This window comes from Nocardia brasiliensis, from assembly GCF_042691675.1.
GTDB lineage: Bacteria > Actinomycetota > Actinomycetes > Mycobacteriales > Mycobacteriaceae > Nocardia > Nocardia brasiliensis_D.
On record NZ_CP170507.1, the window covers coordinates 6146440 to 6203323 of the forward strand.

Genomic DNA, 56884 nt, shown 5'->3' on the forward strand with positions numbered 1-56884 from the left:
ATCGGCACCGAGCCATAGAGCGCGCTGGCTCCGGAGAACGTCGAAATCTGCTTGCCGAGAACAGTATTCAGCACGATCAGGAGCAACGCCGGGAATACCAGCGATTGCACCATCGTCAACGGGTCACGCCACCACCGAAGTAGCAACCGCCGGGTCTGAATGACGGTCTGCGGCAGGAACAACCGCCAAGTCTCGGTTCGGCCGTGCACGATCGGTAGCTCGGCGGCCGCGAGGCGGATGTCCGTCGTGGTCATGCCGACCTCCGCGCGGCGACCACTACGCCGAGGGCCCCGAACACCACGAGTATCCCCACCGCCCAAGCCAATCCGGGCCCGAGCACCGACCAGCCGACGGCTCCGGCATTGCCGCTGGGATCACCGGCCAGCGCGCGCAGCCCGTAGACGAACTGCGACACCGGCTGGTTACGGGCGAACAACTGGAGCCAGGACGGGAATTGGTGCGCGGGCGCGATACCGGTGGACACCAGGCCGAGGATCAGCTGCGGGAAGATCAACACCTGGGTGATCGCCTCGGGATTCTTGGCGAGACTGCCGATCAGGTCCGCGCCGAGACACAACGCCAACGCCACCAGCAGCGAGTACGCCAGGAATCCCGCCGTGTGCCACCAACTTCCGTAGAACTCGACGCCGATCACCAGGCCGCACACCACCGCGACAGCCAGCGCGATCACGGCGCGGTACAGGGCGGCGGTGATCCGCGCCGCCAATGGCACCGCCGCGGGCATCGGCAGCGACCCGAATCGCACGGTGAGCCCGTCCTCGGCGTCGCTGGCCGCGCGGAACGCGGCGGAGGTCGCGCAGAACGCCACCGCCTGCATCACGATCATCGGCATGAGGAACTGTGCGTAACTGCTGAGCCCGTGCCCGTATCCGCTCATCACCAGCTCGAGCGGCACATAAAAGCCCAGCGTGAACACGGTAGGCGCGACCACGGCGGTCACCAGTTCGCCGTTGCGCCACGACGGCCGGATCAGGCGGCAGGTCAGCACCCACCATTGGGCGACCGCCCCGATCCGCGGCCGCGGCGCAACCGTCAGCAGGCTCATCTGCACGCTCTCATCCTGCGGATACCAGCGCCGGTTTGCCGGGAACCGGCGGTTGTCCGCATGTCGCCCGCGGTGGTCGTAGGAGATACCGATCCAGCGGGCTATTCGGTTCATCGAGTCGATGGTTTTCCGCCGAAAGCGAAGGTCGGTGGACTATTTTCAGAGAGATTCGGGTACTTCATCCGTCTGCCGCGAAATCTCTAGGGAGGGGAGCTCCATGGCCGACGTCACCGCACAGCGGGAAGCGGAGCCGGAGCTGAAGCGGGTGATGGGCCCGTGGCTGCTGCTGCTGTTCGTGGTCGGTGACATCCTCGGCTCCTCGATCTACGCGCTCACCGGCAAGGTGGCCAACGAGGTCGGCGGCGCGGTGTGGGTGCCGTTCGTCGTCTCGTTCCTGGTCGCGTTGGTGACCGCGATGAGTTACCTGGAACTGGTCACCAAATACCCGCACGCGGCGGGTGCCGCGCTGTACACGCACAAGGCGTTCGGCATCCAATTCCTCACCTTCATGGTGGCGTTCGCGGTGATGAGTTCCGGGATCACCTCGGCCTCAACCGCATCCCGCGCCTTCGCGGCCAACTTCGGTAAGGCCTTCGACTTCGATATCGGCACGGGCATCACGGTCACGGTGATCGCGCTGGCGTTCATGGCGGTGGTCGCGGCGATCAATCTCCGTGGCGTCAGCGAGGGCGTGAAGCTGAATGTGCTGCTCACCTGTGTCGAGCTGACCGGACTGCTGATCGTCATCGGAATCGGGTGCTGGGCGCTCGGCGTCGGGGACGGCGATTTCAGCCGAGTCGTCGAGTTCGACACCGGCGACCGGACCGCTGTCGGCGGTGTCATCGCCGCCACCACGCTGGCCTTCTACGCGATGGTCGGCTTCGAGGACTCGGTCAATATGGCCGAGGAATGCAAACAGCCCAGCCGGATCTTCCCGAAGGTGCTGCTGGCCGGGCTCGCCATCACCGCACTCGTCTACGTGCTGGTATCGATCACCGCGATCGCGCTAGTGCCGGTCGCCCAGCTCAGCCAGGGCGACACACCGCTGCTGCAGGTGGTGCAGGTGGGCTGGCCCGCGTTCCCGACGCATGTCTTCGCGTACATCAGCATGATCGCCGTCGCGAACACCGCATTGATCAACATGCTGATGGCCAGTCGCCTGCTCTACGGCATGGCCAGGCAGGGCGTGGTGCCGCGGGTACTCGGGCGGGTCCATGCCGGTCGGCGCACACCGTATGTCGCGATCCTGTTCACCACCCTGCTCGCGCTGGGCCTGATCGCCATTGTCAGCGAGGTTCCCGAACTCGGCGGCACCACCGCGCTGCTGCTGCTCGCGGTGTTCACCATCGTGAATGTCACCGTCCTGGTGCTGCGCCGAGATCCCGTGTCGCACGAGCACTTCCGGACGCCGACGGCGCTGCCGGTAATCGGCGCGCTGACGTGCGGATTCTTGGTGACACCATGGACCGACCGAAATCCGCAGCAGTACGCGATCGCGGGAATCCTGCTCGCGGTCGGGGTCGTGCTGTGGGGCGTGAATCAGCTGGTGATCCGGTATCTGCACGCCGAACCCGCCGCCGCGGAGACGCCGCCCGAGTAGTGGATCTTGTTATCGGACAGTGCACCAGCTCACGCCGGGTTCGTCCGGATCACTAGGTGACTAGTGGCGGAGTCGTGAGTAATGTGAGCCGAGATGACCAGCATGGAAGCCCGTTTCGGTGACGCGACCCGAACCGTGCCCCTCCCCAACCCGTGGAACCTGACCACCTATCTCGCCGCCGTTGCCGCGCATCGTGGCCGCTCCATCAGCCTGCACACCGCGCCGAAGGCCATGCTGAACGAGATCGGTTGTGGCGGGGGCGGTCTGTGGGTCGCGCGCACCCACGACGACCTCATCATCTACGACGTCGACGCCACCGATCGCAATGCCGACCACATCATCCTGCACGAGGTGGGACACATGCTGCTCGGCCACGGCACCCAGGAATCGGATCGCAGCGCACCGATCCCGCCGCTGCTGGCCGTGTTGCTGCCCTCGATTTCGCCGCAGTCGATCAAACATGTGCTGGGGCGCAGTGAATTCGGCGTCGAACGGGAGCGCGAGGCGGAGGTGTTCGCCGATATGACGATGGTCTACGCGACCTTGCCGCGCCGCCGGAGCCGGTCGTTTCGGCTGTTCGGGCGCGGAAAGTAGTCACCAGCTGTCGTACGGGTCGTCGGGTAATCGCCGGATACCGATGCGTAAGTCGTCGATGAGGTCCTGGTAGCCGTCGGCCATCTCCTCTATCTGCACCCAAGCGTCGTAGAAGACCGGCTCCGGGGCGTGCGCCAGCGCGGCGAACGCCTGCGCGGTCATCCCGGCGAGCCGATCCACCATTCTGCCGACGGTTTCGGCGTGTTCGGGTGCGGCGGCCTCCGGGACCGGCGTCGCCAGCGTCACCCAGCGATCGATCGTGCGGACCAACTGGATGCGCCGCCGATCGATCTTGGCCGACTCGGCGGCCGGTGTGCGCTCCCGAGCCAGGTGCAGCTGAGCCAGTTCGCCCGCGGCCTCCAGCATCGGATGGTCGTCGTGCGGGAAGCCGCGGAAGGCGGCCAGCAGCAGATCTTTTCCGGGGATCGTACGGTCGTTGCCCGGGTAGTTCATTCAGCGCCCCCGCATGGCGGCGCGGCCGCACGTCCCGGCCCTCGGACGGTGCCGCGTACCGCACCTTGCCGCAGCACATTCCGTACCTGGCACACAACGATAGCGTGAACGAGACTTCCCCCCTCCACGTCGATTTCACCCACTTCCGGTCATCCAACACGCCCTCGATCGCTGCCTCCCCACCAGCCCGCCGTTGCGTCGATTCGGCCACGGCAAACCCTGAGTGACCACACCTTAATGTGCCACTCGGAACTAATAACCTGCGGCTATGCCCAACCGAGGCAGCGCAGCGACCGATCCCGACGAGTCGGGCAATCGCGCTCGCGGCGGGCGCGACCGCATCGGCTATACCGAGAGCGATCTGTCCGCGAGCAGATAGTCCGGGCCGCCCACGTAGACGGTGTGCCCGGATTCGCCCGGACCGCTGGTGGCGTCGGCTACCGCGGTGGCGAATTCCGGGATGGTCGGCAGGGCGGCGTGATCGCGGCGGGCCGCCACCGCGTCCGGATTCCGGCGTTCGAGGAGCTGGACGATGATCGTGCCGTCGATCATGTCGCCGGAGACGATGTGCAGGGGAATGTTTCGCGCAGTGAGTTCGGGGATCATCGCACGAAGGGCGTCTTCGCCCGCGCGTTTACTCGCCGCGATGGGTTCGTACTCGGCGGGGACCGGTTTGCGCCCGTGGAAGTGGGCCTGGTGGCTGGTGACGAAGACGATGCGGGCACCGGAAGGCATGTGCGGCAAGCACAATCGGACCAAGCGGGTCTGGGCGTCGCGGTTGATCGACATGGCGTAGTCGGGGGCGGCGTTGCGTTCCAGGCCACCGGAGGCGTTGAGGACGAGGACGTCGAGGCGGCCGAATTCCGCGATGATGCCGTCGATGAGGGTGCGCGTGGCGTCCGCGTCGGCGATGTCCGCGCCCGCGGTGGACGCGCTGCCGCCCGCGGCGCCGATCTCGTCGGCGATCGCTGTGGCGCGCTTCAGCTTTTCGCGATAGTTGATGATCACGTGATCGCCGCGGGCGGCCAGGATGCGCGCCGTTTCGGCGCCGATGCCGCGGGAGGCACCCGTGATCAGCACGATTCGCTGTCCGGCTGGTTCGCCCACCGTTTTCCTCTCGATCGCGGACCCGTGGCCCGGCGGATTGCTTCTAATTCAGAATCACTATGGTAGTTCTAAATGAGAAGTGCAAGCGGAGCGAAGCCGCCCAACGGCCGGGTCGAGCCGGCGAACGCGCCGGTCCTGGCCGCGATGGAACTGCTGGGTCAGCGATGGATGCTGCGCGTGCTGTGGGAGCTGGAACCAGGCAGGCTGGGGTTCCTCGAATTGCGGCGGCGCATGGACAACTGCTCCTCCAGCATGCTTTCGGTACGCCTACAGCACCTGCAGAGCGCGGGCCTGATCGTGAAGAACGCGGACAAGTCCTACGAACTCACCACCGCGGGAACAGAACTCAGCACTGCCCTGCACGCCGTCTGGGATTGGTCGCGGCGGTGGGGAGCGGCACTCACCGATCCGAACGACGGAACGGTTTGACCTTCCGCCTACCTGAGACTTCATGATGGCCGGGTGGCAGAGTCCGAAGAGTTGATCACGATAGGCGTGCTGGCGCGGGCCAGTGGGCTCACGGCGAGTGCGCTGCGGTTCTACGACGACTGCGGGCTACTCGTCCCCGCCCGGGTCGATCCGCTCACCGGCTATCGCTATTACACCGAAGGCCAGCGGGAACGTGCGGCACTGATCCGTCGACTGCGGGAGATCGAGGTACCGCTCGAGTCGATCTCGGACATCCTGTCCGGCGATACCGGACGCGCTGAACGGCTGTTGGACGAGCACGTCGACGAGCTGCGGCGCAAGGCAGCGGAGGCCGCGCTCGTTGCCGAGGCGATCAAGCACACGCTAGGCGCCGGGTCGACAGGTCATCGGGTCGCCGTGCCCGCCGCACTGTTGGCGGCGGCATTCGAGCAGGTGCGGGCCGCTGCGGCGGGCCACCGCGAAATACCGGTTCTCGCAGGCATTCTGCTGGAGGCGAGCGCGAATTCGCTGACGCTCACCGCCACCGATCGGTACCGGCTCTCGACCCGGACAGTGGTGTCGCGGAATCGAAACGGAGACGACTGGTCGCTGGTTGTCGACGCGGGCGATCTCACTCCGGTGCTCGACTGGCTCCGTCAGCTGAATGAAATCGTCGTGGCGCCAACGGATCAGGGTCTACTGTTCGCCGGTGACGGGGTCGAGCGCCGTTGCCGGGTGATCGATGAACCGTTTCCCGACTATCGAGCGGTGCTTTCGGGGCTCGCACCGGTACGGACGCGCGTGGTGACGTCCCGCAGGCCGTTGCTCGCCGTCCTCGAAAACAACACGACCACAGTGCTGTTCGAGGTCGACCGCACCGGTCTCACGGTGTCCGGCGGTAACCGCCGAGAGCACCTGTCCGCCACGGTCACCGGTTCCGAGATCGATCTGTCTTTCGATGTCACGACGCTGCTCCCCGCGATCCACACCGCGCTGGGCCCGGATCTCATGTTCGACATCTCAGCGGCGGACCAGCCCGTCGTCCTGCGCTCCGCCACCGACGGCGACCTCACCACGCTGGCCATGCCGACCCAACCGACAGATAGGACCACACGCGCATGACAGACGACACCATGGCGGCCATCACCCGCGCGGTAGGACTGGGCCACGAAGGACAACCGGACGCAGCCCGCGCCGCCTTGCTCGCACTGTGGAAAAGCCTTGGCCCGCAGGGTGATCCATTACACCGCTGCACTCTCGCCCACTACCTCGCCGACCTGCACGACGATGCGGCCGAAGCACTCACCTGGGATATCCGTGCCCTCGACGCCGCCGACTCCTTGTCCAACGATCGTGCCCAGCAATACGACTCGTCCCTGGACGTCCGTGGCTTCTACCCGTCCCTGCACCTCAACCTGGCCGACAACTACCGCAGACTGCGCTCCTTCACCGCCGCCCAGCGCGAAATCGCCGCCGCCCGAGCCACCCTGCACACCCTCCCCGACTCCCCTTACAGCACAACCGTTCGCACCGCGGTCGACGAAGTGGCAAACGCGATCCAAGCCCAGGACCCCAGCCCCCGACCCTCCGCTCCCACCGGCGGCCGATAACGCCGCCGAGCGGGACATCGCTGAGCCAATGTGCGAGAGCGGCCTCAGCCAGGCCCCCGCTCGGCAGTCGGGATCAGTGTGGGGGGCGTCGATGGCGGGATCTATTTCAGCCGGAGCTTGCCGAACAGGCCGTCCTTCTCGTCGTCCGGGCCCGCCGTGAAGTACAGCGAGTCGGCATCACCAAGACTTTCGCCGTTGCCGAACATGAGTGCCCAGAGTCCTTCGATCGCCACCGGCTTACCGTCGGTGTCGCGCAGGTAGTCGACGAACTTGCCGGTGGCGTCATCGAAGGCGAGGACGTAGCCCGCGCCGCCGAAGTTGCCGATCAGCAGTTTGCCGCTGAGCGGGCCGAAGCCTGCGGGGGCGATGGTGACGGCCCAGGGGGCGTTGAAGCGCTGATCGCCGTCGATGACGCGGATCAGCTTGCCGTCGGCGTCGAACTCGGCGACCTTGCCCTTGTCCGGCTTGCCCTTGGCGTCCTTCTCCTGGTCCTTGTCCAGCGAATCCTCCTCGCCGGCATCGAGCCTGGCCGGGTCCGCCTCGTCCGGTTTGGTGGTCGCGTAGGCGACGAACACTCGGTTGCCGATGGTGGACACGTTGAACGGGGCGGGATCGCCCGGCTCGACCCTCTTGCCCTTGTCGGGCGCGGCAGGGTCGACCGCGTCGCCGGTGGCGAACGGGTTGGCGAAGCCGGTGGTCGGGATCAGCTGCCAGTTCTTGTCCAGGGTGCGCACCTGCGGGTCCGCGCCGAAATCGGCGGCGAGCAGCTTGTCACCGGACGGGGTGAGTGCGATGCCGAAGAACTGCATGCCCTGCGGCTCGCCGTCGAACATCAGATTGGCCGGTCCGTCGTGCCGGACGATTCGGCCGTCGGCGGCCTGCTCGGTCCAGCCGGAGATCTTGCCGGAGTCGGTGGCGAAGATGAACCGCGCCGACCCGGTGAGCAGCTGTTGCGCCCCGTCCACCTCGACCGGCTGATCGCGCACCGCGAACAGGTCGGAGGTGATCGGCGCCGGGTTGAACAGCACACCGGTGGTCTTGCCGGTGCTGTTGTCGGAGATATCGGCGTCGGCACCGGGGATGGTGACGATCTTCAGCGGATCCTGGAACAGCTTCTGCACCTTCGGGTCCGCCGACGCGGTGACATCGCCGACGAATTGGAACGACTTGCCGCCCGCGCCGACCCAGAAGTGTCCGCCCGCGCCCTTCGGCCGGTCGGCCAGGCCCCAGGCGTTCACCATGTCGGGGAAGGTGAACTCGGCGTGATACTCGGCATCATTGGCAGCCAGGTTGGTCTGCGCGTACCGGTTGCCGTCGAGAGCACGGACCTCGTCGTCGGCGGGCTTCGAATTCGAGCAGGCGGCGGCGACCACCAGGGCGGCGCCGAGCACCGATACGCGCAGCAGACCACGCCTCGTCCGCGGCCGCCACGCGCCGGTCCGGCGCGACTCGCTCCAGTGTTCGTTCAACGTCTTGATTCCTTTCCGACCGAACCACCGCGCTCGGCAATTAGGCGACGCTAACCTTAACCTGTACTGAATTCGTCAGTATGTGAACACCCCGAGAACCAACAGGTTTAGGCTGTGCGCCGTGGTCGAACCCCAACCGCCAATCGCGCCCCATCCCAACATCGCCCCCTTGGCCCCGCTGCTCGGCACCTGGCGTGGCAACGGACACGGCGAATACCCGACCATCCAGCCCTTCGATTACCTGGAGGAAGTCCGGTTCGGCCATCTCGGCCGCCCGTTCCTCACCTACCGGCAGCGCACGCGCGCCGCCGACGACGGCCGCCCGATGCACGCCGAAACCGGCTACCTGCGCTGCCCGCGCCCGGACCGGGTCGAATTGATCTTGGCGCACCCCACCGGCATCACCGAAATATGTGAAGGCGCACTGAATGTCGCCGACGGCGCCCTGCACATGGAATTCGACTCCACCAGCATCGGCCGCACCAGCACCGCGAAACGCGTTACCGCCCTTGGCCGGACATTTCAATTGAAGGGCGACACCATCGATTACACGTTGCGCATGGCGGCGGTAGGCGAGCCACTGCAACACCATCTCGCCGCCACATTGCGCCGGGTGGAATAGGGCGAGCCTCGGTTCTCTTTTCGAGCACCCTCGGCCTCTTCGATGGCCGACTATCGCCGCCGAGGACGCCGTCGATGACCACTCGGGCACGCCAGGGCGATGGCCGACTCCGAGTCGCTGACCTCGGATTACCCGCCGAATTCCGAAGACCCTCCACTATCCAGCGGTCGATTCGCAACTTTATATGGCCGAAGGCCTCGCATGCCGTAGTTGTTTCACTATCGCCGAATTCCCTGGAATCCCGAGTTGCGTGGCGCGTAATCTCACCTTCGAGATCATGAAATGTGATCGGCAGCACATTTCCACCGGAATGTGCCATGCCCCACTTGCCCTTGTTCCGTGAATCGATCCCGGTTTACGGTTCGGAAGTCAGCAAACTTCCAGACAACTTCGGGAAGCGACCTCTTCGCGGAGCAGCTAGAACCTTCCCCCGTCGACACCCCTGACCCGAGGGAGCCGAACAATGAAGCGTTCCACCACCATTCTGGCCAGCGTGGCAATCATCCTCGGTGGCGCCGCGACCGCTCAGATCCTCGACGGCGGCGACACCGGCGCCCTGATCATCGAGACCGGCCCCGGCAGCGCGCCGGCCAGCAACCAGGTAGCCGCCTCGCCCGACGGCACCCCTCAGTAGCCGGGCGGCAGCGCGGCGACCATGTCGCGACTGACCGCCACCGCATTGTCGGAACTGCCGCCCTTGACGAGCAGCGTCGCGAACGCGATATCCCCGCGATAGCCGACGAACCACGAGTGCGACCCACCGTCGACCTCGGCCTCGCCCGTCTTGCCGTACACCTCACCCTGATCGGCGATCCGCTCCGCGGTGCCGCCGGTGACCACCCTGCGCATCATCGCCCGCAGCCCGTTGATCACCTGCGGCGGGAGATCGGGCTGCGCTCCGTCGACCGTCGTGGTGCGCCCCGCGATCAGATAGGGCACCGGCACCGAACCACGCGCGATGGTGGCCGCCATCAACGCCATCCCGAGCGGACTGACCACCACCTTGCCCTGGCCGATGCCGTCTTCGGTGCGCTGGATCAGCTGGTCGGACGGCGGCACCGAGCCGGAGAAGGTCGGCAGCCCCGCCACCGTATAGCCCGGCCCCACACCGAGTTTCGCGGCTGCCACGGATAGCGCGTCGCCCGGCAGCCTGCTCGCCACATTGGCGAACGAGGTATTGCAGGACCGCTCGTAGGCCGTGATCATCGGCACGTCACCGACCGTGAACAGGTTGTAGTTGGGAATCGTGCGGTCCCCGATGATGATCCGGCTCGGGCAGGGCAGCACCGTGTCGGGCGTGGCGAGGCCGGTCGACATCGCGGCGGCCGCGGTCACCGTCTTGAACACCGAACCCGGCGGATACTGGCCGATGGTGGCGACCGGGCCGTCCCGATCGGCCGCCTTGTTCTGCGCGATCGCCAGGATCGCGCCGGTGGACGGGCGAAGCACCACCATCATGGTCTGCTCTTCGCGCAGGTCGACGGCGCGTTGCGCGGCATTCTGCACATAGCGATCCACGCTGAGCGAGAACGACGGTGCCGGTTGCGACGGCACCTCGGTGAGCACATCGGTGTCGGCGCCGTTGGCGTTCATGGTGACCACGCTCCAGCCCGCCTTGCCGTCCACCTCGGCGATCACTGTCTTGCGGACCTGAGCGAGCAGGTCGGGTGCGAACGCTCGGTCGGTGGGAACCAAGTCCCACTCCGCGGTCACCACCACGCCGGGCAGGCCGATGAGATCGATACTCACCTGGTCGAATTCGTTCTCGCTGAGCAACGCGACGGTGTAGGGGCCCGCCGCTGCGGTGGCTGCCTTCAGGACGGATTCGGCGGTGAGCTGCGGATCGAATCGACTCAGCGCCGCGGCCAGCGCGGTCGCCACCGAGCCGGGGTCGGCGGCGTTCGCCGCGGTGAACGAGACCCGGGAAACCTTGCCCGGCACCAGCACATCGCTGCCCGCCTGCTCGTTCACCCGGGCCCGGGGTGCCGGATTGGATCGCAGCGACAAGGTCTGGGTGTCACCGAGATTGGGGTGGATATTCGACGAGGTCCACCGGACCATCCAGCGGCCACCGCTGCGGCCCATCTGCAGCTGTCCGGTATAGCGCCAGGTCCGGTCCTTGGGCAGCCGCCACTCATAGGTGTAATCGACCGTCGCGGTGTCGCCGGTGACCCGGGACGAGCCGATGCGGGCCGTGAGCTTTTCGGCCTGTAACCGGTCCCAGGCGGAACGCAATGCGGCACCGGCTTTTTCGGGCTGATTGGTGAGCTCGGCCGCGGCGGTCAGATCGTGCTCCGCGAACGCCTCCACGAAGGCGTCGGCCGCGGGCACCGGCCCCTGCGATCCGTGCGCGCAACCGGCGGCGGACAGCGCGAGCAGGGCGACGGTCAGCGTGGCGAGAAGCGGTTTTCTCAGCGGATCAATCCTCGTCGACATCGTCACCGATGGTAGTAGCCAACGCTGAGCAAACCTCTGCGCCGCACCGTGTTTCTTTCCACTGAACCAGTTTTCAGCGCAGGCGGGATCAGTCGAGCAGGATCGTGGAGAACGTGGCGATCTGCCGGAAGCCGACGCGGCTGTAGGCGCGGCGCGCAACCTCGTTGTAGTCGTTCACGTACAAGCTGGCGGTGCGACCGGACGCCACCACCGCGTTGGCGATGGCGGCCGTGCCCGCGGTACCCAGTCCGGTGCCGCGATGTTCCGGATGCACCCAGACGCCTTGGATCTGGCCGGTGCGCCGGGACAGCGAGCCGACCTCGGCCTTGAACACGACCTCGCCGTCCTCGAAACGCGCCCAGGCACGGCCGGATTCGATCAGGCTGTGGATGCGGCGCCGGTAGCCGCGGCCGCCGTCACCGGCGCGGGGATCCACGCCGACTTCCTCGATGAACATGGCGATCGCGGCGCACAGGTAGCGATCGATTTCGTCAGGCCGCACCCTGCGAACATTCGGGTCGGGGGTGGCCAGCGGCGGTTGCGCGAGGGCGAGCAGCGGTTGTTCGCCGCGCAGTTCCCGCTCGGGACCCCAGTGGTCGGCCAGCATCTCCCATAACGGCAACGCCAGTTCGCGGCGCCCGACCACCGAGGACGCGATGCGCGGCCACCGGATCGCCCGGTCCGCGAACGCCCGCAGCGCGTCGTGATCCCCGCGCAACGGGACCAGATTCGCACCGGAGAAACACAGCGACTCAGCAGGGCCGCCTCGACTCCACAGTTCACCCTGCCCACATCGGGCTGTGTCCAGCCCGAATTCCTGGAGCCGGGCGGCGACCATGCACGAGGCCACCGGATCGGCATCCAGAACGCGTAGGACCTGCCCCAGGTCCCGGTTCGCGAGCTGCCGCGCGGGAATGTACTTCGCCCTACGCGTCGGCTCCAGCAGACTCCGCACGTTGCTAGCCTGCCACGAATATCGGCGATGTGGTACGGCTATGCCGAACGCAACAGTTCGGGGGTTACCCGTCTAGGACTACCGCTCAGCCGCGCCGGACCGAGCAGCCGCTCAACTGACTGTGACTACGGGCTCGCCCGCACCTGCCGCCTCGCCCATTTCCTCGGCGATGCGCAGCGCCTCTTCGATCAGGGTCTCCACGATCATCGCCTCCGGCACGGTCTTGATGACCTCACCCTTCACGAAGATCTGGCCCTTGCCGTTGCCGGACGCGACACCGAGATCGGCTTCCCGCGCCTCGCCGGGACCGTTGACCACGCAACCCATCACGGCCACGCGCAACGGCACCTCCATGCCCTCCAGCCCGGCACTGACCGCGTTGGCCAGGCTGTACACGTCCACCTGGGCGCGGCCACAGGACGGGCAGGACACGATTTCCAGCTTGCGCGGGCGCAGGTTCAGCGACTGCAGGATCTGATCGCCGACCTTGATCTCCTCGGCGGGCGGCGCGGACAACGAGACGCGGATGGTGTCGCCGATGCCCTCGGACAGCAGCGCACCGAACGCCACCGCGGACTTGATGGTGCCCTGGAACGCCGGACCGGCTTCGGTGACGCCCAGGTGCAGCGGGTAGTCGCTGCGCGCGGCCAGCTGCCGGTAGGCCTCCACCATGACCACCGGGTCGTTGTGCTTGACCGAGATCTTGATGTCGCCGAACCCGTGGTCCTCGAACAGGCTCGCCTCCCACAGCGCGGATTCCACCAGCGCCTCCGGGGTGGCCTTGCCGTACTTCTCCAGCATCCGCTTGTCCAGCGAACCGGCGTTGACGCCGATGCGGATCGGGATGCCCGCGGCGGCCGCGGCCTTGGCGACCTCGCCGACCCGGCCGTCGAATTCCTTGATGTTGCCAGGGTTCACCCGCACCGCGGCACAGCCCGCGTCGATGGCCGCGAAGATGTAGCGCGGCTGGAAGTGGATGTCGGCGATCACCGGGATCTGGCTCTTGCGCGCGATCGTTGCCAGCGCGTCCGCGTCTTCCTGACGCGGACACGCCACCCGCACGATGTCGCAGCCCGAAGCGGTGAGCTGCGCGATCTGCTGCAGGGTGGCGTTGATGTCGTGGGTCTTGGTGGTGGTCATCGACTGCACGGAGATCGGGTGATCACTTCCGACCCCGACATTGCCCACCATCAACTGGCGAGTCTTGCGTCGAGGAGCGAGAACGGCCGCGGGAGCGGCGGGCATCCCCAATCCGATTGTGCTGGTCACCTTCGGCTGCCTACTTTCGTACGTACATTCCGGGCCGTTCGCCATCCGAGCTTAGTCGCGCGCGCCGAACGACCACCCTGTGACGCCCATGACAACGTGCTGTCCCCAGTGCCCCGCGACAGGGTACCGCGTCGCGGGAAACTCAGGGGAACAGGCGGATCGGATTGACGATGTCGGCGACCAACGTGAGCACCATGTAGGCGCCGCCGATCACCACCGCGACGTACGTCACGGGTAATAGCTTCAGATAGTCCACCGGCGCGCCGGGCGCGAGGCCCTTCCAGCCGCGGATGGTGTTGCGGATCTTCTCGTACAGCACCACCGCCATGTGGCCGCCGTCCAGCGGCAACAGCGGCAGGATGTTGAAGGCGCCGAGGAAGAAGTTCAGGCTGGCCAGCACCAGGATGAACACACCCCACAGCCCACGTTCGGCGGTCTCGCCGCCGATCTTGCTCGCGCCGTACACGCTGACCGGGGTCTCCGGATCGCGCTCGCCGCCGGTCACCGCGCTCCACAGCGAGGTCACCTTCTGCGGCAGCTGCGCCAGCGATTGGAAGGTGCGCACGAACATGTCGCCGGTGAACGAGCCCGCGGCCGGGATCGCGCTCAGCACGTCGTACTGGACCGGTTCGTAGAAGTCCGCGCCGACGCCGACCGCACCCACTTCACGACCCGCGCCGCCGCCCTCCGGGTAGCGCATGACGCGTTCCGGGGTGACCGGGATGGTGAGGGTCTGGCCGTCGCGCTCGACCGTGTAGGTGAAGGGTCCGGACTGCTTCTGGGTTTCGGCCTGGAATTCCTTCCAGGTCGAGACCTTCGCGTCGTTGACCGACTTGACCACATCGCCGCGCTGCAAACCGGCGCGCTGGGCCGGGCCCGCACCGGTGCACGGCTGGGTGGTGCCGTCCGGATTCTGTTGCGGCACACAGCTCATGTTGCCGAGCGCGGTGGCCGGCGGCTGGTCGAACCGCGGCAGGCCCCAGCCGATGGCGAGGATGACCACCAGGATGTAGCCGAGCAGGAAGTTCATCGCGATGCCGCCGGACATGACGACCATCCGCTTCCAGGTGGCCTGGCGGTACATGGCGCGGTCGATTTCTTCCGGGCGCAATTCGTCGAGGGCGGTCATGCCCGCGATATCGCAGAAGCCGCCGAGTGGGAGCGCCTTGAGTCCGTATTCGGTGTCACCGCGGCGGAACGAGAACACCCTCGGCCCGAAGCCGATGAAGTACCGCCGCACCTTCATTCCGGTGGCTTGAGCGGTCCACATGTGTCCGCATTCGTGCAGCGCGATCGAAATCGTGATGCCAAGGGCGAACAGCGCGAACCCCAACGCGTAGACCATGTGTTTTGCAGCCCTCCTGCATTGCGCAGCTCGCCTCGATGAAGTGCGGCCGCCGGATCGGCCGCCCACAAACCCGGCCCGCACATCCCGTCACGGCCGCGAGCACCCCGACCACAGTAACCGGACACCGACCGGCCCTGCGTCTTCAGTGTGCCAGCCAGCGGTCGCCGGGCGCGTCCCATCCCCGCCCTTCTGGTCTTGCACACGCGTCACCGGGTCTACAGCTCCTGTGACCCGTTCGCACCGTCTGTGGGACTGCGCGGCTAGGCGTGGATGCGGGCTCGGGTGAATTCGCGGGCCCAGGTGTCGGCGGCCAGTACCTCGTCGAGCGAGTTCGGTTCTGGACGCCACTGGTCGGCGGCGTCGACGGCGGCGGCCACTGTGCGGACGATATCGGGGAAGCGGATGGCGCCGTCCAGGAAGGCTTGTACCGCAACCTCGTTGGCGGCGTTGTAGACGGCGGTGACGCTGCCGCCTGCCGCTCCGGCCCGGCGGGCCAGGTCGATCGCGGGGAAGACCTTGCTGTCCACCGGCTCGAAGGTCCAGGTGGCGGCGGTGCCGAAATCGCAGGCCGCGGCCGCGCCGGGGACGCGGTCCGGCCAGCCGAGGGCGAGTGCGATGGGCAGTTTCATGTCCGGTGGGCTGGCCTGGGCGAGGGTGGAGCCGTCGGTGAAGGTGACCATCGAGTGCACGATCGACTGCGGGTGCACGGTGACGTCGATGCGGTCGTAGGGAATGCCGAACAGCAGGTGCGTCTCGATCAGCTCGAGGCCCTTGTTGACCAGCGAGGCCGAGTTCAGCGTGTTCATCGGGCCCATGGACCAGGTCGGATGTGTCTTGGCCTCAGTGGGATTCACCGATTCCAGCATCTGGGCGGTCCAGCCGCGGAACGGGCCGCCCGACGCGGTGAGCACCAGGCGGTCCACCTCCTCGGCGCGCCCGCCGCGCAGGCATTGGGCGAGCGCGGAATGTTCCGAGTCGACCGGCACGATTTGGCCGGGCGCGGCGGCGCGAGTGACCAGCGAACCGCCCGCGACCAGCGATTCCTTATTGGCCAGCGCGAGCCGGGTGCCGGATTCCAGCGTTGCCAGGGTGGGCGCCAAGCCGAGCGAGCCGACCAACGCGTTGAGCACCACGTCGGCCTCGGTGCGGCGCACCAATTCGGTCACCGCGTCCGGGCCTGCCAGCGGCACGTCGAGTTGCTGGGCGGCGGCGGGATCGGCGAGAGCGACATTGCGCGTCCCGGTGGCCGCCATCTGCGCGGCGAACAACTCGGTATTGCCGCCGCGTGCGGCCAGGCCGACCACCTCGAACCGGTCGGGGTTGGCGGCGATCACCTCGAGCGCTTGGGTACCGATGGATCCGGTACTGCCGAGGAGCAGGACTCTCACGATGTCGGACACGGGTTCATTGTGGCCCACAAAAATGTCCGCACAGTGCTTACCCACCCCGCCGGCTGCCGTCCCCCGATCGGCGTGGCCCGACTTACAACGACGCACCGTCGTATGTCACGATAGCGAGCAGTAGTCCCTCGTGTGCGTACCGGAACCCGCGGTACCCGAACCAGCTAAGGAGCGATCGTGGCCGCCACGGAACTCGAACCCGCCAGCACCGAGCGCGGCATCGTCACTCACGTGGACACCGCCGAGGTCCCCTCCGCCGCGTGGGGCTGGAGCGGCGAGTCCCCCCGCACCTTCCGTATCGCGGGCTGGATCGTCGCGTTCTGCCTGGTCGCGATGGTCATCGGCAACCACAAGGGCCATGTCGAGGACATCTTCTTGGTCGGCTTCGCCGCCGCCATCGTGGGCATCCTGGTCCGCGACTCGTACCTGCGCCGCAAGCCGCGCTAGCCGCCTCCGCCGAATGCCCTGAGATATAACGGCTTCCGCCAATTCAGGGCGCCGACTACGGTGTGTTTTCGACAAGTCCGCGACTCGTTCGAGTCGCGGACTTTTGCCGCTGACCACACCTTGAGGACGCCATGCGCAAGAGCTTCGCCACCGCACTACTGACCGCCACCGCCACCGCTTCCCTCCTGCTTCTCCCCGCCGCCCCCGCCCACGCCCAATCCGAGGCCTGCGCCGCCGCCATAGCCGCCATCAACACCGCCGTCGACAGCTCCCCTGACGCCCAACTCGACGCGGCAACCTTGCAGTCCCTGCACTTCACCCTCACCGCCATCCCCTCCAGCGGCGCCGAACACGAAGCCATCACCGCCTTCGCAAACGCCCTAGTCGACGAAACCATCGACAACTTGGACCCCTACACCGACGAACTCAACCGAGTCTGCGCAGCCTGACCCAGCCGCCCCGAAAACCCCGCCGCCCGGGACACCACGAAGCCCTCACCCGCCCTTCGCCTCGGCCATGCCCCACTCCACGGCCGGTCTGGCGCTCCGGTGCCGGAGTGGTCAGCGCGGGTCAGTCGGCTTGCTCGGCACTGGACACCACGAAGCGCTCATGGCGGCTTGCCACACCCATGCCCCGCTCGCCCAACGGCATACCGCCGAACGGGACACCACGGAGCCCTCACTCGCGTTTCGCCTCGGCCATGTCGACGCGGTCCTGGCGTGCGCCACTCACCAAAGGGCCGCTGGCGCGCACACCACCGAGCGGGACACCACGGAGCCCTCACTCGCGTTTCGCCTCGGCCATGTCGACGCGGTCCTGGCGTGCGCCACTCACCAAAGGGCCGCTGGCGCGCACACCACCGAGCGGGACACCACAGAGCCCTCACTCGCGTTTCGCCGCAACCATGTCCCGCTCACCGAACGGCATGTCGCCGAACGGGACACCACGGAGCGCTTACTCGCGTTTCGCCTCGGCCATGTCCCACTCACCAAAAGGCCGCTGGCGCGCACGCCACCGAGCGGGACACCACAGAGCCCTCACTCGCGGTTCGCCGCAACCATGTCCCGCTCACCGAACGGCATGTCGCCGAACGGGACACCACGGAGCGCTCACTCGCGTTTCGCCTCGGCCATGTCCCACTCACCAAAAGGCCGCTGGCGCGCACGCCACCGAGCGGGGCACCACAGAGCCCTCACTCGCGGTTCGCCGCAACCATGTCCCGCTCACCGAACGGCATGTCGCCGAACGGGACACCACGGAGCGCTCACTCGCGTTTCGCCTCGGCTATGCCCCACTCGCCGAAGGGCCGCTGGCGCGCACACCACCGGACGGGACACCACGGAGCGCTCACTCGCGTTTCGCCTCGGCTATGCCCCACTCGCCGAAGGGCCGCTGGCGCGCACGCCACCGGGCGGGACATGAAGGAGCCCTCACTCGCGTTTCGCCTCGGCTGTGTCCCGCTCGACGGCCGGGCGGTGGTTCGGTGCGGGGGCCGGGTGGTTAGTTGGCTTGGTTGGTGCGGGTTAGGTGGCACTGGTCGGTTGTGCATGAGCGGCGTAACCGGCCCATCGAGATGGTTTGGATCAGGCCGATTGCCCAGCAGGTGGGGCAGCCTCGCAGGGCGATGAAGCCGAGGGGGGCGAGTAGCAGGCTTGCCATGCCGGTCCAGGGCAGTAGGGCGAATGCCCCGATCAGTGCGGCGAACCCGATGGCTCCGCGCGCCAGGTGCCGCGGCACGGAGGGGCTGGCGAAGGTCTGGTCGGTTGTCATCCTCGGCATTCCTCTCGCGGATCGAGTCCGTCGCGCAACGAGTGCTGGACGGCCGAGCGAGCTCGGTGCAACCGCGACTTCATCGCCGCGACGCTGAGACCGAGACGGTCCGCGACGATCCGGCCGCTGTACCCCTGGACATCCCGCATGATCAACACCTGTCGCTGATCGAGCGGGAGCTCCGCGATCGCCACGGCCACCCGTTCGGCTTCCAGCCGCTGCATCGCCGCCTCCTCCGCCGACACCGCCGACACCGCCGAAGCATCAGGAATCGACTCGCTGCGTCGCGCCATCAGCCGCAAACGCCGCAGACACTCGTTGCGGACAATGCGAAACATCCACGACGCCAAGGCCCCTGAGGCGCGCAGCGTTCCGATCTTGCGGTACAGGATGATCAACGCCTCCTGCGCCGCATCCTCCGCGTCTTCCGGCGTAGCACACAGGGAGTAGGCGAACCGCCGCACATGCGGATGTGTGCCGGACACCAACGCGGTAATCGACTGCACGTCCCCTGCACGTGCGGCTGCCACCAATTGTTCGTCGGGCCACATGGTTTCAGCCACGCGACTGCCTCCACCGTCGCACCACGGCCACACTGCACGCACAAACAAGCACTCCGCCGACAACAATCGCGGCAATGATCACGACAACCTCCCGATCTCGTGCCGACCTTGTTGTCGACACAAGTATGAGAGGGACTGACACCGAAAAAGGATTCACCCGCATCGTGCCGCACCTCGAGCTGGCGGCTACGCCATCGAACAGGACACCACAGAGCGCTCACAGCGGTTGCCGCAGCCATGACCGCACGCGAAAGACCCGCTGACGGGCACGCCGCCGAATGGCACACCATCGAGAGCGCGTACCACTGCTGCGCCTCGACGCGTTACCCTCGGACGGTCAGTGCCCGAGCTCCCGGCAACTAACGTCCTCGGCGCTTCACCGGCTTCTTCTTGGCTCCCGAACTCCTCGTCGGATTCGGCCGTCCGCCGGTCCGCTTGCCAGCGGACTTCTTCTGCGGCTCAGGGCTTTTGGCGCGCGCCGTCGGCGACCGAGAGCTACGCTCGGAGCGCCCTCGAACAACGCCGACGAAATCTTCGACCAAGTCACTGGTGCGGCCTGTCGGCCACGCCAAGGCGATCTCCGTATCCGCGGTATCGGTGACCGTGCGGTACACCAGGTCACGGCGCGCGTGCAGCCGGGCGATCGAGTGCGGAACGACGGCCACACCCACGCCAGCGGCCACCAGCTCAATGGCGCCCGCGACAGCGTCGAGGTCGCTGGCATCCTGCATCCGCTCGTCGGCCAAATCCGCCATGCTCACCTGGTCGAACACCGAGATCGGATGATCCTTGGGCACCACAACGACGGGCACCTCCCGATAAAGCGGAATCGCACTCATCCCGTCCCGGTCGATCGGCAGCCGGACGAAGCACAAATCCACCCGCCCCTCCCGCAACGCCGCTTCCTGCTCCCCCATCGGCACCCCCACCACCTCGAGTGGAGTATCCGGAAACCGCTCCCCCCAGATCCGCGTCCACTTCGACACCGTGACACCCGGCACAAAACCGACCCGCAACGCGGCCGGACCATCCGACGTCTCCTCGACCCCCGTCTCGTCGGACCGCGCGATCAACTCCCGCGCCTCCCGCAGCAACTCCGCGCCATCCTCGGTCAACTGAGTCGGCTGTGCCCCCGGCACAAACAGTTTCGTTCCGAGCTCCCCTTCCAGATCGATCACCGTCTGACTCAACCGCTGCCGCGAAATCTTCAACCCCTTCGCCGCCCGCGCAAAATGCAGCTCCTCGGCAACCGCGACAAACCACCGCAGCCGCGCGACATCGATCGACTCGAACCGGCTCATGCTTGGAACAGTATCGGCACCCGATACGCTGTCTCAGTGAGCCCGGACCAGAACCCGCAGATGATGAAGCCGTTGACCGCAGCCAACAAGCTCGGCATCTACCTCCCTGCGGCCCCCGAGTCCTTCCGGACCACCCCCATCTCTCGCGCCGACCTCGACGCCCTCCGCACCAACCCACCGGAGTGGCTCACCGAACTCCGGCGCACCGGCCCATTCCCCCGCGACGTCACCGCCCGCAAACTCGGCGTCTCCAATTCCGGCCTGGCCCGCGCCGAAGTCTCCGACGCCCTCACCGCCGACGAAATCACCGCCCTCCTCGCCGACCCCCCTGAGTGGTTGATCCGCGAACGCGAAAACTACGCCGAGGTGCTCAAAGAAAACGAGCGCATCGCAGCCAAGGAAGCCGAGCGCCGCGCCGCAACCAACCGACCCGCAAAGAACCGCACGTAGCGTTCTTTGCCAGTACCGGGTAGCTGATCTCGTAGCCCTTGGATCCTGAACCGAATTCCTGGCATGAGTTGGTCGCCCGGGTACTGCAGGCCCAGGGCGATTCCGCCGGGCGATACTGAAGATCGTCGTCGTGGGGCATCTTCCTGACCGTCGAGTCGACCCCGTGCCCAGTAAGGGATGCTCGGATCAGCCGACGGTGTAACTGGCGTCGGCGCGTTTCAGCGCGTGCACTCGTTGCCCGCCAACGCTCCGTGCACCAACCGACCTCACATTCCCCGAATGAACTCCCGGTAGAGGAACTTCTGGTGCAGGCTCTCCAAGGTTCCCGAATATCGGCGGAAGGGAACCAACGCGAGACGAAGTGGCCGGGTGATGGGTACCCCCGCTCCCATACCGAGTTCCGCAACCGAGGCAACGGCGTCGACCAGCGTGGCCTCTGTCTCGTTTCGCTCAGCCGATTCGAGCCCGAGCCGCCGGAGGAGCTGGTCGCGGACGCCTTCCACGTCGAGTTCTAGGCGCCGGGCTTCCTCTTCGGTGTCACAGTGCGACAGTGCTCGACGGAAGTCGACCGCTCGGGCGCGGTATTCGTCGATCCGACCGCAGATCATCTGCAGCCAACGGTCGTCGCTGAGCCGTCCTCGGTCACGCAGCGACCACAACCGACCACCCAGCAGCGGGAGCTGGTATTCCAGCATCTGCAAGCGACGGCCTCGACGAGATCCGGCGACCTTGCGGATCTCGCTGGGTATTCCGCGGACCGCGGAGATAACTTCCTCGATCGAGCTCTCAGGGACGCCCTCGTCGAAGAGATCGAACATCACCGAGAAGTCACGGCGGAGTGGATGTGGTGTGTAGGGAATGGCTTTCACCTTCGCTCGCGCCGAGTAGCGCAATGAGCGCACCAGCGTGGCGATGAGCCAGAGTTGCTGATCGCTGTCAGCGATCAGATTGCGGAACTGACCCTCCATCGCGAACGACGACGCGCGTGCCCACTGGCCGAAGGCATCGCGCTCGACACCGTCCACACCACCGATACGGGTCAGGTGATGCCCCTCGATCCTGACGTTCTCCCATTGATAGTCAGCCCATGCGGCGATGTTGGCGAGCATCCGTTGCCCGCCACCGCGCTCTTGCACTTCGCGATCGGCTCGCCGGGTTTTGTCGATGAATCGGAGCATGGTTCCGACGCCGGTTGTCTTGAGCGTTTCCATGGCGGTGCGTTCGGCCGTGACGAGGGCTGTCCCCTCTTCGGGTCCGATCGACAGCGGCACAGCGATTCCCAGCTCGAAGAGATGGCGGAGGATTCGAGGAAAGTCGCCGTAGTCGGCGGGTACGGGTTCCAACTTTTCCGGATGCGGTACGAGCACTTCGTCGAAGTAGATCAATGACTGCACCAGCTCCGCGTAGCACTGCTGCGCGAAGGGATCGCGAGGTCTGGACGGAGAGGTGTGATTCTGGGAGAGAATAAATTCCTCTGCGCTGATGAATGTCGTGACGTCCACCATGACACGATTCGACATCAACCGCTCCGGGACTCCGCCAGCAACTCGACGAACCATCGCACGCAATCCGGGTCGCCGGCGACGGTCTCTGCGAAGATCGGCTCGCGTTGGTTCAGAAACTGCTCACCGAGAGGCAGCGGGGTCGATCCGTGGCCGTCGGTGGCTGTGCGGCCCATTGCGGTGGCCAATCCGATGCCAGCGACTCCGTCCCATACCTTCTGATCGGGCCGATAGAACAGATCGAATTGATGTTCCGGAGCCTGCGTCCATGCTGCGAGGTCGATGCAGGTTCTGACCATGTCCAGGGTTTGAGACGTGGTGCGAGTCTTCATGTCACAGCCGACGGCGGCCAGGGCGATCTCGAACTTCCGGGCGGTGGAGCCCTTGCTTCGGGTGACCGACGCCCGCCTCGGTGTCGCAGCAGGTGAGAGGGCCTTTGCCGGTTCGCCGTTTACCGTCACCTCGCCGGACCAATGGATCGTGACGGGTTCGCGGTCAACGCCCAACTCGGGCGCCAAGACATACGCCGCCGTTGGCATACCGGCAACGAGAAGGCATACGACACTGCAAAATTCGCGCCCCTCGGGCGAGACGAACTCACTGGTGCCGTCGATCGGATCGATGACCCAGGTCGGTTCACCCGAACTGGACAACTCGGCCTCGTCTTCTTCCGCCACGAACCGAGACCCTGGGAAATGCCGCTGAATGGTTTGGATGATGGCCGTTTGCGTGGCGATGTCCGCCTCCGACAACAGCGTGTTGTCTTCCTTGCGGTCGACCTGTAGCGATGCGAGGTTGTGACGGTACCGACGGAGCAAGGGCAGCAGCTGTTCGTCCAGCGCTTTCCACAACGATCCGACGTCGCTCAAGGCGCCCCTCCCGCAACAGTGTTGGTCCCATGAGGGTAGCCGCTCGACCCAGCCGCCGAAGGTCGCAACCTGAATATTCGGAACGGTTCGGCCATACAGGTCCACGGACCACGGACCACGACCAGAGCACATTCTGGTAGCGGTACGACAACATTTCAGTCTTCAGTTCGGCTGGGCGGGTAACTGTTCCATTTGAAAGTGACGAACCCGCTACTCTCGCCCACTGTCGTACCTACCGTCGAAAGTTCGGCAGGGTTCGATGAAGGGGGATCGATGGTCGGCGGTGCTTCGCTGAATTGGCAGGTCAAGGTGGCCGACGCGGTACGTCGGGTACCTGGTCTCGATTCGGACCACCGGAACTTCTTCAGTGCGGCACTGCTGGAGCCGCACCGGCACCTGCTCATCCACCGCGACATGCCGCACCCGCCCAGTGACCAGGCGGATGCGCTGCTGGTCTGCCGCACCGGGATCTTCGCCCTGGTCTTCACCAACTCCGTACCCACCGAATTGAACAGGATTCGCCACCACGCCGAGACCTTGTTCGGCAATCTTTTGTTCGGACGCAGTCAGTACGCGGCGCACGACGTGCAGGTCGTGCTGTTGATTCCCAACCAGTGCAGCATCCGCGAGGACGGCCGTTTCGCCGTCGCGCAGCAGAAGCAGCTCGACCACGTCATTCGAACACGGCAACGCGAATTCCGTCCCGAACAGATCGAACGCATCGTGCGCACCGTGACCAGCCGGGCGGGGCAGTATCGGCTGCTCGACGTCGACGTGGGGACACGCTCGACCGAAGTCACCGACGATGCCCTGTACCAGCGCTCCGATGTGACCGCCTTGCAGCGAGATGCCGCACTGCGCAGGCCTTTTCGCGACTGGATGGTCTTCCTCGACCCAGACCAGCTCGATCTCGTCTCGCGAAATTATTCCGGGCCGGCCCGTTTCGCGGGACCGGCGGGCACGGGCAAAACAGTGGTCGCCCTGCATCGCATGGCCAGACACGCAAAGCGCTCGACCGGCCGACTGTTGTATACGACCTTTGTCACGACTCTGGCGGCAGCCCAAGAGACCTACTTTCGCCAATTGGCCCCAGGTACCGAGGGCAGGGTCGAGTTCGCCGGCTTGCACTCGTGGGCACTGACTTTCGTCAACCGACATGTGCCGCCGCCAGAATTGGATCCGAAGGGTGCCGACAGCGTCTTCGCGGACGTATGGGACAGCGCCAGAAGCTATTTCGAGCCCATCGAACCGCACGGATCCTATTGGCGAGAGGAGATCGATCGCGTCATCAAAGGCCGCGGCATCAACGACCTCGATGTATATCAGGGTATCGACCGCAACGGACGCAACGGCGTCACTCTGGACGCGACGCAACGACTGGCCGTCTGGGAAAAGTTGTATACGCCTTATGTGCGTGCGATGCGCAAGCGGAACATATCCGACTACAGCGATATCATCAGCATTGCGCTCGACGTGATCAAGGTCGAACCGCCTGATCCATACGACATGGTCGTTGTCGACGAGGTACAGGATGTGACCCTCGCCGGGTTGCGGCTGGCACATGCCATCGCAGGCGGCGACGGCGCGAGTCCGCTGTTACTGCTCGGCGACGGTCAGCAGCAGGTGTACGCCGGTGGTTGGCGGCTCGCCGATGCGGGAATCAGCGTTCGCGGCCGAGGTGCGGTCATGCGGGTGAATTACCGTAATCGGCGGCGTGTTTGGGCACATGCCGCCCGAATCGACGCGGTGAACTCGCTCGGCGACTTCGACAACGAACCCGTGGTCCTCCTCCAGGACGCCGACGTCATTCTTCCCGACGGAGAAGTGGTGACGTGGCGCGGGCCGAATCAGTACCTCGAAGCCGGGATCGTAGACGCCATCCGCACCTGCGGAAAGCCACTGTCGGACATTGTCATACTGACCAGAACACGATGGATGGCCGAACGACTGGCCGGGGCGCTGGACGCGGCGGGGATCCCGATCCACAGCCTGGAGGGTTACGACGGAACGCAGCGCGACGCAGTAAAGATCGGCACTGTCCACCGGGCAAAGGGCCTCGATTTCGCGGCTGTCCTGCACCCGACTGAGCCGAATCCGCCCGGGAAACTGACGGGTCCTGATCGCGATCGCGCCGAACTCGCCGCACGCCAGCAACTAGTCGCGATCACCCGGGCGAGAGACTACGTCTGGATAGGAATCAGGGAAACCTGACGGAGCGAGCTCACCACATTTCAATGCAACAGCCCCTGCGCTCAATGTTGCGATGCCGTCGACACCGCGGCAAGCAGGTCGGGATCAAATTCGATCGAGTTATCGGACTTCCGAGAGAACCCTTTCAATTAGCGCGATCGCAGCCACTCAGTGAAATTGCACAGCACCCCCGTCGGCACCGTCCTGATCACCTAGTTGCGCCCACGGAAGTTCCGAATTCCCCACTCCCACACTGGGGAGGTCCGGGCACGGTCTTTCATGTCATGATTCAACCGGTTGTCCAGACATGGCGGTAGACCGTACGGCCGTCGGCCGGGACATCCTCTCGCACAATAGTTTTCGGTTCTCGTTCGGCTGCGATCTGCGGGCTATTCGCCGCGTACAAACAGCAATATGGGTGTCGCGGTGGACGATTCGCTGACCTACCACGCGATTCAGTGCATCGGGGACCGACCAACGTCTCCATAGGGAGGACCCCATGCGAAAGAAATATTCGGGGCTCGTCGCGGCGATCGTGAGCGTGCTGGTCGGCATATCGACGGTGTTGGTGGCACTGACGAACGCCGCGCCGGCGAACACCGCATCGACCGCCGCAACGTCGGGCGGAGTCAAGGTCGCCTACTACAACCAATGGTCGATCTACCAGAACGCCTTCTACCCCAAGCACGTCGACACGTCGGGCATGGCGAGCAAACTCGACTACTTGATGTACGCCTTCGCGAACATCCACCCCGTCGATCTGACCTGCTTCGAGGCGAACAAGGCAGCGAATCAGGACGAAAACGATCCGAACGCCGGTGACGGCGCGGGCGATTCGTACGCCGATTACGGTAAGTCGTTCGACGCGGCGAGCAGCGTGGACGGCACCGCCGACGCTTGGAACGACCCGATCGTTGGAAACTTCAAGCAGCTGAAGCAACTGAAGGCCAAGCACCCGAACCTCAAGGTGCTGTTGGCAATCGGCGGTTGGACGTACTCGAAGTACTTTTCCGATGTGTCTGCCACCGACGCCGCACGCAAGAAGTTCGTCTCCTCGTGCATCGACATGTTCATCAAGGGAAACCTGCCGAAACAGAACGGCTTCGGTGGCCCGGGAACCGGCAAGGGCGTCTTCGACGGCTTCGATCTGGACTGGGAGTACCCGGGCGGTGGCGGGCATGTCGGCAATCACGCGTCGCCTGCCGACCGGGCCAACTTCACGTTGCTGACGGCCGAGTTCCGCAAGCAACTGGACGCGCAGGGCACGGCAGACGGCAAGCGCTACGGACTGACCGCCGCCGTCGCGGCGGGCCAGGACAAGATCCGGCATTACGAGACGAATAAGCTCGGCAACTACCTCGACCTCGTCAATGTCATGACCTACGACATGCACGGCGCATGGGACGCCAAGGGCCCGACCAACTTTCAGGATCCTATTTACAGTCGGCCGGACGACCCGATGACTCCGGTCCCGCCGGGTAACGGAAAGTACAACATCGATGCGGCGATCAAGGCGTGGCTCGAGGGCGACAGCTCGTACGGCATCCCGGGCGGCTTCCCGGCGAAAAAGCTGACTGTCGGATTCCCGTTCTACTACCGTGGCTGGACGGGCGTGCCTGCGGGCAATAGCAATGGTTTGTTCCAACCCGCGTCAGGTCCGGCAGCGGGCGGCCCGTACTCCGGAAACGTCCCCGGCATCCGGATGTACAAGGAACTCCTCGGCCTCGTAGACAATCCGTCCAGAACGTTCTTCGATCCCGTAGCGCAGGCCGCCTACTTCTACGACGGCACGAACTGGTGGGGCGGCGACTCGAAGCAGTCTATCCAGGCCAAGGTCGACTACCTGCATTGCAAGGGTCTCGGCGGGGCGATGATGTACTCGCTGGAGAACCTGGATCCGGCGGCGACGCTGTTCCATCACCTGGTCAAGGCCGTCGACGGCTCGGCTTCCACCTGCACACCGCCGACGACCACACCCACCACGACTCCACCGACAACGACACCGACTACCACTCCACCCACGACCACACCGACCACCACTCCACCCACAACCACCCCCACGACAACGCCACCCACAACCACACCGACCACCACGACTCCACCCAGCGGCACCGGTGTGATCAACGGAGATTTCGAGAGCGGTGCACTGTCCCCATGGACCTGCACGAACAATCTCGGCTCGATCGTCAGCACCCCGGTCCATGGCGGCAAGCACGCCTTGACCGGCGCACCGAGCAGTAGCGACAACGCCCAATGCTCCCAGTCGATCACCGTCGAACCGGGCCGCACCTACACCTTGTCGGCGTGGGTGAACGGCAAGTACGTCTACCTCGGCGTCACCGGCTCCGGCACCAGCGACACGTCCAACTGGACCGCGGGAACCGGCGGTGCGTATCAACAACTTTCGACCAAGTTCACCACCGGTGCCTCGACCACGAAAGTCACGGTCTGGGTGCACGGCTGGTTTTCCCAAGGGCCGTACAACGCGGATGACATCACGGTGAAGTAGCACTCCGCGAACGCGAAAGGTGGGTCTCGTCTACGAGATCCACCTTTTTCGTGTGCCGGTCAGCGCACGGCGAGACGATTGTCGCCGAGTGTTGGCAGCGATGCGGCGGCACGTCTCATCGCTTCGACAAGCCCAGCACCGCTCGCACAGATCCACCGCCGGTAGCGGTTGCGGAATCCGTCGAAACAGCGGTCGGCACAATCCCTTTGAACAACGCGATCACATCGAGGACGAAACCGGTTCGGGTGACGCCCAGTCGACGCAGCGCGGACCCGTGGTCAACGGCGACAACCACCGTGGCACCGACCAGCACCAGCCACCACAGGAACACCGGCACCAGCCGCGCTGGGCGTGCGGTCGTCGCGAAGGCGGCACGTAGCCGTTGACAGTGGAACGGAACGTGCCGCAATTCGTCGTTCAGGATCAACCCGGCAACCTGGCTGGTCAGCACGTCGTCGGTGCCGTCGCGCAGCGCACGGTAATAGCGCAGCGCGACCACCTCGGCGACCATCAGCACCATCAACTCCAGCCGCAACCCGAGCGCGCGGCGGAGGCGCACGAATACCGCGTCGCTCCAATGGCCCGAAATAGTCTGCCACTCACCGGCCTTCAGTAGCAGCGCCAACATCCGAGCGTGGTTGACTTCCTCCGCCACGAACAGGCGCACCGCGGCGGTGTACACCGGGTCGCCCGCGGCTTCAGCCTTGGCGATCAAATTCGCGCCGTCCCCGCTCTCACCGACTTGGAATCGTTGCACACTGCGAGCGACAGCCGGGTCGAGCACCGCCCCTCGGCTCCAGTCGGGATCCCCTGCCGAGGCTCGCGCGACCACCTTCGCTTCGAATTCCGTTGTCCATCGCGAAAATTCGCTCGAACTCTGCACACGCGCCGCCATGCCCATCCGCTCGCCGCCCTGCCCTTCCTGATCTCTTGGTGGCCAACCTAGCCACTGGTTGTGCTGGTCCAAGGTTGCGAACGTGGAGATTTTGTGGAGAGATCCAGCACGGATGGCCCATGTGCACGATCCGTACACCAGGGAGTCTCCGGGATGGAACTTCTTCGCGCCTGGACGCCACTGGCTGGAGGGATTTTTCGACAGCTCGGTCCGCCAGCGGCTGTTCACGGCAGATTTTCGGATACTCGACGCCTACCTGACCGTATTGCGCGAGAGGACAACGGCTTTGAGCAATCAGAAGAACGTGACGGTGGTCGAGGGGTTCGTGCCGGTGATCGACCTGTCGGACCGGCACAGTGACGCGGGACGTAGGACCATCGCCGAGGGGATCGGTCATGCGTGCGCGAGTTCAGGGTTCTTCACCATCGTGGGTCACGGGGTGCCGAGGGAACTCATTGACCGCATGTGCGCGACGAACCGGGAATTCTTCGCGTTGCCCGACTCGGTGAAAGACTCCGTCGCCCACCGGCCGGGCGTGTCCGGGTTCCGGCGTCTCGGGGGGTCGACCGCTCACAGTTTGGACAAGAAGACACCGCCGGACCTGTGTGAAGTGTTCTCGGCGCATGTGACAGGCGACCTGAGCGATCAGGAACGCGACGGACTCGGACACTACTGGGCCTCCTGGAAGTTGGCGAACGTCTGGCCGACGCAGCCCGCCGACTTCGCGGACACCTGGCGCGAATACCTCACGGCACTGACGCAATTGGCCGGTGACCTCATGCGCTTGTTCGCGCTGGCGCTCGACCTCGAAGAGAACTTCTTCGACGACATCTTCGACCGCCATGTCTCTTCGGTGGCGGTCAACTACTACTTCCCGCAACGAGAATCACCACTCCCGGGACAGCTGCGGCGCGGCGAACACACCGATTGGGGCAGTCTGACCATCCTCTACCAGGACACCGACATCGGTGGTCTCCAGGTGCGCGACGGCGGCGGAAAATGGCGTGACGTCCCCGCGAAGCCCGGCGGTTTCATCGTGAACATCGGCGACCTGATGTCGCTGTGGACCGCGGGTCGCTGGGTGTCGACCATGCATCGCGTGGTCAACCCGGAACGCGGAAATACGTCGTCCCGCTTGTCGATTCCGTTCTTCTATCTACCCAATCACGACGCGGCCATCGATCCGATCCGATCCTTCGCGGACCAGGGCACTCAGGACCACTTCGGTGCTACCACTGCCGGACAATGGATCTCGCGAAAGATGCAGAAGACCTTCGCGGCAGATCCGCACGACTACCAATCGACTGACTGAACCCGCACCGTAAGAGCACTTCTCGGGCTGCGCGCGCCGACTCCGCGCGGCCCGCACCGGGTCTGGCCGTCTCGAGAAATCTCACGCACCGTGTCAACCGCCGCGAAGTGGGCATTACGGCCGGTGAAGAAGTGAGGAACCATGAGCATATTCCGAAGTGCGAGCAGTTATCGGCGACGTGGTCGTGTCGGCACCATGCGCCGCGGCCGGGGACGGACCGGCGGATATCGGCGCTGGGGTCGACGGTCCGGTGACTGGCGGCAGCGCAGGTCCACGAGTTCGGGCGGGTTGGAGGCGGCCGCGCGATTCGGATTCATCGCGCGCGGTATCGCCTACATCGTGCTCGGCCTCATCGCGTTCATGCTGGCAGTCGGCACGGCCGAGCACGAACCGGACGGCGGCGGGGCCCTCGCGGCGATCGCGAGCAAACCGCTGGGGTATCTGCTGCTGTGGATCCTGCTATTCGGCTTCGCCGCTTTGGTCGTGTGGCGCGTGACCCAGGTGGCCAGCGCACGGCGCACATATTCGAGCGGACACCGGGCCTACGCTATCGTGTCCGGAATCGTCTATGCCCTAGCGTTTTTGGGCACCCTGCGCTACGTGGTGCACGGCCGGACACCGAAGCCGAGTGACGCCATCGCCCGCGACCTGACCGCCCGCATATTGAGCTGGGACGGTGGACAGGTGGTCGTTCTGCTGATCGGCCTCGCCATCCTCGCCTTCGGTATCTGGCAGACGATACGAGGTCTCCGCCTCGAATTCGTCGATGACCTTCGCATGGGTTGGATGACCCGCGGCTCACGCGAGGCCGTGATCTGGCTGGGCCGCATCGGCTACGTCGCACGAGGTGCGATAGTCATCGGCATCGGACTCGCCGCCGTCGTAGCGGCGCTGAACTACGACCCCGCCAACGCCAAGGGCATCGATGCGGTCCTGCACGACTTCGCCGGAAACCCCTTCGGCCCATGGCTTCTCATCCTGATCTCCTTGGGCCTGATGGCCTTCGGCGCCTTGTCCTTCCTAGAGGCCAAATACCGCAGAACCTACGGCGGCGTCCCCGTCTGAATCCCAAAGCCCCCTACCGATCCGCTCGACCCGCGCCACCGATCTCCCAGAGGCTCCGCACTCTCCACAGGGCGTACTGCCCTTGCGAGGCGTGCGAAGGCTCTGTGGGACGGTACTGCCACGCCCGATGATGAGCCGCAATGTCCGATTCGGGCCCTTGGCTCGACGCCGTACCGATGCCGACTGCTGGGTCGGCCTGATGGAAGGTGGCACCAGGAACTGCTGGCGAGCGAGGCCGACCATGACTGCGGAGCCGCTCGAAGATGGTGATCAAGTGCTTTCGCACGGGCCCTGTCGCGCTGCGGGTTTGGCTGCGGGGGGTTGGTCCTGCGTGTACAAACGTGGATGGGTGTACCTAGCAGCGCGAGGTGAGTATGTGGAAGATCTGTCGGACCTGTGCGGTCGAGCATGATGATGCGGCGCGGATCTGTCGTATCTGTGCGGATGAACGGCAGTGGGTGCCGGCTGAGGGGCAGCAGTGGGCCACTCTCGACGAGCTTGCCGCGGCAGGTCACAAGGTGGCGGTGCGTGAGCTGGAGCCGGATCTGTTCGGCTTGACGGTCGAGCCGGAGTTCGGCATCGGACAGGAATCGCATCTGCTGCGCACCCCGGCGGGAAATCTGCTGTGGGACCTGACCGGCTATGTCGACGAGGACGCCGCGCGCCGGGTCCTCGAACTCGGCGAAGTCGTCGCCATCGTGCCGAGCCATCCGCATCATTACGGCGTGCAGGTGGAGTGGAGCCGGGCGTTGGGCGGCGTGCCGGTGCTTGTCGCCGAGCCCGACTTCGAGTGGATCGCCCGGCCGGACCCGGTGATTCGCCCATGGTCCGGGCAGCTCGATCTGCTACCGGGGATCACCCTGCGCCAGTTGGGCGGACACTTTCCGGGCAGTGCGGTGGCGCACTGGGCGGCCGGGGCCGGTGGCAAAGGCGTCCTGTTCAGCGCGGACACCATCCATGCCAACCCGGACCGCAAATCGGTCACCTTCATGCGCAGCTACCCCAACCGCATCCCGCTGTCGCCCGCCGTGGTGGAGCGAGTCACCAGTAGCGTCGAAGAGTTCGAGTTCGACCGTCTCTACGACAATTTCGGCAGAATCATCGACGGCGACGCCCGCGCCACCGTGCGTCGCTCTGCCGACCGCTATATCGGTTGGGTGCGTGGGGATTTCGACCACTTGACCTGAGACTCGAACTCCATCAACAACATTCACGGCAGGTTACGAAGGCGGCCGCTCAGTGGAACGGTCCCACTGGGCCGCCGCGTACGACCGATCCGTGGCTGTGTCCGCTTTACCGGGTGCGATGAGTTTCGGTGTCCGGGCCCGTCGGTATCGGTAACCGAACTCGACCGGGAGAATCAACGATGGACCGTGACCTGATTTCGACGTGGCTGCAAGCGGAGCGACTCGCCTTCGCCGACTTCCTCGATCACCTGACCGAGGCCGAATGGGCGCGGGACTCGCTGTGCTCGGGCTGGACGGTGCACGATGTGCTCGCCCACATCACCTCACCCGACACCCTGCGAGACACCGTCGTCGGCTTGGTCCGCGCCAGAGGCAACTGGGACCGGATGACCGCTGACCTGGCGCGCGATCGCGCCGCACGGTTCGCGCCCAACGAGCTGATCGCGCAGTTGCGTGCATCCGCGGGCTCGGCTCGGCGGGCGCCCGGTGCGGCACCGGTGGATCCGTTGGTCGACATCATCGTGCACGGGCAGGACATCGCCCGCCCACTCGAGCGAAGCTGGCAGACCCCGGCCGAGCGGGTCGTCGCCGCGCTCGATCACGTAGTGGCCAGCCGGTTCTATGGTGCGCGGAAACGGTTGCGCGGTGCCCGGTTGAGCGCGACCGACGCGGACTGGACCTACGGAGACGGACCCGAGGAGATCCACGGGTCGGTGACCGACCTGCTGCTCGTCGCGACAGGCCGTCAGGCCGCGTAGCTACTCGATGACAGTGCGCGCCAAGTCAATTGGCGCGCCCCACCGACACGGCAGCCAGTTCCTCGCGCAGGTAAGGAGTGATGTTGCCCATCGCTCGCGCTACGTAATCTTCCTTCTCCCCGACCGGCGCGACGTAATGCAAAGCTTCTCGGGCCGCTTCGACACACTCCAGGCGAGCGATCATCCAAGCCGCAAGGTAGGGCGATGCGAGGCAGCCACCGGCCGTGGCGACATTGCCCTTGGCAAAGAAGGGCTGATTGAGCACGTCGACACCGGCGGCCTGGACCCAGGGTTTGGTCGTGAGATCGGTGCATGCGGGAACACCGTCGAGCAATCCGAGTTCGGCCAGCACCAATGTCCCGGAACATTGTCCGGCCAGCAGTTGCCGAGCCGGGTCGAGCCGCAACCGCGCCATCAGCGCTTGGTCGGCGACGACTTCGCGGGTCTGCATGCCGCTACCCACGAGGACCGCGTCCGCGGCGTTGGCTTCTTCGAGCGTGGCCATCGACTCGATCACCACACCGTTCATCGAACGGACCCGCTTCGTAGGACTGGCAATCGACACCCGCCAATCCGGCTTCTTGATCCGGTTGAGCACGCCGAGCGCGATCAGGGAGTCGAGTTCGTTGTAGCCCTCGAAGGTGACGATAGCTATATGCATGGCAACGCCTTTCACGGTTGGGTGCCAGGCACTCTATGACCCCTGACCCGATACAATCAAAGAATTGTCATGCATACAATTGGCGCGTGGCGTTCTCTCGATACAAGGGTGTGGTGGACGCGTTGGCGTCCGATATCCGGGCGGGTAGGTTGCCGTCGGGTACGCGGTTGCCGACGCATCGCCAACTCGCGGCCAGCGAAGGAATAGCTCTGGTGACGGCGTCGCGGATCTATGCCGAGTTGGAAGCCATGGGCCTGGTGAGTGGGGAACCCGGCCGAGGCACCTTCGTACGGGAAACGACACTGCCGCCCAGCCATGGCATCGACCAGCCCGCGGCCGCGGTGGACACGGTGGATCTCAACTTCAACTACCCTGCGTTGCCCGGTCAGGCCGACATGCTGCGTCGGGCATTGCGTCAGCTCGCGTCTTCAGGTGACGTCGAGGCACTGTTGCGGTACCAGCCGCACGGTGGGCGCCCGCATGAACGGCGCACGGTGGCTCGGCATCTGACGGAGCGCGGTGTGCCGGTCGGCGCCGATCAGGTCCTGATCGTCAGCGGCGCTCAGCACGGACTGGCCGCCACGGCCATGGCGACGCTGCAACCCGGAGACGTCGTGGCGGCCGATGCACTGACCTATCCGGGCTTCAAGGTGCTCGCCCACGCGCTGCGTCTGGAACTGGCACCGCTTCCCGCAGCGGGCCATGCGTCCGATCTCGACGCCCTCGAGCAGCTGTGCGCGACTCGGCGGGTTCGTGCCGTGTATGCGATGCCGACACTGCACAACCCGTTGGGATGGGTCACGGCGGCGCGGCATCGCGAACAGTTGGTCGAGATCGCGCGCCGATACGAACTCCTGGTCATCGAAGACGCCGCGTACGCCTTCCTGGCTGAGCAGCCACCACTCCCGCTGGCGGCGCTCGCACCGGAGAGAACCGTGTACGTTTCCGGACTTTCCAAGAACGTCGCGACCGGCTTGCGCTTCGGATTCCTCGCTGCGCCAACTTCTTTGGTACCCGCAATCGAACGCACTATCCGCGCTACCACCTGGAACACCCCTGCGGTGATGACAGCGATCGCATGCCGGTGGCTCGATGACGGCACCGTCACTCGACTGGAGGCGCAAAAGCGCGAGGACGCGCGGGCCAGGCAGGCGATCGCCCGCGACGCACTCGCGGGGTTACCTCAGGTCAGCCATCCGTCGTCATACTTCCTTTGGCTTCCGCTACCCGAAGACGTGCGAGCCGACCAGATAGCGGCAGAGCTCCTGCGCGAACACGTATCGGTGTCCACGGCAGAACCGTTCGCCACGTCCGTCCATGTGCCGCACGCGATCCGGCTGGCCCTCGGTTCGACAGACCTGCAAACCCTGCGCGAAGCGCTGGACAAGGTAAAACGAGTCGTAGACGCACACACCTACCGGTGAACCAGCTGAGGCGGTTAATCTGAGATGCGGTGCATCGGGTCGAGGAGCAGGTATGCCCGGCGAAGTTCGCGCTGAAATCGGTTGGCAGCGAGCGATTATCGATCATGACATTCCGTCCGCGCTCATCGCGCGGGCGCAACGCAATGGCGGGATCATGCGGGTCCGGGTGCCACTGCCGGGCCGGTTTTGGCTGATCACCGATAGCGACCTCATCGACCGTGTGCTGCGCACCAGCGCAGCGGAATTCGACAAAGGTGGCTCGATCTATCGGATCATCCGCAACGCGACCGGCGACGAGGGTTTGTTCGTGGTCAACGATCCGCAAACGTGGCGGACCTTGCGTGAACACACGAATCCCGCGTTCACGGCAAGCAAACTGACACCCCTCGCGCACGAAAGTGTCCGCCGATTGAGCGACCGGATCGACGGCTGGCACCCGGACCGAGCCGTCGACGTGTTCACCGAATTCAAACTGCTCAACGTCGAACTGCTGGCACTACATCTGTTCGGACAAGCCGTCGACTGCGCGACACTGGTACGACTGGCCCAGCCGATCTTCGACAGCCAACGCAAGCAGTGGTTCCGCATCGGCGGCGGCAAGTACCGGCGCGCCATCGCGGCCATGGACACCGAAGTCCACTCCATCATCGACCGGCGACGCGCCTTGGACCCCTGCGACGGCGACCTGCTCGGACACCTCTTGCAGGTGCGTCCGGAACTTCCGGTTCAGCGGATACGCGATCAGGTGATAAGTCACCTGCTGGCGGGGTTCGACAGCACGGCATGCGCGCAAGCGTGGGCCTGCGTGCGACTGGCCGACAACCCCGCCGAGCTGGCCGAATTGCGGACCGAAGTCGGAGAAATACTGGGCAGCCGCGCACCCACCCCGGCCGACCTCCCTCGATTGCCGCTACTCACCTCGTTTTTCGCCGACGTAGTCGCACAGCGACCGTCGTTCCCACTCATCTTCCGCCACGTAGCGACCGACACCGCACTGGCCGGTCGCCCCCTACAACCCGGCGACCAGCTGTTCATCGCGCTCGGCCCCGCCCGCCTACCCTTCGGCATCGGCAAACGAAAATGCATCGGCGAACCGTTGGCCCTACTCACCGGCGCCCTCTCCATCGCCGTGCTGGTCCAGCGGTTCAGCCAATGGCAACGCACCCGACCAGGCAATCAGCAGGTCCGCTACGCAACCACAGCCCCGCCGCGCCATAGCGAGATCCGCTTCAGTCCGTGATCTTCGCGCCACCCGGCGGACCAGGCACACTCCTCCTCCGCAACCTTCGCGAACCACGAAATCGCAACCAGCTGGATCGTTCTAACCTTCGGCGGCCATTGCAGACGAGCCGATTCTTGTCCGCAGGTGTCGCCGACGGCGCAAGGGACAACCTAGGGGTTCCGGACTGACCTCCCGCTACTGCCGAGGCGGGGCGCGCGCCCACGGAGGATGATCAGATCATTAACACTGCCATGGCAACGATTAACCCCACACAGGTACCGCAAGCGCTGGACGCTCTCGGGTTGACGCTCGTCGGTATGCCGCAGGTGGATGCCCGTACCCTGCCCGACAGCGCGGTGGAACTTCGACCCCGATTTCTACACCCGGCGGTCCGGCCATCCTGAAGCTCAATCCATCCGAATATCCATTCCTGGTCGAGAACGAGAACTTCTTTCTGGACATGGCCAACGCGTGTGGCATCCAGGTGCCGGTTCACCAACTCGCCACGGACAAACACGGCCGCACAGCACTTTTCATCAAAAGGTTCGACCGCGTCACCGAGCATGGTGGAATCCGCCGCCTGGCTCAGGAGGATGCCTGCCAGGTGCTGGGTCGATATCCGGCCGCGAAGTACCGAATCACGCTGCAGGAAGCCATCAAAGGCCTTGCCGAAGCGGTCTCGGAGGGGCGAGGCTCGCGGCGGTTGGCAAACTTGCAGATGCTCGAAATAGCGGCATTCAGTTACCTGATCGGCAACGGCGATCTGCACGGCAAGAATCTGTCCATCAGACAGAATCCCGACGGGATATGGGAAGCGACCCCCGCCTACGACCTGGTCTGCACCCAACCGTATCTGGGCTGGAAGGATCCGATGGCTTTGCCGCTATACGGGCGCGCCGGAAAACTCGGTTACCGCTGGTGGGCCCAAGCCGCGACTCGACTCGGCGTCCCCCAGCGGGCGATCGACCGCAGCTTGGCACGAATCGTCGATGCTGCGGAGCCGTGGATAGACCGGGTGTCCGAGATCGGCTTCGATGACAAGATCACCCACCGGTTGGCTACCCTGATTGCCGAGCGACGCAAAGAACTTCAGCAACCTGAGGCATAGACGAGCGTTCGGAGCTGACCTTCCGCGGTCGATTGCCGACGTTGATGTGGACACAGCAGTTGTCCGAAGCTCTGGACAGCTCGGGTGCTTCACACCTTCGCACCGACAAGTTGCTGGTAGTCCGCGTTTCTGGCGACCAACTCGTCGTGTGGGCCGGTGTCGACGATTTGCCCGTTCTTGAGAAAGATGACGGTATCGGCTTCGCGGATTGTGGAGAGGCGATGGGCAATGACCAATAGCGCGCACTCTTTTCGCACTGCTTGGATGGTCACGTTCAATGCCTTCTCGGTCTCGGCGTCCAACATCGCCGTGGGTTCGTCCAGCATCATCAGCACCGGGCGGCGGATCAATGCCCGCGCCAACGCCACACGTTGCCGCTCACCACCCGAGAGCAGAATGCCGTGCTCGCCCACGGAGGTGTCGAGCCCGCGAGGCAGTCGGGCGACAAGATCTGCGAGACCGGCGAGCTGGATTGCGCGGTGCAGGTCATCATCGGCGAGGCCCGGCTCCCGGTACGTCAAATTGTCTCGAAGACTGCCGAACAACAGTGGCGCATTCTGTTCCAGCAAGCTGATTTCCGAGCGCCAGGCCCGGCGCGACCGATCGGCGTACGACTGCCCGCCCAAGAGGATGTCACCCTCGTTCGGGTTGTAAAACCTGCTGACCAATGAGAACACGGTGGACTTTCCGGCACCCGAATGCCCGACCAAGGCAATGTGCCCGCGCGATGGAACCGAAAAGGTCACACCCTGGAGAATCGGCCGCTCATCGTAGGAGAAATGCACGTCCCGGAACTCGAGCGCGGCATGCCCGTTCCCCGCGAACTTGTCACTGGTGCTACCAACGGGTACGACGTCGCTCTGCTCGATGTGGTCGACGTCCTCGGCCGGCAATGCCAGCGTCGATTCGATCCGGCTCAGCGCACCCAGGGCCTTCTGCAACCCGACGGAGCCATTGAAGAGATCACCGACCGGCATCAGCAAGTTCAGCGCGAGCAGCATCATCGACACCAGGCTGCTCAACTCCATCTGCTGATTCGCCACCCGGACGCCACCGACCAGCAGGGAAACAACGAACGAGCCGGTCACCGCCAGATGCATTGCCGGAGTTCCCAATGCCTTCAATCTGGCGGCACGCACACCTGCGGAGAATGCCGCACCGGCCAACTCGGCCAAGTGCTCTTGCTCGCGGTCCTCGGCATTGTTCACTTTTACCGTACGTACTCCGGTGAGTGCGCGCTCGATGTCCGCGGAAAGCGCACCGACACTCTCTTGCAATTGAGTCGAGGCAGCCTCGATCCTCGTCATCACCAGCAACATCGCACCCGCGGCAATACCGACGGTCACGAAAACGATCGTGAACAACAGCCAGTCGAGATAGATCATCACCGCGACGGTGCCGATGAGCGTGATCGCCCCGGTCAATATTTGAACAAGGCTCTCCCCTACCGCGTTTCGAATCACCGTCGAATCGACCGTGACGCGTGAGATCAAGTCCCCGACCCGGAGCGACTCGAGTGTGGGAATTCTCAACCGCAGCAGATGACCGGCCAAGCGATTGCGCACGGACAAGAGCACGGATTCACTGGATCGCTCGAGGATATAGAGCCCGCCGGTATCGGTGACCGCATGCAGGAGATAGGCCCCTACCAACGCCGTCAGGGACCACACGATCGCCTCGCCCGCGACCGCGTCCCGAATGACCTGTCCGGCCAGCAGCGGTTGCGCCAGCGACAGTCCGGTACCCACCAACAGCAGCGCCGTTGCGCCCAACAAGGAATTCCGTTGCGGTGCGATCAATCCGAACAACACCCCGACCCTACGCAGCCACGAATCGCCTGGTCGAGAGTCACCGTTGTCAGCGGACATCTTCACCCACGTTCGTTTGCCGCCCGACCACGATCAGTCGGCTGAATGTAGCCATATCTCCCGCCTCCCCGACGAGTTCGCCCTCCGCTTCGACCCACGCGTGCGCCGCGAACGGCAGTTCCGTCCGAACGCCGACACACCAGGTCGTCCACGCACCGTATCTCCGACCCAAGAGCGTGGTCGCCACAGACCTCATCAGACACCCGTATCGGCCAGCGGCACCCGGACTCACGTCCACCACCCGCCGTCTCCATCGTTCGGCATCGCCGAGTGCAGCCGGACGGCTTCCTCGGCGCACCTGCTTCAACACCCACTCGATTCGCCGCGGCGGCAACATGACAACGATCCTCGCGGCTCGCACTGCCCACCGCGCGGAAAATCGTTCGCCTCTGCGGTCGTCCGCGTCGAGCTCGGCCCCGAGCGCCATGTGATAGCTCACGCCAGCACCAATCCGACATCCCTGAGGTGACCCAAGAGTTCGTTGATGTCACGCTGTGCCGTAGTCACGTCGACATCGAACTGATCGAGGACCGCCGCGACGAGGTCGGCACCGCTGTCCACCACCAGCGAGGCAAACACTTCCGCTCCTACCGGATTCAGCCGCCAGTACTCACCTTGCTGCATATCGAGAATCACGCCCCCGTACTCCGTTCGGACGAAGGACAAGCCGGGTCTCAGTGTCACGGTATCCACGTATTTTCCTATCTTTGTACTGCACTGCCATTCCGCGGTGCCACGAAACTTCGCTCCAGGTCGCGCAGCCAGAGCTCGCAGGCAATCGTGGTATACATCGTTCCCTCTTCTAATTCGAACGACGATGGATTCGCGCACAACTGCTTCAGTTTCTTCGAGTCGATGAGGCCGAGATCGCCGAGCCGCGACCCCTCCCATAGGGCGACGAGTTCGTCGCGATGCTTCCGCAATCCGTTCTCGACATCGTGAGAGCCGTCGTCCTTGGTCTGCCGCCGCAAAACCACATCGGGAACGATCCCGCGCACCGATGCGCTGAGCAGAGGTTTGTATGTCCACGCGCTGACCCGGTGTTGAACGGCCACCGACAAGGCAGCGGAGATGACTCTGTCGTCGAAATATGGTGCGGCCAAAGGTGGTCCACCCGCGGCCAACGAAATCCGGTTCAAGACGGCTACCGTTCTGGCGCCCTCGATTATGGTCTCCAGCTCGAAGTGAGACCCACGCTGACGTGCCAGTGGATCAGTAGCGGATGCCATCCAGGCGATACCTTCACGGATCGCCTTTTCAGCGGTTGCTGTCGCCCACACGGGCACCGATGGAATAATGGCCCAGCCCAACACCGGTTTACGCTTTTCCGGCACTCCGGCGACCGGCCTGGAGTTCTTCTTCCACCACGAGTGGTAACCGGCGGGCTCGACACTGTCGTATATCAGGTCTCGCAATCGCCATCCGCCGAGAGCTCCATAGCCCCGCAACCCCCGCCACGCGGTGAACGGCCGACGCCACAGCAGATCGCGATAGCGCGCAGGCGCACCGGTGAAGAGGTGATCCCCGCCGTGACCGGTCAGATGCACACTCGGGCCGAAAGTCGACGCCAATCTGGCGAGCGCACCGACCCGACTTCTGCCGGCGATCAGTGGTGACGGCTCGTTCAACCAGGTCGGCCCATCGTGCAGCCCGGCATAGGTGAAAGGTAACTCGGAGTCCGGGAGAATCGTGTGTTCCACTTCTGGCATATGCCCTGCGGCGCGCAGGGCCCACTCGAGGTCCTCATTGGCGGAATCGCGTCCTCGCGCCGTCAGCAGTTTGATCTCGGCCGGTCCCCGCGCGGCTAGGAAGCTGATCGATGTCGAGTCATAGCCACCGGAAAGCTCGGAAGTGACCGTGCCACCCGCTGCTGTGCGAGCCGACACCGCACCCACAAGCCGGCTCCGGACCTCATGCGCTCCGGCATCGAGGTCCCGAATCAAAGCCCGCTCTGGCTTGTCCCTGACCAACAGGGACATCCCCCTCGGCGCGATCACCAGGCCAGCGCCCGGAGGCACCGGCTCGATTCCGTCGAGCAACGGCCGTTGGGCAAGATGATGAGGTACCGGCTCGAGCAGATGCGCGGCAAGGGCGCCGACATCGAGCCGCGCGCTGACCAGATGTTTGAGGGCATGCACCGTGTCGGCAGCGATGTCGATGCCGTCGACACGAGACCGATACAGGCTTCGAGACCCATATGCGGAGCCATGTACATAGATGTCGCCATTCAATTCGACGACAGAGTGAAAGCTTCCATCGATCGCGCCGAGAACGGCACGCCATCGAGCCGCCGAATCGATCGACCGCACGTAATCGAGAACCGTGTCCTCGTCGATCAGAGCGTGTCCGAGTAAAACTACTCGCGCCGCGCGACCAGCTTTGTCGATGACCGGCCGGTCTCGGCAATCTCCCACGACCATCGGCCGATTCGAACGGTGTACCGCCAAAACTGTTCCCCACGGCAGAAGACGACTGGCGATGCCCACTCCTGCCTCATTATCAGGGAGTACGACAAATCCTGTCCGAGCATCGCCAGCCATCTACTAACCTCCTATGATTCGAGTTCGCTTACGGTCTCGAATCAGATCATTCCGCGACGTCCGACCAGCAAGTCGGACATTGTCGTGAAAATTCCTCCGGTAAGCTTTCGAAATTCGCCGCACTTGGCAACGATCGGCTTTTCGTACGCCTTCTTGTTCGAGTTGTTTTCCATCTTCGGTTTCCCTTCATTTTCTAGCCCTCCCCATGGAGGCAGTATCGTCAGCTGAAAATTATCGAGTACAGCTGGACTCATTTATAGAATGAATGCTGAATCAACCCCCGTGCCATGCGGTCTTCGTTATGGACGTACACCGCCACCCAACAGGTTTGTCGGGCTCTATTGCGAATCGTCAATTATGTCGCTCGGCGACCTGCTCCCCGATCGCTATCTTGCGCTGCAGTGTCCAGCTCGTCAAGCAGTCGACCCACCAAGTCACTCGCGACAGTGCTTGCGGGAACTCGAGATTGGCAGTCCCCCGGTGCCACCGCAGTGGGCGGGTTGGCCACCTTGGATGTGGTGCGAATGACCTGGAGGCAGGGTTATCCCTGGCCGGTCGTTCTCAGCTATCGATCGTCAGACGGCTGCAGCGCCCGCCTGACCGGGTTAGGTGGCATGGCGCAGTCACGGTATGCCAAGAGACTGACAGCCGCCGACATCTCCGTACACTTCGCCAAGATCGAAGAAACCTGAGCGTGTGCCGAGAACGAGTCCGACGCTCAGCCTTCGGCAGCCAATTGCCCGCAGGCCGCGGCGATTTCCTGGCCGCGGGTATCGCGCACCGTGCAAGGCACACCCTGGGCGTTCACTCGCCGAACAAACTCGGCCTCAACAGGTTTCGGGCTCGCATCCCACTTGCTGCCCGGGGTCGGGTTCAGCGGGATCACGTTGACGTGCACGCGGGAGCCCAATGCCTTGTGCAGCTTCTGCCCCAACATGTCCGCCCGCCAGGGCTGGTCGTTGATGTCGCGGATCAGCGCGTACTCGATGGAAACGCGACGACCGGATTTGTCGGCGTAGTAACGGGCCGCGTCGAGGACTTCGGAGATCGGCCAGCGGTTGTTGACCGGGACGAGGGTGTCGCGGAGCTCGTCGTCAGGCGTATGGAGAGAGACGGCGAGGGTGACCGAGAGGTCTTCGTCGGCCAACTTGCGGATGGCGGGGGCCAAGCCGACGGTGGAGACGACCACGTTGCGCTGGGAGATGCCGAAGCCATCCGGCGGCGGTGCGGTGATACGGCGGACCGCGGCGACAACTCGCTTGTAGTTGGCCAAAGGTTCGCCCATGCCCATGAAGACGATGTTGGACAGACGGCCCGGGCCACCCGCGACTTCGCCGTCGCGCATGGCGGCCGCGGCGGCGCGTACCTGGTCGACGATTTCGGCGGTGGACAGGTTGCGGTTCAGACCGCCCTGGCCGGTCGCGCAAAAGGGGCAGGCCATGCCGCAGCCCGCTTGGCTGGAGATGCAGAGGGTGGCGCGGTCGGGGTAGCGCATGAGAACGCTCTCCAGGAGGGTGCCGTCGCCCGCGCGCCACAACGTCTTTCGCGTCTCGCCCCCGTCACAGCCGACGTGCTTGACCACCGACATCAGCGGCGGAAACAGCGCCGCGCCGATCTTTTCGCGCACCGGCGCGGGCAGGTCCGTCATCTGCGCTGGATCGGCTTGCAACCGGCCGTAGTATTGCCGCGCGATCTGGTCCGCGCGGAACTTCGGCAGTCCCAGTTCTTCGATGGCCGCCCGCCTGCCCTCGGCGTCGAGGTCGGCGAGGTGCCGCGGCGGCATGCCACGGCGCGGAGCATCGAAAACGAGGGGCAGGGAGACGGTCATAGTTTCTCCATTCTCCCATCTGGGCGAACGGCCCGCACACTCGCCCGCGCGGAGCACGTCCGACATGCCCAGTTCATTGCCGGGAAATGCGTGTGTCCCTGATAGCGGTCGGCAATGATCGACTCATGTCCACCAATCCTGAACACCTGCCGGAACCGGATCCCGACCTGACGGACGAGCGCACGGCGCCCACTCCGCCGACAGCCCCGCCTCCGGCGACCACCCCACCGACCACCGCACCGGCAAAGCACCGCCAGTCACTGTCCTCACGTACCGGCACGACCTGGGTCGGGTTGGTCACGGGTGCGTTGATTCTGGTGGTGCTGCTGGTCTTCATCCTGCAGAACCTCGACAGGGTCGATGTCGGCCTGTTCGGCTGGCACTTCTCGTTGCCGCTCGGCGTTGCCGTGCTGCTGTCGGTCATCGGCGGTGCACTGGTAATGGCCCTGGTCGGCGGCCTTCGCATCCTACAACTGCGCCGCTTCGCGAAGAAGTAGTGCTCGCGCCCGGCAGAGTAGACCGCCGTCCGGACGGGAGAACTGTGAACTCCATCCGCGCGAGGCGAAACCTCAGAGCAGAGTGGAAAGCACCAGCCAGGAGACGAAGGCCGAGGGGAGCATGGAGTCGAGGCGGTCCATGATGCCGCCGTGGCCCGGGAGCAGGGTGCCCATGTCCTTGATGCCGAGTTCCCGTTTGATCTGCGACTCGATCAGATCACCGCAGGTGGCGACCAGAACGAGGCCGACGCCGAGGACGACGCCGATCATCGAGTTGGCTTCCAGCAGCAGGGTGACCGTGAGCAGGCCGCCGATGACGCTGAAGACCAGCGAGCCGCCGAACCCCTCCCAGGACTTCTTGGGGCTGATCGACGGCACCATCGGATGCTTGCCGAACAGCACCCCGGCGACGTAACCGCCGACGTCGGAGCAGACCACCAGGATCATGAAGGTCAGCACCCGCAGGTTGCCGTCGGGCTCGAGCAGCAGCAGCGTCGCGAACGAGGCGAGCAGCGGAATCCAGGCCAACGTGAAGATGGCTATGGCGGTGTCGCGCAAGAAGTTTCGCGGTGCGGTCTGCAATCCGTGATCGAACAGGCGCCACACCATGCAGGTGAGCGCGGTGGCGGCGAAGGCGCCTGCGACACCGCTGGCGCCGTAGGGCCAGCCGAGCCAGAACACGGCTTGGCCGCCGACGATGAGCGGGATGCGCGGCACCAGGACGTCGGCTTCGCGCAGTCGCTTGGCGACTTCCCAGGTGGCCACGCCGACAGCGACACCGGCGACGCCGATGAACACCTTGGGCACGAACAGCAGGATGGCGATGAGCGAGAGGCCGAGTCCGAAACCGACGGCGAGTGCGGCGGGCAGGTTGCGGCCCGCCCGCGAACCGGACGCGGGAGCGGCGGCGGTCACCACGTCAGGGCTCGAGCCCGGATGGTCCGTCGGGGTGGGCTCAGCGGGAGCGCCCTCCGGTGCGTCCGCGGCAGCGAGAGCCCAGGCGGCATCGTCGGGAGCATTCTGACCAACGGCGGGAGCACCGTCACCGGCGGCTGGAGCATCATGACCGGACAGCGGACCATCGTGACCAACGGCTGAAGCATCGTGACCGGACCCCGGACCATCGTGACCAGAAGCCGGAGCGTCGTGACCGGACGCCGCAGCCGAGGCTAAGGGCTCGTAACCCGACGCTCCCGCATCGCTCACGTGCTCCTGCCTCGCATCAGCTGTGCCGTTCACCGGCCTCGGCTCCTCAGCCGCACCGGTCGCGGCGGCGTTCTCGGCCACGATTGTCCCGTCGCTCAACTCGTCGTTCCGTTCGTCCCCCGCCCGGGCGGGCCTACGGTGTTCCAATAGCGGCATTCCCGGTGCCTCCGTGGTTACGCAAGCTACCGCCTCCGGGCCTGTCGCTCACGCCGCCGGCATCACACCTCGAGCAGTTCAGCTTCCTTGTGCTTGACCAGTTCGTCGATCTGGCCGACATATTTGGCGGTGGTCTTGTCGAGATCCTTTTCGGCACGCCCGACCTCGTCCTCGCCCGCCTCGCCATCCTTCTGGATGCGCGACAGTTCGTCCATGGCTTTGCGGCGGACATTGCGGATCGACACCTTCGCGTCCTCCCCCTTGCCCTTGGCCTGCTTGGCGAGTTCGCGACGCCGCTCCTCGGTGAGCTGCGGCACCGAAATCCGAATGATGTCACCGTTGTTGGTGGGGTTGACACCGAGATCGGAGTTGCGGATCGCGGTTTCGATCGCACCGAGCTGAGCCTGCTCGTACGGCTTGATCACGACCATCCGCGGTTCCGGCACCGTAATGCTGGACATCTGGGTGATCGGAGTCGGCGACCCGTAGTAGTCGACAACGATCCGGGAGAACATGCCCGGGTTGGCGCGTCCGGTGCGGATGCCCGCAAGGTCGTCCTTCGCTACCGTGACAGCCTTTTCCATCTTCTCCTCGGCGTCGAAGAGCGCTTCTTCAATCACGACCGTTTCCTCCACAGCATCGTCATCGTCATGATCCGCGGGTCGCGGGGTCAGGACCGAACCAATGTGCCGATCTTCTCACCGGCGACCGCTCGGGCGATATTGCCCTTGGTCAACAAATTGAACACCAGCATCGGCATCTGGTTGTCCATACAGAGGCTGAAGGCCGTCGCGTCGGCGACCTTGAGGCCTTGTTCGATGACCTCTTTGTGGGTGATCTCGGAGTACATGGTGGCGTCGTCGTCGACCTTGGGGTCGGCGGTGAACACCCCGTCGACGGCCTTGGCCATCAGCACCACCTCGGCGCCGATCTCCAGGGCGCGCTGCGCGGCGGTGGTGTCGGTGGAGAAGTACGGCATGCCCATGCCGGCACCGAAGATCACCACGCGGCCCTTCTCCAGGTGCCGCTTGGCGCGCAAGGGGAGGTAGGGCTCGGCGACCTGGCCCATGGTGATCGCGGTCTGCACCCGGGTCTCGATCCCCTGCTTCTGCAGAAAGTCTTGCAGCGCAAGGCTGTTCATCACGGTGCCGAGCATGCCCATGTAGTCCGAGCGGGCGCGTTCCATGCCGCGCTCCTCCAGCTCCGCGCCGCGGAAGAAGTTGCCGCCGCCGATCACCACGGCCACCTGTACACCGGTTGCGACGACCTCGGCGATCTGCTCCGCGACCGTTTCCACTACGTCCGGGTCGAGGCCGACGCGGCCGCCGCCGAACATCTCGCCACCCAATTTGAGAAGCACCCGGCGATATCCTGGGCGATCGGTCCCCGGGTTCGTCATGGGTGTTCTTCTCCTTCGGCGGTCAACGTTGTTCTCGGCAGGCAAGTGCGTCAAAGAATTCGGCAGCTCGGAAAGGCTCCTCAACACGGAGCGGCCCCTATCCTGCCCTATGTGTGTTCGGCGGCATAAGAAGACCCCCCGTCAACCGGCATATCGGTCGACGGGGGGCCTGCTCGCTATGGTGCTGTGCGGCGGCTGGATCTGTCCCGCGGCTCGATCCCGGCGTTCGCCGGAATGCTCGCGCGGGGCCTGATCAGCTGGCGCCGACCTCGAAGCGGGCGAAGCGGGTCACGGTGACCCCGGCCTCGTCCAGCAGGGCCTTGACGGTCTTCTTCGAATCGGTGACCGACGACTGCTCCAGCAGCACGACGTCCTTGAAGAAGCCGTTGACGCGGCCCTCGGTGATCTTCGGCAGCGCGGCTTCCGGCTTGCCCTCTTCGCGAGCGGTCTGCTCGGCGATGCGACGCTCGTTCTCCACGATCTCGGCCGGAACCTCGTCGCGGGTCACGTACTTCGCCTTGAGCGCGGCAACCTGCATGGCGGCGGCACGGGCGGCCTCGGCCGCCGCGTCACCCTCGCCCTGGTACTCGATCAGCACGCCGACAGCGGGCGGCAGATCCGAAGCACGCTTGTGCAGGTAGGTGGCGACGGGGCCGTCGAACGAGACCACGCGACGCAGCTCGAGCTTCTCGCCGATCTTGGCGGCGAGGGCCTGCACGGCGTCGTCAGCGGTCTGGCCACCGAGGTCGAGTGCCTTGAGCGCGTCCAGGTCGGCGGGCTTGGCGGTCGCGGCGGCAGCCACGATCTGCTCGGCCAGCGCCTGGAACTCCGCGTTCTTGGCGACGAAGTCGGTCTCGGAGTTGATCTCGAGCATGACGCCGCCCTTGGCGGTGACCAGGCCCTCGGCGGTGGTCCGCTCGGCACGCTTGCCGACATCCTTCGCGCCCTTGATGCGCAGGATCTCAACAGCCTTGTCGAAGTCGCCATCGGTCTCGGCCAGCGCGTTCTTGCAGTCCATCATCCCGGAGCCGGTGAGCTCCCGGAGCCGCTTCACATCGGCAGCGGTGTAGTTCGCCATCTGTGGCGAGCCTCCTTCGGAGAAAGTTCTGGAAGTACTGGGCAGCGGTGATCACGATCGCACGCGATCATGATCACCGCTGGAACAGCGGGTTACGAGACTCAGGCCTCGGCCGGGGACTCCACCGGAGCCTCGGCAGCGGCCTCGGCCGGAGCAGCCTCGGCGGGGGCTTCGGCAGCAGCCTCGGCCGGCGCGTCGGCGGCGGGTGCGGCCTGCGCGAGCAGCTCCTGCTCCCACTCGGCCAGCGGCTCGCCCGCGCCCGATTCCGGCTTGTCGTCACCGGCGGACAGACCGGCCCGCGCCTGCACGCCCTCGGCCACCGCGGAGGCGACGACCTTGGTCAGCAGTGCGGCGGAACGGATCGCGTCGTCGTTACCCGGGATCGGGTAGTCGACCAGGTCGGGGTCGCAGTTGGTGTCCAGGATCGCGATGACCGGGATGTTCAGCTTGCGCGCCTCGCCGACGGCGATGTGCTCCTTGTTGGTGTCGACGACCCAGATGGCCGAAGGCACCTTGGCCATGTCGCGGATACCGCCGAGGGTGCGCTCGAGCTTGTTCATCTCACGCGTGAGCATGAGGATTTCCTTCTTGGTGCGACCCTCGAAACCACCGGTCTGCTCCATCGCCTCGAGCTCCTTGAGGCGCTGCAGACGCTTGTGCACGGTGGAGAAGTTCGTGAGCATGCCACCCAGCCAGCGCTGGTTGACGTAGGGCATCCCGACGCGAGTCGCCTCGGCCGCGATCGACTCCTGGGCCTGCTTCTTGGTGCCGACAAAGAGGACGGTGCCACCGTGGGCGACGGTCTCCTTGACGAACTCGTAGGCCTTGTCGATGTAGGTCAGCGTCTGCTGCAGGTCGATGATGTAGATGCCGTTGCGGTCGGTGAAGATGAACCGCTTCATCTTCGGGTTCCAGCGCCGTGTCTGGTGTCCGAAGTGTGCGCCGCTGTCCAGCAGCTGCTTCATTGTTACGACAGCCATAGCTCCCGTATCTCTCTTTCGTTTGCCGGTTGACGCAGCGAATCGGTGATTCGTTGCCCTGGCGCCTCCGAACCGTCGGACCCGACCGCGAGGGTGGGGACCAGCCGACGACTCCCTGCTCCGCACTGGCACTGTCGCGAACCCACTGATCAGTGAGCTCGATTCGAACAGCGCCGTTGCGAACAAGCACGGGGTGGCGCGCGAAGTCGGTCTATGCAGGCACAGACCGCTCGATCAGTCTACGGGGTTGGTGGCCCAGCTTCTAAATCGGCCTGTCAGGGGGTACGTGGTGGTGATGGCGACAGGTGGAACGGAGGGTGTCCACAGTCGAGAAAGTTGTCCACAATCCGGATAGTGGGGGTACCGCGGGCGGGTGCGCCGGATGAGGCTTTGAGCCATGCCTCCGAATCCGATTTCCTCGATGATGACGCTGGTCATTCCGTTGTTCTTCGCGCTCGCCTTGGCGACGGCGCCGCCTGTTGGCGCTGGGCCGTCTGCGATGGGTGAGCCACTGGTGTGGAGCGCTGGGGACGTGGTGCGCGGGCCACTTGCGTCGCACGCCGAAACCGTGCCAGGTGGGCCGCTGGCGTCGAACGCCGACGCCGTGCCACCTACGTCGAGCATCGATCCCGTCGCGGGCGGGCCACTTACATCGAGCGCTGCGGCTATGCCAGCTGCGTGGAGCACCGACGCCGCGGCACGCGCATTGCCTCCGGCGGACACCGAAACCGTGCCAGGTGGGCCGCTGGCGTCGAACGCCGACGCTGTGCCACCTACGTCGAGCGCTTGGGGCGCGGCACCAGCGTCGAACGCTGAGGGCGTGGTCGGGGCCTGTACGGGTTCGTTCTGTGAGCTCGTTCGTCCAGCGCCCCTGCGTTTGTCGCCTACCGGTCAGGGGGACGGTGGGTTGCTCGGGCGCGGTCCGGGTCTCCTGGATGGGGCGGGCTTCGGGGCGGCCGAGCCCTTGTTTCCGATGACTCCCCTCGATCCGGAGTTTTGTGAATACGTCGGTCCGGCGCCATTTTTCATGTCGCCGAGCGATTCGGAGTTTTGTGGGCTCGTCTCGCCCGCTCCGCTGTCGCTGCCCTCGGTGACCGTGTGATGTCGCGTGCGGTCGAGCAGCCGTGCGCGTTCGCGCCGCTTCATGCCGGTCCTGCTGGGGCTCGTACTGGTTGTGCTCACGTGCGTGGAGCAGACCGCGGCTGCCGCACCCAGCGGGCGGTACGGCTGGCCACTGCAACCGCGGCCGACCGTGGTGCGACGGTTCGACAAGCCCGCGCAGAACTGGCTGCCGGGACATCGTGGGGTCGATCTGGCGGGCACGCCCGGGCAGGCGGTGCTGGCGGCTGGGGACGGGATCGTGGTGTTCGCCGGGACGGTCGCCGACAAGCTGGTGGTGTCGATCGATCATCCGGGTGGACTGCGGACCACATACGAGCCGGTGCGCCCCGAGGTCTCGGTGGGGCGCCGGGTCGGACGGGGTTCCCGGATCGGCACGTTGGAGGCCGGGCACGAAGGTTGCGGGACCTGCTTGCACTGGGGTCTGCGCAGCGAGGGCGGGGGTCGGCGCCGCCGCGAATACCTGGACCCGCTCAGGCTGCTGCACCTCACTCCCCTGCGTCTGAAACCGGTTGCGCCGTCGTGAGCGTGGGCGCTCGGCGTGTCGGAACATACGCTGCCGAATGCTTCCCAATTCCGGCGCGGACGGACGAAGATCAAGTGATGGAGCATGCGTCCGGCGAGCCGCCCTTCACCTATCCCGAAGTTGGTGCCACGAGCAGTGAGCTGCCGGCGGGCTACCACCACTTCCGGTTACGCCGCCGGATCGGTCAGGGACGCGCGCTGTTCGAGCACGCGGGTGCGGAGATCCTCGACTATCGGATGCAGAAGGGCGCAGGCGTCTTTCATGAGGCGTCCACCCCGAAGGCCGAGCCAGGCACCCAGCTGACAGTTCGACTAGGCATCGGGCCGTTGGGAGTGACCGCACCGTGCCGGGTGGTGTACGTGCTGGCCGCACCGAATCAGCGCGGCTTCGCCTACGGCACGCTGCCGGGCCACCCGGAAATCGGCGAGGAATTGTTCGCCGTCGAATACGACCCGGCCGACGAAGCCGTCTACGGGGTGGTGATCGCGTTCTCGCGACCAGCGGCCTGGTACGCCCGCCTAGGAGGCCCGGTGGCTCGCCTCGTACAGCGCTATGTCGCGGGGAGATATATCAAAGCCCTTTCCACGACAGCCTGACGCGGAGCACGCCAGCCGCCCCCACCCACGAGTTGGCGACCGAATGCCGACTGTCATGCAGCCAGCCCAGGCACGTAACGCATGGCTGAGGGCTGTCGCGAACCGATTGTGACGCCGCGCACGAACTGCTACGAATTCTTGCGCGGCACAACAGGAACCGCGCGGCGCGATGGGATCAACGCCGGGCCGGAGGCCGATCGCAGTGGCTGGTCGGGGCAGCGGGTCAACGTCACCTTCGCGGGGTTTGACCACGGTCGAGCAGGGCCAAAGCAGTCGGGCAGTGTTCTGGCCTGCCAGCGGGCTAGAGCAGGTCGTCCAGCGCTTTGGCCTGCGAGCGTAGGTCCTCCGCTGGAGCGGAGCGGCCGAGGCTGTCGTACTCGTCGGCGGTGGTGCGGCGTTCTGCGATCTCGGCGCGCACGATTTGCTCGATATCGCTTTCGGTGAGCTCGCGGCGGGCGACCTCGGCGACGCCTAGGCCGACCGCACTGGTTTCCACCGCACCTGCGCGCTGCTCGCCGACATCCACGGCTTCCGCGTTGTCGATGGCGCCCAAGGTGGACCGCAGGGCGGTGATCGCCTGGCGGTCGCGGGACTTCATCGCCACGGATAGCGCGGCGCGCATGCGCTCACGCAGCGGAGGCCGATCGGTCGACGGTTCGCTTGACATGATCACCACCGTAGCGAGAGGCCGGTTTCGGAGTCGAACTGTTTTCGCCAGCCCGGACTAGCCGATGGTGCCGCGCGGCGTGACGATGGTGAAATCCGGGTCCGGTGCGTCGAATACGCCGACGAGTTCGGCCAGCTTCGTGACATCGCCTTCGATGAGGATGTCACCGGCGGCGGCCGCGACACCGAAGTCTTCGCCCGCCAGCAGCACGCGGATGAGCGTTGCCTTGGTCAGCGTGAAGGTGGCGTCCGGCTCCGGCAGGGTCACCCCGGCGGGCTGGTCGTAATGGGTCAGCCGTCCGTTGCGGAGTTCCAGCCGGTGCACGCGATCCTCGTCGCTGATCTGCCAGTCCGTGACAACCCGCTGGTTCCATGCCTTCGGTCCATCGACCCGTAACGCCATGGCGTCGAAGATCTGGTCCACGGTCAGCGCGCCGAGCATGCTGGGCGCGTTGGCCTTGGTGGGCGTGCCGAACGAGCCGTAGCGCAATTCGTAGGCGCCGCTGAGGTAGAAGTTGCGCCAGGTGGCGTTCTCCGCGCCGTAGCCGAGTTGCTCGAAGGTGCTGGCCTGCAATGCTTTCGCCGCATCATTGGTCGGATCGGCGAAGATCACATAGTTGACCACCTGGGCCACCCACCGATAGTCGCCTGCCTCGTAGGATTCCCGCGCCTTGCGGAGCACCTCCTCGGCGCCGCCCATGAATTCCACGTGCCGAATGGCGGATTCGACGGGCGGATGTTCCCACAGGTGCGCCGGGTTGCCGTCGAACCAGCCCATATACCTCTGGTAGATGGCCTTGACGTTGTGGCTGACCGACCCGTAATACCCGTGCGTGTGCCACGCACCCTCGACCGCTGGTGGCAGCGTGAGCATTTCGGCGATCTCGGTTCCGACGTAACCCTGGTTGAGCAGGCGCAACGTCTGGTCGTTCAGGTACCCGTATAGATCTCGTTGCAGCGCGAGGAATTCCACCAGCCGCTCGGTGCCCCAGGTCGGCCAGTGGTGGGAGGCGAAGACTACGTCGGACTCGCGGGCGTACAGGTTGATCGCCTCGGTCAGGTACTTCGCCCAAACGTGCGGGTCACGCACCAGCGCGCCGCGCAGGGTGAGCAGGTTATGCAATGTGTGCGTGGCGTTTTCGGCCATGCACAGGGCCCGGCGGTCCGGGAAGTAGAAGTTCATCTCGGCGGGCGCTTCGGTGCCGGGGGTGATCTGGAAGACGATCCTGATCCCGTCGATCGTCTCCTCCTGCCCGGTCGTGGTGATGTCGACGGTCGGCGGGATCAGGGTCACCGTGCCGACCGAGGTGGTCTGCCCGAGCCCGGCGCCAACCGCTCCGAGCGGCCCGCGCGGCAGCACCGCGCCGTACATGTAGCCGGCCCGGCGCGCCATCGCGGTGCCCGCGTAAACGTTCTCGGCCACGGCATGTTCCAGGAATCCGGCCGGGGCAAGGACCGGGCAACGCCCCGCCGCAACATCTTCGGTGGTGATCACCCCGAGTGCGCCGCCGAAATGGTCGACGTGTGAGTGCGTGTAGATGAGACCGGTGACCGGACGATCGCCGCGGTGTGCCCGATACAGCGCGAGCCCCGCGGCCGCGGTCTCCGCGGAGATCAGCGGATCGATCACGAGCACACCGGTTTTGCCCTCCACGAGCGTCATATTGGACAGGTCGAGCCCCCGGATCTGATAGATCCCCTCGGTGACCTCGAACAGCCCCTGCTTGATGACCAGCCCCGCCTGCCGCCACAGGCTCGGATTGACCGAGGCGGGGCAGGATTCGCGCAGGAAGTCGTAGGAGTCGTTGTCCCACACCACCGTTCCGTCGGCAGCGGTGACCACGCCGGGCTCCAGCGCGGCAATGAACCCGCGATCGGCGTCCGCGAGATCGACGGTGTCGGTGAACGGCATCGCGGCGGCCACCCGCTGCTGCTCCGCGACGATGTAATCGCTCGGCTCGGTCGCCGTGCTCATGCCCGCACCTCGCTGACGCTCGGCTCCGACATGCGCACGGCGCACCGGCCCACGATTCGCTCACTTCGTTCGCTCATGTCATCCTCCTGGAAGTCGATGCCAAAGTGCTGTGCCGGTGGACGATCTAGGGCCATGGGTCGGTGAATTCGATCGCCGCCGCGAGACCGGCGACGGCCACCACCACCGCGGTCGCCGAGGCGACGACACCTCTACCGTGGCGGTAGCGCCCCTCGTGCAGGCTGCGGTTGCGTAGGTAACTCATGGCAGCCAGCGCGGCCATGGCAACCGCCGCACCGATCGGTGCGATCGCCGCGGGACGCCATCCGCTGGTCACGGCGTGGTTCAAGAACAGCGCGCCCACGATCATGGCGGCCACCGCCGTCCGCCGCCACGCCAAGGCGGTGCGCTCCGCGGCGAGTCCGGCACGGTTCATCGCAGCAACACCGCCACACCCGCCAGCACCGACACGACGGCGATACCCGCGGACAGGATCGGCACCATCACCGTGTCGGGCAGCGGGCGCCCCTGTCGCATCGCCACACCGACCCGCCGCCAATGCGCGTACCCACCCACCGCGATGATCACCGCGAGCACCAGGCAACTCAGTGCGATCGCACGCCGCGCGCCGCCCAATCGGAACGGCTGCACCAACGTGTGCACCGCGACACCGCCCGCGAGCAAGCCGAGCGAGGTCCGCATCCACGCCAAGAACGTGCGCTCGTTGGCGAGGGTAAACCGGTAGTCGACCTCTTCTTCCCCGTCCTCCGACTCGGCGTCGGGGCTCGGGAGCGTCATGCCGCCTCAACTCCGGCCGCGGTCTTACGGCGCACCCACAGCCAGGTCAACGCGAGCATGACCACCAGCGCGGGTTTGCCGAAGACCAGAGCGAAAGTGCCGAGGAGGACGACCTTGTCGGCCACATACAGCGGAACCATCACCGCCACGTGCACCGCCCAGAACACGAACCAGGCGAACGTGATTCGGCGATGCAGCCGCAACCGGGCCGCGGGATCGGCGGGCTCGGCCGGTTCGAGCCGAATCTTTCGGCTCACCGGGTAGCTGAGCGGCTTTCCGGTAAGCAGTGTCGCACCGAACAGCACGGTCATCACGACGCTGAACGCCACTTCCGGCAGATAGAAACCGCGTCCCTCCCCGGTGATCTCGACGAACAGCGAAAACACCAGAATCACCAGCACCGCGACCGCCACCACCCGCACCGAATCGCCTTGCGTCAACCGCACCGCGGCGAGCACGACGGCGATCAGGATGGCGAGAAAAACACCGACCTCGGCACCTGCCACGGAATAGCCGATCAGAAACCCGATCGCCGGTGCCGCTCCGTCCACAATGTGTCGTGGCCCGTGCATCGCACGGAACTTCCCCCACAGCTCGGCTACCACCCCCCGTGATTCCGCCAGGCTTGCGCCTGAATCCAGCACCGCGCGCTGGTCGTCGGAATTCACGGGCACCTCTCCCACACAGATTGGTTTCGTGTCGCGAGCAAACGATCCGCTACGCCAGACTAACCGGCCGCCTGAAGACCGTCCACGCACCGCGCAAGGCCGTGACCATGCGGTTACTCGACGGCACCACAACCTGTTCGCCCTGGTCGCCGCCGCTGTCCATGATCAACGGCAGGTGGTGGAGGTCGCTACTCGCGAAATGCCGGAACCATGCGCCGTTGGTCATGGTGAAAGCGGCTGGGCTAGAGGGAAGCCGAGGGCCTCGGTGAGTGGCCGGGTAGTTACACCGGGACGGCGTCTTCGAAGGTCATCGCCAACCGGGCAATGGTCGAGGTCATGATGGCGCGTCGAGGTAGGCGCAGTGATCTCAGTTCGTCGGCGATGGGGTGGTCGCCGAGGGCGAGCGTGGCACCACCCGGACGGGCGCGCATGCCGGACGGTTCCATGCGCCATGGCGTGCATCGAGTGACGCCGTCGATGTGCGAGTAGGCGTCGAACGACGAGGCGGTGTTTCGGCGTTGCGGCGTGGGAAGGCCCTGGCGGACAGTCAGATCGATGACGAGCTTGCCCTGTTGGCGCAGTTCACCGTGACGAGTGCCCGCGTCGTGACGCACGCTGAAATCAGCGAGTTCCTTGGGGAATCCCCAGATCCCGCGTCCGGCCGCGAGCGTGAAATCACCGTCGACCGGCAGTCGATGGATGAACACCCCCGCCCCGTTCGTCGCCAACGCCCGAAGGTCGCCGAACCGGACAGCGGGATCGGCGGTGTGGTGCCTGACCATGAACGAAACGCCGAACTCGTTGTACGGGCCCAGGTCGCCGTCGACGTACTCGACGAAAACGAGCGAGCACATCGCGCGCCCGCCCGGCAGTCGGATGACGCGCAGCCCGGAGTAGTCGATCACCTGCTGCGCGACGTCCGCGGGCACCAGATAGCTCGCCATGAAGGCGTGCGCGAGCCGGATGCGGACCGGCATGCGAACTTCCTGACCGAGAACGGTATGGGTGCTCACTCGAACGCCTTCCTGTACGCCTCCGCCGGACGTTGCGGAGACATATCCGGAGCCTGAAGGTTCCGGCAGCCTAATTAGAACTCGTTCTAGATTATCAACATAGTTCGACCTGGATTACCCAGATTCCCAAATGAACACGTACCAGATTCGGTCCGCACCAACGCACCCACCTACATCATGATCAACGGGACCTGGCTGCGAAGTTTTGCGAGTAACGCCACCGTCACGTCCCGCACGCGGCGCCGGTTACCCCTCGGGGACGCCCCGTAGGCGGTGTTCGAGGCCGTCGAGGATGCACAACAGTCCGAAATCGAATCCCATCGCCCGGGCCACCTCGGGATCGGTCGGCGCCGCCTCGCGATAGTCCGCCCGCATCTCGGGATAGTCCGCGGCCACCTGGTCCA

Annotated in this window: 57 protein-coding genes (2 of these 57 running past the window's edge); 22 read left to right on the forward strand and 35 right to left on the reverse strand. The window is 65.4% G+C overall.

Features of this window, described 5'->3' with window-relative positions; all coding sequences use genetic code 11:
* Together ACFK0J_RS28290 and ACFK0J_RS28295 are read right to left on the reverse strand one after the other, a co-directional pair.
* Positions 1-254, reverse strand: partial view of an ABC transporter permease gene (locus ACFK0J_RS28290; protein ID WP_378732423.1) — the 5' portion only. The gene continues 577 nt to the left of window position 1, outside the view; 254 of the gene's 831 nt are visible here — the first part of the coding sequence; the start codon lies at positions 252-254; its stop codon lies beyond the left edge, outside the window.
* A complete protein-coding gene (locus ACFK0J_RS28295; protein WP_378743097.1) occupies positions 251-1066 on the reverse strand; it encodes an ABC transporter permease in 816 nt (271 codons plus the stop codon). Before ACFK0J_RS28295 ends, ACFK0J_RS28290 begins: the two co-directional genes overlap by 4 nt.
* A gap of 217 nt (positions 1067-1283) precedes the next feature.
* Between ACFK0J_RS28295 and ACFK0J_RS28300 the strand changes: the two genes are divergently transcribed.
* Together ACFK0J_RS28300 and ACFK0J_RS28305 are read left to right on the forward strand one after the other, a co-directional pair.
* The gene (locus tag ACFK0J_RS28300) at positions 1284-2666 is read left to right on the forward strand and encodes an APC family permease (RefSeq protein WP_378732425.1); all 1383 of its coding nucleotides are present in this window, start codon (positions 1284-1286) and stop codon (positions 2664-2666) included.
* A gap of 93 nt (positions 2667-2759) precedes the next feature.
* The gene (locus tag ACFK0J_RS28305; protein WP_378732427.1) at positions 2760-3260 is read left to right on the forward strand and encodes a hypothetical protein; all 501 of its coding nucleotides are present in this window, start codon (positions 2760-2762) and stop codon (positions 3258-3260) included.
* Here ACFK0J_RS28305 and ACFK0J_RS28310 read toward each other — a convergent pair whose 3' ends face one another.
* Both ACFK0J_RS28310 and ACFK0J_RS28315 read right to left on the reverse strand, forming a co-directional pair.
* Positions 3261-3713, reverse strand: coding sequence for a DUF4254 domain-containing protein (locus tag ACFK0J_RS28310; RefSeq protein WP_378732429.1), 453 nt, complete (start codon positions 3711-3713; stop codon positions 3261-3263).
* 345 nt (positions 3714-4058) lie between these two features.
* Positions 4059-4820 (reverse strand): SDR family oxidoreductase, encoded by a 762-nt coding sequence (locus ACFK0J_RS28315; protein WP_378732431.1) that lies wholly within the window; start codon positions 4818-4820, stop codon positions 4059-4061.
* A gap of 72 nt (positions 4821-4892) precedes the next feature.
* Between ACFK0J_RS28315 and ACFK0J_RS28320 the strand changes: the two genes are divergently transcribed.
* Genes ACFK0J_RS28320 through ACFK0J_RS28330 form a run of 3 tightly spaced genes read left to right on the forward strand, consistent with a single transcriptional unit; the run spans position 4893 to position 6838 of the window.
* Entirely contained in the window at positions 4893-5249 is a 357-nt protein-coding gene (locus tag ACFK0J_RS28320; RefSeq protein ID WP_378732433.1) for a winged helix-turn-helix transcriptional regulator, read from the forward strand.
* A gap of 33 nt (positions 5250-5282) precedes the next feature.
* On the forward strand, positions 5283-6350 hold the full coding sequence (locus ACFK0J_RS28325) for a MerR family transcriptional regulator (protein WP_378732435.1): 1068 nt from the start codon (positions 5283-5285) through the stop codon (positions 6348-6350).
* Positions 6347-6838: a hypothetical protein gene (locus ACFK0J_RS28330; RefSeq protein WP_378732437.1), complete on the forward strand. Its 492-nt coding sequence runs from the start codon at positions 6347-6349 to the stop codon at positions 6836-6838. The genes ACFK0J_RS28325 and ACFK0J_RS28330 overlap by 4 nt, the downstream gene beginning before the upstream one ends.
* Positions 6839-6939: 101 nt before the next feature.
* Here the strand turns inward: ACFK0J_RS28330 and ACFK0J_RS28335 are convergent, their stop codons facing one another.
* A complete protein-coding gene (locus ACFK0J_RS28335) occupies positions 6940-8307 on the reverse strand; it encodes a TIGR03118 family protein (protein WP_378732439.1) in 1368 nt (455 codons plus the stop codon).
* Between the two features lie 121 nt (positions 8308-8428).
* Between ACFK0J_RS28335 and ACFK0J_RS28340 the strand changes: the two genes are divergently transcribed.
* Together ACFK0J_RS28340 and ACFK0J_RS28345 are read left to right on the forward strand one after the other, a co-directional pair.
* Entirely contained in the window at positions 8429-8929 is a 501-nt protein-coding gene (locus tag ACFK0J_RS28340) for a peroxynitrite isomerase (RefSeq protein ID WP_378732440.1), read from the forward strand.
* Positions 8930-9392: 463 nt separating this feature from the next.
* The gene (locus tag ACFK0J_RS28345; protein ID WP_378732442.1) at positions 9393-9563 is read left to right on the forward strand and encodes a hypothetical protein; all 171 of its coding nucleotides are present in this window, start codon (positions 9393-9395) and stop codon (positions 9561-9563) included.
* Here ACFK0J_RS28345 and ACFK0J_RS28350 read toward each other — a convergent pair.
* The 5 genes from ACFK0J_RS28350 to dxr form a co-directional block, all read right to left on the reverse strand.
* On the reverse strand, positions 9557-11365 hold the full coding sequence (locus ACFK0J_RS28350; RefSeq protein ID WP_378732444.1) for a penicillin-binding transpeptidase domain-containing protein: 1809 nt from the start codon (positions 11363-11365) through the stop codon (positions 9557-9559). The genes ACFK0J_RS28345 and ACFK0J_RS28350 overlap by 7 nt on opposite strands.
* Positions 11366-11453: 88 nt before the next feature.
* On the reverse strand, positions 11454-12320 hold the full coding sequence (locus tag ACFK0J_RS28355) for a GNAT family N-acetyltransferase (RefSeq protein ID WP_378732446.1): 867 nt from the start codon (positions 12318-12320) through the stop codon (positions 11454-11456).
* A gap of 111 nt (positions 12321-12431) precedes the next feature.
* Complete coding sequence (gene ispG, locus ACFK0J_RS28360) at positions 12432-13589, reverse strand: flavodoxin-dependent (E)-4-hydroxy-3-methylbut-2-enyl-diphosphate synthase (RefSeq protein WP_378732448.1); 1158 nt, start codon at positions 13587-13589, stop codon at positions 12432-12434.
* Positions 13590-13731: 142 nt separating this feature from the next.
* Entirely contained in the window at positions 13732-14934 is a 1203-nt protein-coding gene (locus tag ACFK0J_RS28365) for a M50 family metallopeptidase (protein ID WP_378732450.1), read from the reverse strand.
* 263 nt (positions 14935-15197) lie between these two features.
* On the reverse strand, positions 15198-16337 hold the full coding sequence (gene dxr, locus ACFK0J_RS28370) for a 1-deoxy-D-xylulose-5-phosphate reductoisomerase (protein ID WP_378732452.1): 1140 nt from the start codon (positions 16335-16337) through the stop codon (positions 15198-15200).
* A gap of 177 nt (positions 16338-16514) precedes the next feature.
* Between dxr and ACFK0J_RS28375 the strand changes: the two genes are divergently transcribed.
* Together ACFK0J_RS28375 and ACFK0J_RS28380 are read left to right on the forward strand one after the other, a co-directional pair.
* Entirely contained in the window at positions 16515-16784 is a 270-nt protein-coding gene (locus tag ACFK0J_RS28375; RefSeq protein ID WP_378732454.1) for a DUF2631 domain-containing protein, read from the forward strand.
* A 131-nt stretch (positions 16785-16915) separates the two neighbouring features.
* The gene (locus tag ACFK0J_RS28380) at positions 16916-17233 is read left to right on the forward strand and encodes a hypothetical protein (protein WP_378732456.1); all 318 of its coding nucleotides are present in this window, start codon (positions 16916-16918) and stop codon (positions 17231-17233) included.
* A gap of 1051 nt (positions 17234-18284) precedes the next feature.
* Here ACFK0J_RS28380 and ACFK0J_RS28385 read toward each other — a convergent pair.
* From ACFK0J_RS28385 to ACFK0J_RS28395, 3 genes are all read right to left on the reverse strand, one after another.
* Positions 18285-18554, reverse strand: a complete 270-nt coding sequence (locus tag ACFK0J_RS28385) for a hypothetical protein (RefSeq protein ID WP_378732458.1) — start codon at positions 18552-18554, stop codon at positions 18285-18287.
* On the reverse strand, positions 18551-19117 hold the full coding sequence (locus ACFK0J_RS28390; RefSeq protein WP_378732460.1) for an RNA polymerase sigma factor: 567 nt from the start codon (positions 19115-19117) through the stop codon (positions 18551-18553). The genes ACFK0J_RS28385 and ACFK0J_RS28390 overlap by 4 nt, the downstream gene beginning before the upstream one ends.
* A gap of 359 nt (positions 19118-19476) precedes the next feature.
* Complete coding sequence (locus ACFK0J_RS28395; protein WP_378732462.1) at positions 19477-20418, reverse strand: LysR family transcriptional regulator; 942 nt, start codon at positions 20416-20418, stop codon at positions 19477-19479.
* 36 nt (positions 20419-20454) lie between these two features.
* Between ACFK0J_RS28395 and ACFK0J_RS28400 the strand changes: the two genes are divergently transcribed.
* Complete coding sequence (locus ACFK0J_RS28400) at positions 20455-20868, forward strand: DUF5997 family protein (protein WP_378732464.1); 414 nt, start codon at positions 20455-20457, stop codon at positions 20866-20868.
* 266 nt (positions 20869-21134) lie between these two features.
* Here ACFK0J_RS28400 and ACFK0J_RS28405 read toward each other — a convergent pair whose 3' ends face one another.
* Both ACFK0J_RS28405 and ACFK0J_RS28410 read right to left on the reverse strand, forming a co-directional pair.
* Complete coding sequence (locus ACFK0J_RS28405; RefSeq protein ID WP_378732466.1) at positions 21135-22262, reverse strand: hypothetical protein; 1128 nt, start codon at positions 22260-22262, stop codon at positions 21135-21137.
* Positions 22263-22387: 125 nt separating this feature from the next.
* Positions 22388-23239, reverse strand: a complete 852-nt coding sequence (locus tag ACFK0J_RS28410; protein WP_378732468.1) for an inositol monophosphatase family protein — start codon at positions 23237-23239, stop codon at positions 22388-22390.
* A 273-nt stretch (positions 23240-23512) separates the two neighbouring features.
* On the opposite strand from ACFK0J_RS28410, the gene ACFK0J_RS28415 reads away from it, so the two are divergent.
* Together ACFK0J_RS28415 and ACFK0J_RS28420 are read left to right on the forward strand one after the other, a co-directional pair.
* Entirely contained in the window at positions 23513-25450 is a 1938-nt protein-coding gene (locus ACFK0J_RS28415; RefSeq protein WP_378732470.1) for a UvrD-helicase domain-containing protein, read from the forward strand.
* A 478-nt stretch (positions 25451-25928) separates the two neighbouring features.
* The gene (locus ACFK0J_RS28420; protein ID WP_378732472.1) at positions 25929-27938 is read left to right on the forward strand and encodes a glycosyl hydrolase family 18 protein; all 2010 of its coding nucleotides are present in this window, start codon (positions 25929-25931) and stop codon (positions 27936-27938) included.
* Between the two features lie 115 nt (positions 27939-28053).
* Here the strand turns inward: ACFK0J_RS28420 and ACFK0J_RS28425 are convergent, their stop codons facing one another.
* Positions 28054-28833 (reverse strand): ferritin-like domain-containing protein, encoded by a 780-nt coding sequence (locus tag ACFK0J_RS28425; protein ID WP_378732476.1) that lies wholly within the window; start codon positions 28831-28833, stop codon positions 28054-28056.
* A gap of 82 nt (positions 28834-28915) precedes the next feature.
* Between ACFK0J_RS28425 and ACFK0J_RS28430 the strand changes: the two genes are divergently transcribed.
* The 4 genes from ACFK0J_RS28430 to ACFK0J_RS28445 all read left to right on the forward strand — a co-directional run bounded on the left by ACFK0J_RS28430 (position 28916) and on the right by ACFK0J_RS28445 (position 33155).
* Complete coding sequence (locus ACFK0J_RS28430) at positions 28916-30145, forward strand: isopenicillin N synthase family dioxygenase (RefSeq protein ID WP_378732478.1); 1230 nt, start codon at positions 28916-28918, stop codon at positions 30143-30145.
* 141 nt (positions 30146-30286) lie between these two features.
* Positions 30287-31210 (forward strand): DUF1206 domain-containing protein, encoded by a 924-nt coding sequence (locus ACFK0J_RS28435; RefSeq protein ID WP_378732480.1) that lies wholly within the window; start codon positions 30287-30289, stop codon positions 31208-31210.
* A gap of 374 nt (positions 31211-31584) precedes the next feature.
* Complete coding sequence (locus ACFK0J_RS28440; protein ID WP_378732481.1) at positions 31585-32397, forward strand: MBL fold metallo-hydrolase; 813 nt, start codon at positions 31585-31587, stop codon at positions 32395-32397.
* 179 nt (positions 32398-32576) lie between these two features.
* Positions 32577-33155 carry a maleylpyruvate isomerase family mycothiol-dependent enzyme gene (locus ACFK0J_RS28445; RefSeq protein WP_378732483.1) on the forward strand — a complete coding sequence of 193 codons (579 nt, stop codon included), beginning with the start codon at positions 32577-32579 and terminating at the stop codon, positions 33153-33155.
* A gap of 25 nt (positions 33156-33180) precedes the next feature.
* Here the strand turns inward: ACFK0J_RS28445 and ACFK0J_RS28450 are convergent, their stop codons facing one another.
* Positions 33181-33816 (reverse strand): DJ-1/PfpI family protein, encoded by a 636-nt coding sequence (locus tag ACFK0J_RS28450; protein ID WP_378732485.1) that lies wholly within the window; start codon positions 33814-33816, stop codon positions 33181-33183.
* 86 nt (positions 33817-33902) lie between these two features.
* Between ACFK0J_RS28450 and ACFK0J_RS28455 the strand changes: the two genes are divergently transcribed.
* From ACFK0J_RS28455 to ACFK0J_RS28465, 3 genes are all read left to right on the forward strand, one after another.
* Positions 33903-35240 (forward strand): PLP-dependent aminotransferase family protein, encoded by a 1338-nt coding sequence (locus tag ACFK0J_RS28455; protein ID WP_378732487.1) that lies wholly within the window; start codon positions 33903-33905, stop codon positions 35238-35240.
* A gap of 52 nt (positions 35241-35292) precedes the next feature.
* Positions 35293-36480 carry a cytochrome P450 gene (locus ACFK0J_RS28460; RefSeq protein WP_378732489.1) on the forward strand — a complete coding sequence of 396 codons (1188 nt, stop codon included), beginning with the start codon at positions 35293-35295 and terminating at the stop codon, positions 36478-36480.
* 379 nt (positions 36481-36859) lie between these two features.
* The gene (locus ACFK0J_RS28465; protein ID WP_378743099.1) at positions 36860-37570 is read left to right on the forward strand and encodes a HipA domain-containing protein; all 711 of its coding nucleotides are present in this window, start codon (positions 36860-36862) and stop codon (positions 37568-37570) included.
* An 89-nt stretch (positions 37571-37659) separates the two neighbouring features.
* Here the strand turns inward: ACFK0J_RS28465 and ACFK0J_RS28470 are convergent, their stop codons facing one another.
* The 6 genes from ACFK0J_RS28470 to rlmN form a co-directional block, all read right to left on the reverse strand.
* A complete protein-coding gene (locus tag ACFK0J_RS28470; protein WP_378732491.1) occupies positions 37660-39438 on the reverse strand; it encodes an ABC transporter ATP-binding protein in 1779 nt (592 codons plus the stop codon).
* On the reverse strand, positions 39428-39865 hold the full coding sequence (locus ACFK0J_RS28475) for a lasso peptide biosynthesis B2 protein (protein WP_378743101.1): 438 nt from the start codon (positions 39863-39865) through the stop codon (positions 39428-39430). Before ACFK0J_RS28475 ends, ACFK0J_RS28470 begins: the two co-directional genes overlap by 11 nt.
* A gap of 8 nt (positions 39866-39873) precedes the next feature.
* Positions 39874-40131, reverse strand: coding sequence for a lasso peptide biosynthesis PqqD family chaperone (locus tag ACFK0J_RS28480; RefSeq protein WP_378732493.1), 258 nt, complete (start codon positions 40129-40131; stop codon positions 39874-39876).
* An 8-nt stretch (positions 40132-40139) separates the two neighbouring features.
* On the reverse strand, positions 40140-41924 hold the full coding sequence (locus tag ACFK0J_RS28485) for an asparagine synthase-related protein (RefSeq protein ID WP_378732495.1): 1785 nt from the start codon (positions 41922-41924) through the stop codon (positions 40140-40142).
* Positions 41925-42019: 95 nt separating this feature from the next.
* A complete protein-coding gene (locus tag ACFK0J_RS28490) occupies positions 42020-42232 on the reverse strand; it encodes a keywimysin-related RiPP (protein ID WP_378732497.1) in 213 nt (70 codons plus the stop codon).
* Between the two features lie 464 nt (positions 42233-42696).
* Positions 42697-43806: a 23S rRNA (adenine(2503)-C(2))-methyltransferase RlmN gene (rlmN, locus tag ACFK0J_RS28495; protein ID WP_378732499.1), complete on the reverse strand. Its 1110-nt coding sequence runs from the start codon at positions 43804-43806 to the stop codon at positions 42697-42699.
* A gap of 125 nt (positions 43807-43931) precedes the next feature.
* Here rlmN and ACFK0J_RS28500 point away from each other — a divergent pair, with 125 nt between their 5' ends.
* The gene (locus ACFK0J_RS28500) at positions 43932-44303 is read left to right on the forward strand and encodes a lipopolysaccharide assembly LapA domain-containing protein (protein WP_378732501.1); all 372 of its coding nucleotides are present in this window, start codon (positions 43932-43934) and stop codon (positions 44301-44303) included.
* Positions 44304-44375: 72 nt separating this feature from the next.
* On the opposite strand, the gene ACFK0J_RS28505 is transcribed toward ACFK0J_RS28500, so the two are convergent.
* The 5 genes from ACFK0J_RS28505 to rpsB form a co-directional block, all read right to left on the reverse strand.
* On the reverse strand, positions 44376-45221 hold the full coding sequence (locus tag ACFK0J_RS28505; protein ID WP_378732503.1) for a phosphatidate cytidylyltransferase: 846 nt from the start codon (positions 45219-45221) through the stop codon (positions 44376-44378).
* 506 nt (positions 45222-45727) lie between these two features.
* Positions 45728-46285: a ribosome recycling factor gene (gene frr / locus ACFK0J_RS28510; RefSeq protein WP_378732505.1), complete on the reverse strand. Its 558-nt coding sequence runs from the start codon at positions 46283-46285 to the stop codon at positions 45728-45730.
* 50 nt (positions 46286-46335) lie between these two features.
* On the reverse strand, positions 46336-47064 hold the full coding sequence (gene pyrH / locus ACFK0J_RS28515) for a UMP kinase (RefSeq protein ID WP_378732507.1): 729 nt from the start codon (positions 47062-47064) through the stop codon (positions 46336-46338).
* A 253-nt stretch (positions 47065-47317) separates the two neighbouring features.
* Positions 47318-48142 carry a translation elongation factor Ts gene (tsf, locus tag ACFK0J_RS28520; RefSeq protein ID WP_378732509.1) on the reverse strand — a complete coding sequence of 275 codons (825 nt, stop codon included), beginning with the start codon at positions 48140-48142 and terminating at the stop codon, positions 47318-47320.
* Positions 48143-48243: 101 nt separating this feature from the next.
* Positions 48244-49122 carry a 30S ribosomal protein S2 gene (gene rpsB / locus ACFK0J_RS28525; protein WP_378732511.1) on the reverse strand — a complete coding sequence of 293 codons (879 nt, stop codon included), beginning with the start codon at positions 49120-49122 and terminating at the stop codon, positions 48244-48246.
* 1144 nt (positions 49123-50266) lie between these two features.
* Between rpsB and ACFK0J_RS28530 the strand changes: the two genes are divergently transcribed.
* Entirely contained in the window at positions 50267-50767 is a 501-nt protein-coding gene (locus tag ACFK0J_RS28530; protein WP_378732513.1) for a M23 family metallopeptidase, read from the forward strand.
* Between the two features lie 77 nt (positions 50768-50844).
* Entirely contained in the window at positions 50845-51363 is a 519-nt protein-coding gene (locus tag ACFK0J_RS28535) for a DUF1990 family protein (RefSeq protein WP_378732515.1), read from the forward strand.
* 301 nt (positions 51364-51664) lie between these two features.
* Here the strand turns inward: ACFK0J_RS28535 and ACFK0J_RS28540 are convergent, their stop codons facing one another.
* The 7 genes from ACFK0J_RS28540 to ACFK0J_RS28570 form a co-directional block, all read right to left on the reverse strand.
* Positions 51665-52030 carry a hypothetical protein gene (locus ACFK0J_RS28540; RefSeq protein ID WP_378732517.1) on the reverse strand — a complete coding sequence of 122 codons (366 nt, stop codon included), beginning with the start codon at positions 52028-52030 and terminating at the stop codon, positions 51665-51667.
* Positions 52031-52087: 57 nt separating this feature from the next.
* The gene (locus tag ACFK0J_RS28545; protein WP_378743103.1) at positions 52088-53941 is read right to left on the reverse strand and encodes an alkyl/aryl-sulfatase; all 1854 of its coding nucleotides are present in this window, start codon (positions 53939-53941) and stop codon (positions 52088-52090) included.
* 187 nt (positions 53942-54128) lie between these two features.
* On the reverse strand, positions 54129-54437 hold the full coding sequence (locus tag ACFK0J_RS28550; RefSeq protein WP_378732518.1) for a DUF202 domain-containing protein: 309 nt from the start codon (positions 54435-54437) through the stop codon (positions 54129-54131).
* Positions 54434-54799 (reverse strand): YidH family protein, encoded by a 366-nt coding sequence (locus tag ACFK0J_RS28555; protein ID WP_378732520.1) that lies wholly within the window; start codon positions 54797-54799, stop codon positions 54434-54436. Before ACFK0J_RS28555 ends, ACFK0J_RS28550 begins: the two co-directional genes overlap by 4 nt.
* Positions 54796-55467, reverse strand: coding sequence for a DUF3159 domain-containing protein (locus tag ACFK0J_RS28560; RefSeq protein ID WP_378732522.1), 672 nt, complete (start codon positions 55465-55467; stop codon positions 54796-54798). The genes ACFK0J_RS28555 and ACFK0J_RS28560 overlap by 4 nt, the downstream gene beginning before the upstream one ends.
* Positions 55468-55748: 281 nt before the next feature.
* Complete coding sequence (locus tag ACFK0J_RS28565) at positions 55749-56480, reverse strand: acetoacetate decarboxylase family protein (RefSeq protein WP_378732524.1); 732 nt, start codon at positions 56478-56480, stop codon at positions 55749-55751.
* A 246-nt stretch (positions 56481-56726) separates the two neighbouring features.
* Positions 56727-56884: the final stretch of a TetR/AcrR family transcriptional regulator gene (locus ACFK0J_RS28570; RefSeq protein ID WP_378732526.1), read on the reverse strand. Its footprint extends 553 nt past the window's final position; 158 of the gene's 711 nt are visible here — the last part of the coding sequence; its start codon lies beyond the right edge, outside the window; it ends in the stop codon at positions 56727-56729.

Excerpts from the sequence above, each read along its gene's own strand:
- rpsB (WP_378732511.1), bottom strand. The coding sequence starts at position 49,122 with ATGGCTGTCGTAACAATGAAGCAGCTGCTGGACAGCGGCGCACACTTC.
- ACFK0J_RS28450 (WP_378732485.1), bottom strand. The coding sequence starts at position 33,816 with ATGCATATAGCTATCGTCACCTTCGAGGGCTACAACGAACTCGACTCC.
- ACFK0J_RS28385 (WP_378732458.1), bottom strand. The coding sequence starts at position 18,554 with ATGACAACCGACCAGACCTTCGCCAGCCCCTCCGTGCCGCGGCACCTG.
- ACFK0J_RS28300 (WP_378732425.1), top strand. The coding sequence starts at position 1,284 with ATGGCCGACGTCACCGCACAGCGGGAAGCGGAGCCGGAGCTGAAGCGG.
- ACFK0J_RS28535 (WP_378732515.1), top strand. The coding sequence starts at position 50,845 with ATGGAGCATGCGTCCGGCGAGCCGCCCTTCACCTATCCCGAAGTTGGT.
- ACFK0J_RS28475 (WP_378743101.1), bottom strand. The coding sequence starts at position 39,865 with ATGGCGCTCGGGGCCGAGCTCGACGCGGACGACCGCAGAGGCGAACGA.
- tsf (WP_378732509.1), bottom strand. The coding sequence starts at position 48,142 with ATGGCGAACTACACCGCTGCCGATGTGAAGCGGCTCCGGGAGCTCACC.
- ACFK0J_RS28540 (WP_378732517.1), bottom strand. The coding sequence starts at position 52,030 with ATGTCAAGCGAACCGTCGACCGATCGGCCTCCGCTGCGTGAGCGCATG.
- ACFK0J_RS28530 (WP_378732513.1), top strand. The coding sequence starts at position 50,267 with ATGCCGGTCCTGCTGGGGCTCGTACTGGTTGTGCTCACGTGCGTGGAG.
- ACFK0J_RS28420 (WP_378732472.1), top strand. The coding sequence starts at position 25,929 with ATGCGAAAGAAATATTCGGGGCTCGTCGCGGCGATCGTGAGCGTGCTG.
- pyrH (WP_378732507.1), bottom strand. The coding sequence starts at position 47,064 with ATGACGAACCCGGGGACCGATCGCCCAGGATATCGCCGGGTGCTTCTC.
- ACFK0J_RS28415 (WP_378732470.1), top strand. The coding sequence starts at position 23,513 with ATGGTCGGCGGTGCTTCGCTGAATTGGCAGGTCAAGGTGGCCGACGCG.
- ACFK0J_RS28440 (WP_378732481.1), top strand. The coding sequence starts at position 31,585 with ATGTGGAAGATCTGTCGGACCTGTGCGGTCGAGCATGATGATGCGGCG.
- ACFK0J_RS28550 (WP_378732518.1), bottom strand. The coding sequence starts at position 54,437 with ATGAACCGTGCCGGACTCGCCGCGGAGCGCACCGCCTTGGCGTGGCGG.
- ACFK0J_RS28460 (WP_378732489.1), top strand. The coding sequence starts at position 35,293 with ATGCCCGGCGAAGTTCGCGCTGAAATCGGTTGGCAGCGAGCGATTATC.
- ACFK0J_RS28435 (WP_378732480.1), top strand. The coding sequence starts at position 30,287 with ATGAGCATATTCCGAAGTGCGAGCAGTTATCGGCGACGTGGTCGTGTC.
- ACFK0J_RS28365 (WP_378732450.1), bottom strand. The coding sequence starts at position 14,934 with ATGGTCTACGCGTTGGGGTTCGCGCTGTTCGCCCTTGGCATCACGATT.
- ACFK0J_RS28295 (WP_378743097.1), bottom strand. The coding sequence starts at position 1,066 with ATGAGCCTGCTGACGGTTGCGCCGCGGCCGCGGATCGGGGCGGTCGCC.
- ACFK0J_RS28490 (WP_378732497.1), bottom strand. The coding sequence starts at position 42,232 with ATGAGTCCAGCTGTACTCGATAATTTTCAGCTGACGATACTGCCTCCA.
- ACFK0J_RS28445 (WP_378732483.1), top strand. The coding sequence starts at position 32,577 with ATGGACCGTGACCTGATTTCGACGTGGCTGCAAGCGGAGCGACTCGCC.
- ACFK0J_RS28425 (WP_378732476.1), bottom strand. The coding sequence starts at position 28,833 with ATGGCGGCGCGTGTGCAGAGTTCGAGCGAATTTTCGCGATGGACAACG.
- rlmN (WP_378732499.1), bottom strand. The coding sequence starts at position 43,806 with ATGACCGTCTCCCTGCCCCTCGTTTTCGATGCTCCGCGCCGTGGCATG.
- ACFK0J_RS28380 (WP_378732456.1), top strand. The coding sequence starts at position 16,916 with ATGCGCAAGAGCTTCGCCACCGCACTACTGACCGCCACCGCCACCGCT.
- ACFK0J_RS28305 (WP_378732427.1), top strand. The coding sequence starts at position 2,760 with ATGACCAGCATGGAAGCCCGTTTCGGTGACGCGACCCGAACCGTGCCC.
- ACFK0J_RS28345 (WP_378732442.1), top strand. The coding sequence starts at position 9,393 with ATGAAGCGTTCCACCACCATTCTGGCCAGCGTGGCAATCATCCTCGGT.
- ACFK0J_RS28350 (WP_378732444.1), bottom strand. The coding sequence starts at position 11,365 with ATGTCGACGAGGATTGATCCGCTGAGAAAACCGCTTCTCGCCACGCTG.
- ACFK0J_RS28555 (WP_378732520.1), bottom strand. The coding sequence starts at position 54,799 with ATGACGCTCCCGAGCCCCGACGCCGAGTCGGAGGACGGGGAAGAAGAG.
- ACFK0J_RS28320 (WP_378732433.1), top strand. The coding sequence starts at position 4,893 with ATGAGAAGTGCAAGCGGAGCGAAGCCGCCCAACGGCCGGGTCGAGCCG.
- ACFK0J_RS28500 (WP_378732501.1), top strand. The coding sequence starts at position 43,932 with ATGTCCACCAATCCTGAACACCTGCCGGAACCGGATCCCGACCTGACG.
- ACFK0J_RS28330 (WP_378732437.1), top strand. The coding sequence starts at position 6,347 with ATGACAGACGACACCATGGCGGCCATCACCCGCGCGGTAGGACTGGGC.
- ACFK0J_RS28395 (WP_378732462.1), bottom strand. The coding sequence starts at position 20,418 with ATGAGCCGGTTCGAGTCGATCGATGTCGCGCGGCTGCGGTGGTTTGTC.
- ACFK0J_RS28545 (WP_378743103.1), bottom strand. The coding sequence starts at position 53,941 with ATGCCGTTCACCGACACCGTCGATCTCGCGGACGCCGATCGCGGGTTC.
- ACFK0J_RS28310 (WP_378732429.1), bottom strand. The coding sequence starts at position 3,713 with ATGAACTACCCGGGCAACGACCGTACGATCCCCGGAAAAGATCTGCTG.
- ACFK0J_RS28470 (WP_378732491.1), bottom strand. The coding sequence starts at position 39,438 with ATGTCCGCTGACAACGGTGACTCTCGACCAGGCGATTCGTGGCTGCGT.